The sequence below is a fragment of the Streptomyces sp. NPDC058758 genome, assembly GCF_042746075.1.
In the GTDB taxonomy this organism is placed as follows: domain Bacteria; phylum Actinomycetota; class Actinomycetes; order Streptomycetales; family Streptomycetaceae; genus Streptomyces.
Window position 1 is genome coordinate 1 of the sequence record NZ_JBHYPS010000039.1, and the last position, 51,962, is coordinate 51,962.

The following is a 51,962-nucleotide window of genomic DNA, read 5'->3' on the forward strand; positions in this document are numbered from 1 at the left end:
ACGCCCGGTTACATTCCGAACCCGGAAGCTAAGCCTTTCAGCGCCGATGGTACTGCAGGGGGGACCCTGTGGGAGAGTAGGACACCGCCGAACAACCCGCCCTTTTAGCTCAGTCGGCAGAGCGTCTCCATGGTAAGGAGAAGGTCAACGGTTCGATTCCGTTAAAGGGCTCAGATAAACAACAAGGCCCCCGCCACCAGGCGGGGGCCTTCTTGCGTTTCCGGGCAGGGCGGAAGAACGGAGACGGGCCGGCGTCTCCTCGCGGAGACGCCGGCCCGCGTCGTCGTCAGCTGGGGTCCGGCTCCCGCAGGCGCATCGTCAGGATGGCCATGTCGTCCGAGGCCGGGGCGTGGGCGAAGCGCTCGACCGCGCGGAGGATGCGGCCGCCGACCGCGCCGGCCGTCAGCCCCGTACACGTCCTCAGGGCGTCGGCCAGACCGTCGTCGCCCAGCATGCGGGTGCCCTCGCGGCGCTCCGTGACGCCGTCCGTGACACAGAGGAGGACGTCGCCCGGATCGAGCGTGAACGTCTCCTCGTACAGCTCCAGGTCGTCCATCACGCCGAGCAGCGGCTGCGGTTCGGCGGCCGGGGTGACCGTGCCGTCGGGGCGGAGGCGCAGGGGGAGGGGGTGGCCGGCGCAGACGACCTTCAGGGTCGCCGAGCCGTCGGGCTGCGGGTGGAGCTCGCCGTACAGCAGGGTCAGGAAGCGGCTGCGGGCGCCCTCGTCGAGGATGGCCGCGTTCAGGCGCTCCAGGACGGCCGGGCCGCCGAAGCCCTCGCGGGCCAGTAGGCGCAGGGCGTGCCGGGCCAGGCCCGTGACGGCCGCCGCCTCCGGGCCCGTACCGCAGACGTCGCCGATGGCGAAGCCGTACACGTCCTCCCTGATCGGGAAGACGTCGTAGAAGTCGCCGCCGACCTCGTTCCCCTCGCCGGCCGCGCGGTAGATGACGTCCACCTCGACACCGGGGATCTTGGGGAGCTCAGGAGGGAGGAGGCTGCGCTGTAGGGACTGGCTGATGGCGTTGCGCTCGGAGTACAGGCGGGCGTTGTCCAGGGCCAGGGCGGCCCGGCGCGAGAGGTCCTCGGCCAGCTCCAGGATCTCCTGGCGGAAGTGGTCCTCGGCCGGACGGCCGAGGGTCAGCATGCCGATCACGCGGTTGCGGGCCACCAGGGGCAGCACGACCGTTTCGCCGGCGACCGCGCCGGCCGTGGCCAGGGCGCCGTCGATGCCGGAGGAGAGCGGGCTGCCCAGGTGCTCCAGCTCGCGGGCCGACGCGGCCAGCGCGGCCCGGTGGGCCGCGTCGCCGGGAGCCGTCCAGAGGCGGGCGCCGGGAGACGGCACCGGATCGGGCGGGGCGATCGAGCCCAGCAGGGCCTTCAGGCCGTCGATGCGGTCCTCGTCCTCGTGGAGCACGTACGAGAGGTACGGGTCCGAGGTCGGGTCGGCGATCGTGTACACCGCGCACCAGGTGGCGAGCGTCGGGACCGTCATCTGGGCCATCAGCGCCAGCGTCTGGTCGCGGTCGAGGGTGCCGGCCAGCAGGTCGGAGGCCTCGACGAGGAAGCTGAGGGAACCGCGGCGGAGCCGCTCCAGCTCGCCCAGGCGGGCCGACTCCACGGCCAGGGCGATGCGGTCGGCGGCGAACTGGAGACGGAGCGCCTCCTCGTTCGAATAGCGGTTCGCGGCCTCGGCCGCGACGCCGAGGGAACCGGTGAGACGGCCCTCGACCTTGAGGGGGACCGTGACCACCGACCGCATGCCGGTGCCCTCCAGCAGCGGCACGGCGCCCGGGACTGCGGCCAGGTCCTCGTGGACCGCGGGCATCCGGGCGGAGCCGTAGCGGCTGGCACCGGTCTCCACCGGGACCCGGGCGAAGCGCTGGCGGGCCGCCGGGAGGCCCGTCGTCGCCCGCACCTCCAGCTCCGTCTCGTCGTCCGTGGCGAGCAGCAGGAAGGCGGCGTCCCCGTCGAGCATGTCACGGGCCCGCTCGACCGTGCGCTGGAGCAGGCCGTCCAGGTCGTCGGGGGCGGGGGAGCCGATGAAGACCTCGAAGGGGTCCGTGGCGCGGCTCTCCGCGCCCGGGTCGGCGGCCGGGCGCTGCGGGGTCTGCAGGACCGCGCGCTCCTCCTCCCGCACCAGCAGGCAGACCGTGGAGGGCTCGCCCCCGGCGTCACGTACCCGCAGGTGGGAGGCGTACACGGGGATGACGCGGCCGTCGGCGCGGCGGAGCCCGTAACTGCCCTCCCAGCGGGAGAGGCGGAGGGCCTCCGCGAGGCCGGTGCCGATGCCGGGGGTGTGCGGCCAGGCGGCGAGGTCGCCCAGGGGCTTGCCGGTGACCTGCTCGGGGGCGTACCCGAAGAGCTCCTCGGCGTCCTCGTTCCAGGAGGTGATCGCGCCGCCCCGGTCGATCTGGACGACGGCGACGCGGACGCGGCTGTCGGCGACCGGGAGGAGGGCGTCGGGCAGGACCGGGCCGGCGGAGCGGGTGCCGACGGGGCGCTGGGGGAGGTCCAGGTGGAACCAGACGTGCTTGCGGGTGGGGGAGTAGTCGACGCCCCAGCGGTCGGCGAGGGCGGCGCACAGGAGCAGGCCGCGGCCGTTCTCCCGGTCGGGGCTCGCGATCGTACGGCCGCTCTGGACCGGGATCTCGCGCTCCGGGTAGCGGTCGGCGACCTCCACGCGGACGCTGTCCTCGGAGCGCAGGCACAGGACGTCCGCGGCGGTGCCCGCGTGCACCACGGCATTGGTGACCAGCTCGCTGGTCAGGACGACGGCGTCGTCCACGAGCTCGGGGTGGCCCCAGCCCTGGAGGGTGTCCCGGACGAAGGCCCGGGCGGCGGCGACGGACCGTCCGACGGGCTCGAAACTGGCAGTCGCCCGCGCGGTGATCACAGCACTCCTCGTACGCGTCTCGACGCCCGGCTCTGCCATGCTCGGTCTGCCCCTCCCACTGCCCGGTGGTCGTACGCTCGCCACACCGCCCCCGCCGGGCGGACCGGGGCGGCTGGACAGCCGGATGCCAGATTACTTACCTTCGCCGTCCCCGCGGATGCCGGTCTCCGCTGTTTCCGCCCTCCGGGGGCGGGGACGCTGTGCGAAGCTGCCGAACTGTTATCGCCCGGTCCGGTCGCGGTGAAACACTGGGAATGCTTCGGCGGGAGCCGGAGCGGAACGGTCGAGCCCCTTTCGGGAGGGTCACGGTGGAGTCTGGCACGGCGGCGCGGCGCGGCGGCGGCAGCGGCACGCGCGCGAGGGGCGGGCGTTCCCGTGGGGGGACGGTGCAGGTGGACGTGGCCGCGCTGGAGCGGTTGCTGTCCGCTCTGGTGTCGATGCGCGACGGGAACCTGCGGAGGCGGCTGACCGTCTCCGGCGACGGGGTGATGGCCGAGATCGCGGCCGTCTTCAACGAGGTCGCCGACCGGCAGATGCACGTGACCGGCGAGCTGTCGCGGGTGCGGCGGGTGGTCGGGCGCGAGGGCAAGCTGTCCGAGCGGCTGGAGGCCGGGACGACCGAGGGCGCCTGGGCGGCGGCGATCGAGGCGGCGAACGCGCTGGTCGACGACCTCGCGCGACCGGTCTCCGAGGTCAGCCGGGTGCTGACGGCGGTCGCCGAGGGTGACCTCGAACAGCGGATGGACTTGCGTTCGGAGGGTTCCGACGGGACGGTGCGGCCGCTGCGCGGCGAGTTCCTGAAGGTCGCGCGGACCGTCAACCACCTGGTGGACCAGCTGTCGGTCTTCGCGTCCGAGGTGACCCGGGTCGCCGTCGAGGTGGGCACGGAGGGCATCCTCGGCGGGCAGGCGCACGTCCGGGGCGTGTCCGGGTCCTGGAAGGACCTCACGGACTCCGTCAACACCATGGCGAACCAGCTGACGGCCCAGGTGCGGGACATCGCGCTGGTGACGACGGCGGTGGCCAACGGCGACCTGTCGCAGAAGGTCACGGCGAACGTGGCCGGCGAGATGCTCTCGCTGAAGAACACCGTCAACACGATGGTGGACCAGCTGTCGTCGTTCTCGTCCGAGGTGACCCGGGTCGCCCGCGAGGTGGGCACCGAGGGCGAGCTCGGCGGTCAGGCCGAGGTGGCCGGGGTCGCCGGCGTGTGGAAGGACCTGACCGACTCCGTCAACACGATGGCGGGCAACCTCACCAATCAGGTGAGGGGGATCGCGGAGGTGACGACGGCGGTCGCCAACGGCGACCTGTCGCAGAAGGTCACCGTCAGCGCGCGCGGCGAGATCGCCCAACTCGCCGACACCATCAACCAGATGACCGAGACGCTGCGGACCTTCGCCGACGAGGTGACCCGGGTGTCCGGCGAGGTCGGCGCCGAGGGCCTGCTCGGCGGGCAGGCGCAGGTGCCGGGCGCGGCGGGCACCTGGAAGGACCTGACGGACTCGGTCAACACCGTCTTCCGGAACATCACCACGCAGGTGCGGGACATCGCGCAGGTGACCACGGCGGTCGCCAACGGCGACCTGTCGCAGAAGGTCACCGTCGACGTCGCCGGCGAGATGCTGGAGCTCAAGAACACCGTCAACACCATGGTGGACCAGCTGTCCGCCTTCGGTTCCGAGGTGACCCGGGTGGCCCGGGAGGTCGGCGTCGAGGGCCGGCTGGGCGGACAGGCGCAGGTGCCCGGCGCCGCCGGCACGTGGAAGGACCTCACCGACTCGGTGAACAACGCCTTCCACAACCTCACCGGCCAGGTGCGGGACATCGCGCAGGTGACCACGGCGGTCGCCAACGGCGACCTGTCGCAGAAGGTCACCGTCGACGTGGCCGGCGAGATGCTGGAGCTCAAGAACACCGTCAACACCATGGTGTCGCAGCTGTCGTCCTTCGCCGACCAGGTCACGCGGATGGCGCGGGACGTGGGCACCGAGGGCCGGCTGGGCGGTCAGGCGCGGGTGGACGGCGTCTCCGGCCGCTGGCGCGAGCTGACCGACTCGGTGAACTTCATGGCCGGGAACCTCACCTCGCAGGTGCGGCAGATCGCGCAGGTGACCACGGCCGTGGCGCGCGGCGACCTGTCGCAGAAGATCGACGTCGACGCGCGCGGCGAGATCCTGGAGCTCAAGAACACCATCAACACGATGGTCGACCAGCTCTCCGCCTTCGCCGACCAGGTGACCCGGGTCGCCCGCGAGGTGGGCACCGACGGGCGCCTCGGCGGCCAGGCGCAGGTGCCGGGCGTCGCCGGTGTGTGGCGGGACCTCACCGACTCGGTGAACGGCATGGCGGGGAACCTGACGGCCCAGGTGCGCAACATCGCGCAGGTCGCCACCGCGGTGGCGCGCGGCGACCTGTCGCAGAAGATCGACGTCGACGCGCGCGGCGAGATCCTGGAGCTCAAGAACACCCTCAACACGATGGTGGACCAGCTGTCCTCCTTCGCGGACCAGGTGACCCGGGTGGCCCGCGAGGTGGGCACCGAGGGCATCCTGGGCGGGCAGGCCGAGGTGCAGGGGGTCTCCGGCACCTGGAAGGACCTGACCCAGTCGGTGAACTTCATGGCGAACAACCTGACCTTCCAGGTCCGGAACATCGCCGAGGTCACCACCGCCGTCGCCCGCGGCGACCTGTCGAAGAAGATCACCGTCGACGCCAAGGGCGAGATCCTGGAGCTCGTCACCACCGTCAACACGATGGTGGACCAGCTGTCGAACTTCGCCGACGAGGTGACCCGGGTGGCCCGCGAGGTGGGCACCGAGGGCATCCTCGGCGGTCAGGCCCGGGTGCGCGGGGTCACCGGCATCTGGAAGGACCTGAGCGACAACGTCAACCTGATGGCCAACAACCTGACCAGCCAGGTGCGGAACATCGCCCGGGTCTCCTCGGCGGTCGCCAACGGCGACCTGACGAAGAAGGTCACGGTGGAGGCGCGCGGCGAGGTCGCCGAACTCGCCGAGACCGTCAACACGATGGTGACGACCCTGTCCGCGTTCGCCGACGAGGTGACCCGGGTGGCCCGCGAGGTGGGCACCGACGGCATCCTCGGCGGCCAGGCCCGGGTGCCCGGCGGTTCCGGCACCTGGAAGGACCTCACCGACTCGGTGAACAGCATGGCCGACAACCTGACGGGTCAGGTGCGGCAGATCGCCGCGGTCACCACGGCCATCGCCAAGGGCGACCTCACCCGGAAGATCGACATCGACGCCCGGGGCGAGATCCAGGAGCTGAAGAACACCATCAACACGATGGTCGACCAGCTGTCGAACTTCGCCGAGGAGGTCACCCGCGTCGCCCGCGAGGTGGGCACCGACGGCCAGCTCGGCGGCCAGGCGCGGGTGCGGGACGTGGAGGGCACCTGGAGCGACCTCACCCTCTCCGTGAACGAGATGGCCGGGAACCTCACCCGGCAGGTGCGCGCGATCGCGGCCGTCGCCACCGCGGTGACCCGCGGCGACCTCAACGTCAAGATCGACGGTGTGGACGCGGCCGGCGAGATCCAGGCCCTGCAGGACAACATCAACACGATGATCGCCAACCTGCGCGACACCACCCTCGCCAACGACGAGCAGGACTGGCTCAAGTCCAACCTGGCCCGCATCTCCGGCCTCATGCAGGGCCGCCGGGACCTCGACGACGTCGCCTCGCTCATCATGAGCGAGCTGACGCCGGTGGTCTCCGCCCAGCACGGCGCCTTCTTCGTGGCGACGCCGACCGGGTCCGCCAACCACGACACCGAACTCGTCGGCGAGGGCGACGGCTCGTACGAGCTGCGCATGCGCGGCAGTTACGGGTACTCCGCCGGCTCCATGCCGACCTCCTTCCGCCCCGGCGAGACCCTCATCGGGACCGCCGCCGAGGAGAAGCGGACGATCCAGGTCAACGTGCCGCCGGGCTACCTCAAGATCTCGTCCGGACTCGGCGAGGCCGCCCCCGCGCACGTGATCGTGCTGCCCGTCCTCTTCGAGGGGAAGGTCCTCGGCGTCATCGAGCTGGCCTCCTTCCAGCCCTTCGCCCAGATCCAGCGGGACTTCCTCAACCAGATCGCCGAGCTGATCGCGACCACGGTCAACACCATCAGCGTCAACACCAAGACCGAGGTGCTGCTCCAGCAGTCGCAGGAGCTGACCGAGCAGCTCAAGGAGCGCTCGGCCGAGCTGGAGCACCGGCAGAAGGAGCTGCAGAACTCCAACGCCGAACTGGAGGACAAGGCCGAACTCCTCGCCCGCCAGAACCGCGACATCGAGGTCAAGAACACCGAGATCGAGGAGGCCCGGCAGGTCCTGGAGGAGCGGGCCGAACAGCTCGCCGTCTCCATGCGCTACAAGTCCGAGTTCCTCGCCAACATGTCGCACGAGCTGCGCACCCCGCTCAACTCGCTGCTCATCCTGGCCAAGCTGCTCGCGGACAACGCGGAGACCAACCTCACCCCGAAGCAGGTCGAGTTCGCCGAGACCATCCACGGCGCCGGCTCCGACCTGCTCCAGCTCATCAACGACATCCTCGACCTGTCGAAGGTCGAGGCGGGCAAGATGGACGTCTCCCCGACCCGGATCGCCCTCGTCCAGCTCGTCGACTACGTGGAGGCGACCTTCCGGCCGCTCACCGCGGAGAAGGGCCTGGACTTCTCGGTCCGGGTCTCGCCCGAGCTGCCCGCCACCCTCCACACCGACGAGCAGCGGCTCCTCCAGGTGCTGCGCAACCTGCTGTCCAACGCGGTGAAGTTCACCGACTCCGGCGCGGTCGAGCTGGTGATCCGGCCGGCCGGCGCGGACGTGCCGCAGTCCATCAGGGAGCAGCTCCTGGAGGCCGGCTCGCTGCGCGACGCCGACGCCGAGCTGATCGCCTTCTCGGTCACCGACACCGGGATCGGCATCGCGGCCAGCAAGATGCGGGTCATCTTCGAGGCGTTCAAGCAGGCCGACGGCACCACCAGCCGCAAGTACGGCGGCACCGGCCTCGGCCTGTCGATCAGCCGGGAGATCGCCCGTCTGCTGGGCGGCGAGATCTTCGCGGCGAGCGAGCCGGGCCGCGGCTCCACCTTCACCCTCTACCTGCCGCTGAACCCGACCGAGGTGCCGCAGCACGGGTACGGGCAGGGCGAGCAGGAAGAGCCCGGGCAGGAGCCCGGGGACGGCCGGTCCGGGCCCGCCTTCCCGCACTTCCCGCCCGCGCCGGTGCGGAGCGAGGCGCGGTCGGGGGCCGGGGCGCTCTTCCGGCACCGTCGCAAGGCGGGCGCGGCGGCGGAGGCGCCGGACACGGCCGGGGCGGGCGAGGCCCGGGGCGGGGTGCCCGGGCAGCCGGGCCCGCAGGGGCTGCCGGAGGAGGCCGGCGAGAGCGCCGGCGCGGAGCCGGAGGGCGTTGCCGCGCCGCGCCGCACCTACTCCTTCGCCGGCGAGAAGGTCCTCATCGTGGACGACGACATCCGCAACGTCTTCGCCCTCACCAGCGTGCTGGAGCAGCACGGGCTCGCGGTGTTGTACGCGGAGAACGGGCGGGAGGGCATCGAGGTCCTGGAGCAGAACGACGACGTGACGGTCGTTCTGATGGACATCATGATGCCGGAGATGGACGGGTACGCGACGACGACCGCGATCCGGCGGATGCCGCAGTTCGCCGGGCTGCCGATCATCGCGCTGACCGCGAAGGCGATGAAGGGCGACCGGGAGAAGGCGATCGAGTCGGGCGCCTCCGACTACGTCACCAAGCCGGTCGACCCCGACTACCTGCTGTCCGTCATGGAGCAGTGGATGCGGGAGGAGTGAGGCGGGCGGTCCGGTGCCGGCCCGACCGGGCCGGCACCGGACCGGGCGGCGTACCGTCGCCGTCCACGTGTGAGGAGGCCGGATACGGGGAACCTTCTCGACCCACGCCCCGTTACCGCGATGTGCACAGTGACATCACGGTGACAGGGTGTGGCGACGGGTGGGGTGCGGCTACGATGACCGGCACAAGGACGGACGGCGCCAGGAAGCCGTCCTCTGGGGCGGCGCCCGGTGCTTCCCCCGGTTCCGGGAGTGGTTCCGGAAGCCGGGTCGAGCCGTTGCCGGGACGAGGAGGACGGGGCATGGTGCAGAAGGCCAAGATCCTCCTGGTCGATGACCGGCCGGAGAATCTGCTGGCGCTGGAGGCCATTCTCTCCGCGCTCGATCAGACGCTGGTGCGGGCATCGTCCGGGGAGGAAGCGCTCAAGGCGCTGCTGACGGACGACTTCGCGGTCATCCTGCTCGACGTCCAGATGCCCGGTATGGACGGATTCGAGACCGCGGCGCACATCAAGCGCCGCGAGCGGACCCGGGACATCCCGATCATCTTCCTGACCGCGATCAACCACGGCCCCCACCACACCTTCCGGGGGTACGCCGCGGGCGCGGTCGACTACATCTCGAAGCCGTTCGACCCGTGGGTGCTGCGCGCCAAGGTCTCCGTCTTCGTCGAGCTCTACATGAAGAACTGCAAGCTGCGCGAGCAGGCGGCGCTGCTGCGGCTCCAGTTGGAGGGCGGCGGCGAGGGCGGCCAGGGCAAGGAGGCCGCCGGGCTGCTCGCCGAGCTGTCCGCCCGGCTCGCCGCCGTCGAGGAGCAGGCCGAGGCGCTCTCCAAGCAGCTCGACGACGAGTCCGCCGACGCGGCGGCCGTCGCCACCGCAGCCCACCTGGAGCGCAAGCTCACCGGACTGCGGCGGGCGCTGGACGCGCTGGAGCCCGGCACCGGGGGCGCGCCCCCGCTCCCCGCGCAGAACTGAGGTCCCGTCACCCGGCCGCCGGTCCCGCTGACCGGCCGTCAGCCCCGTGCCGGGGCAAGGACGACACGTTCGGGTGAGGCGGACAGCCCGGCCGCTCACCGGTAACCTCGACCCCATGGCTTCACGTACGTCCGGCAAGGGCTCACAGGGCACCGCACCATCGCGCGCCGGACGGACCACGGGCGCCGCGAAGAAGACGGCCGCCAAGTCCGCGGCGAAGTCCCCGGCCAAACCGCCCGCGAAGAGGGCGGCGGCCAAGAAGGCCGCGCCCGCCAAGCGCGCGCCCGCGAAGAAGTCCGCGGCGAAGCGGCCCGCGCCCCGGCCGGCGCCGTCCCCCACCGGAGGCGTGTACAAGGTGGCGCGGGGTGCCGCGAGCGGCGTCGGCGCGGTGTTCCGAGGGATAGGGCGCGGCGCCAAGGGCCTCGACCCCGCCCACCGCAAGGACGGGCTCGCCCTGCTGCTGCTCGGCGCCGCGCTGATCGTCGCCGCCGGCACCTGGTCCCACCTGGACAACCCGGTCGGCGACCTCGTCGAGATGCTGGTCACCGGCGCCTTCGGCCGGCTCGACCTGCTCGTCCCGCTGCTGCTGGGCTCCATCTCCTTCCGGCTCTTCTGCTATCCGGAGCGCCCCGAGGCCAACGGCCGGATCGTCATCGGGCTCTCCGCGCTCGTCATCGGCGTCCTCGGGCAGGTCCACATCGCGTGCGGTTCGCCCGGCCGGGACGCCGGCTCCGAGGCGATGCAGGACGCGGGCGGACTGATCGGCTGGGCCTCCTCCCAGCCGCTGGTCTTCATGACGGGGGAGGCCCTGGCCGTCCCCCTGCTGGTGCTGCTCACCCTCTTCGGACTGCTGGTCGTCACGGCCACCCCGGTCAACGCGATCCCGCAGCGGCTGCGCGCCCTCGGCGTCCGGCTCGGCCTGGTCGAGCCCGCCTACGAGGAGACCGCCGAGGAGTACGCCGACCAGGAGCCGTACGAGGAGGACTGGCGGGAGGCGCCGCCGCGCGCCGCCCGGCCGGCCCGGCGCCGGAGCGGCGGCCCCGCCGATCCGTACGACGTGGACCGGGCCGAGGCCGAGGCGCTGGAGCGGCGCGGCCGCACCGCCCGGCCCCGCGCGGCCGACCGCGACCACGGCCTGGACCCGGTCGACGTCGCCGCCGCCGCGGCCGCCGCGCTCGACGGCGCGGTGCTGAACGGGATGCCGCCCTCGCCGCTGGTCGCCGACCTGACCAGGGACGTGACCGCCGAGCGGGCCGCGGCCCTGGCGGAGGGGGCCGGCGGTGCGACGGGCGAGGCCACCGGGCCCGTACCGCCCCTGCCGAAGACGCCGCCGAACGTGCCGACCGCGCGGGGCGGGGACAAGCGCCCGGCGGGGGGTCCCGTACCCGATCTGACCAAGCCGGCGCCGGAGCCGACGGACCTGCCGGCGCGGGCCGAGCAGCTCCAGCTCGCCGGGGACATCACCTACGCGCTGCCCTCGCTCGACCTGCTGGAGCGGGGCGGTCCCGGCAAGACCCGGTCGGCGGCGAACGACGCCGTCGTGGACGCGCTGTCGAACGTCTTCACCGAGTTCAAGGTGGACGCGGCCGTCACCGGCTTCACCCGGGGGCCGACGGTCACCCGCTACGAGGTCGAGCTCGGCCCCGCCGTGAAGGTCGAGAAGATCACCGCCCTGACGAAGAACATCGCCTACGCGGTGGCCTCGCCGGACGTGCGGATCATCTCGCCGATCCCCGGCAAGTCCGCCGTCGGCATCGAGATCCCGAACAGCGACCGGGAGATGGTGAACCTCGGCGACGTGCTGCGGCTCGCGGCCGCGGCCGAGGACGACCACCCGATGCTGGTGGCGCTCGGCAAGAACGTCGAGGGCGGCTACGAGATGGCCAACCTGGCGAAGATGCCGCACGTCCTCGTCGCGGGCGCCACCGGCTCCGGCAAGTCCTCGTGCATCAACTGCCTGATCACCTCGATCATGATAAGGGCGACCCCCGAGGACGTCCGGATGGTGCTCGTCGACCCCAAGCGGGTCGAGCTGACCGCGTACGAGGGCATCCCCCACCTGATCACCCCGATCATCACCAACCCCAAGCGGGCCGCCGAGGCCCTCCAGTGGGTGGTGAAGGAGATGGACCTCCGCTACGACGACCTGGCGGCCTTCGGCTTCCGGCACATCGACGACTTCAACCAGGCGATCCGCGACGGCAAGGTGCAGCTGCCGCCCGGCAGCGAGCGCGAGCTCAAGACCTACCCGTACCTCCTGGTCATCGTCGACGAGCTCGCCGACCTGATGATGGTGGCGCCCCGGGACGTCGAGGACGCCATCGTCCGCATCACCCAGCTGGCCCGCGCCGCCGGCATCCACCTGGTGCTCGCCACCCAGCGGCCCTCGGTGGACGTCGTCACCGGTCTGATCAAGGCGAACGTGCCGTCCCGCCTCGCCTTCGCCACCTCCTCGCTCGCCGACAGCCGGGTCATCCTCGACCAGCCCGGCGCGGAGAAGCTCATCGGCAAGGGCGACGGCCTCTTCCTGCCGATGGGCGCGAACAAGCCGGTCCGCATGCAGGGCGCCTTCGTCACCGAGGCCGAGGTCGCGGCCGTCGTGCAGCACTGCAAGGACCAGATGACGCCGGTCTTCCGGGACGACGTCACCGTCGGCACCAAGCAGAAGAAGGAGATCGACGAGGAGATCGGCGACGACCTGGACCTGCTGTGCCAGGCGGCCGAGCTGGTCGTCTCGACCCAGTTCGGCTCGACCTCGATGCTCCAGCGGAAGCTGCGGGTCGGCTTCGCGAAGGCCGGCCGGCTGATGGACCTGATGGAGTCGCGGAACATCGTGGGGCCCAGCGAGGGCTCCAAGGCGCGGGACGTGCTCGTCAAGCCGGACGAGCTGGACGGGGTGCTCGCGGTGATCCGCGGCGAGTCGGCGGAGTGACGGGCGGGGAGCGTGGGGCGGCGGGGGGCGGGGTACCCGTTCGAGACCGGGCCGAGACTCACTCGTAAGGGAAACGAGGGCAACCGTTTCCCCTGGCCGTACGTCAAGTTGGACGGAGGGGAAGAGGATGTCCCCTCGGAAGATGTCCTCCCGCCCTGATGTACAACCTCATGGCGTACAAACCGCACCCGCCCGGTTGCCCCACCCTTTCGTACCACCCATAGACTGAACGTCCAGCAGGTGGCTACACGCTCGAAAGGCGCTCTCGTGTCCATCGGCAACTCCCCCGAAGACGACCGGACGTTCCCGTCAGACGACCCGGAACCGATCGGTCGCACCCTCCAGCAGGCCCGCATCGCCGCCGGCCTCAGCGTCGAAGAGGTCAGCGCCTCCACCCGTGTCCGGATCCCGATCGTGCACGGCATCGAGGAGGAGGACTTCTCGCGCTGCGGCGGAGACGTCTACGCGCGCGGTCACATCCGCACGCTCGCGCGCGCCGTCGGGATCGACCCGGCGCCGCTGATCGAGCGGTACGACGCCGAGCACGGCGGCCGCCCCTCGCCCACCCCCGCCGCGCCGCTCTTCGAGGCGGAACGCATCCGCCCCGAGCCCCGGCGGCCCAACTGGACCGCGGCCATGGTCGCGGCGATCGTCGCCGTCGTCGGTTTCGTCGGCTTCACGATGTTCAACGGCGCCGAGGAGCCGAAGGGGACCACGGCCGCCGAGGGCGGACCGGCGCCCGCCCCGGAGAAGGCGACCTCCGCCGCCAAGCCGAAGCCGGTCAAGCCCGCCCCCAAGCCGACCGGCAGCGCCATCGCGGCGGTCCCGGCCGACAAGGTCACGGTCAAGCTCACCGCCGACGGCAAGAGCTGGATCTCGGCCAAGGCCTCCGACGGCAAGATGCTCTTCGACGGCTTCCTCCAGGAAGGCGACACCAAGACCTTCCAGGACGACGAGCAGGTCGACCTCGTCCTCGGCAACGCGGGCGCGATCGAGCTGTACGTCAACGGCAAGAAGGTCTCCGGCAAGTTCGAGGACGGCCAGGTGGAGCGCCTCAGCTACACCCGGGGCGACCCCGAGGCCGGCTGATCCGGCACGGGACGAGAGCGTCCGGTGTGACCTCCGTCGCGCAGGTGAACCCTGAGCGACGGGGTCGCGTCCGGGACGAAGTAGTCTTGAGTCCATGCCCGAACGCCGTACCGTCGCCCTTGTCACTCTCGGCTGCGCCCGTAACGAGGTGGACTCGGAGGAGCTCGCAGGCCGCTTGGCAGCGGACGGCTGGGAGCTCGTCGAGAACGCCGAGGACGCAGACGTCGCCGTCGTCAACACCTGCGGCTTCGTCGAAGCCGCCAAGAAGGACTCCGTCGACGCCCTCCTCGAAGCCAATGATCTGAAGGACCACGGCAAGACCCAGGCCGTCGTCGCCGTCGGCTGCATGGCCGAGCGCTACGGCAAGGAGCTGGCCGAGGCCCTCCCCGAGGCCGACGGCGTGCTCGGCTTCGACGACTACGCCGACATCTCCAACCGCCTCCAGACCATCCTCAGCGGTGGCAGCGTCGAGGCCCACACCCCGCGCGACCGGCGCAAGCTCCTCCCGCTCTCCCCGGTCGACCGCCAGCAGGCCGCCGCCGAGGTCGCCCTGCCGGGCCACGGAGCCGCCGAGGAGCCGCAGAACGTCCCGGGCGACCTGCCCGAGGGCCTCGCCCCCGCCTCCGGCCCCCGGGCCCCGCTCCGCCGCCGCCTCGACCGCAGCCCCGTCGCCTCCGTGAAGCTGGCCTCCGGCTGCGACCGCCGCTGCTCCTTCTGCGCCATCCCGTCCTTCCGCGGCAGCTTCGTCTCCCGCCGTCCCTCGGACGTGCTGAACGAGACGCGCTGGCTCGCCGAGCAGGGCGTGAAGGAGGTCATGCTGGTCTCCGAGAACAACACCTCGTACGGCAAGGACCTCGGCGACATCCGCCTCCTGGAGAGCCTGCTGCCCGAGCTCGCCGCCGTCGACGGCATCGAGCGCGTCCGGGTCAGCTACCTCCAGCCGGCCGAGATGCGGCCCGGCCTGATCGACGTGCTGACCTCCACCGACAAGGTCGTGCCCTACTTCGACCTGTCCTTCCAGCACAGCGCCCCCGACGTGCTGCGCGCCATGCGCCGCTTCGGCGACACCGACCGCTTCCTCGACTTGCTCGCCACCATCCGCGAGAAGGCCCCGACGGCCGGTGCCCGGTCCAACTTCATCGTCGGCTTCCCCGGCGAGACCGAGGCCGACTTCGCCGAGCTGGAACGCTTCATCACCCACGCCCGGCTCGACGCCATCGGCGTCTTCGGCTACTCGGACGAGGACGGCACCGAGGCCGCCACGTACGAGCACAAGCTCGACCAGGAGGTCGTGGACGCGCGCCTCGCCCACCTCTCCCGGCTCGCCGAGGAGCTCACCGCGCAGCGCGCGGAGGAGCGGATCGGGGAGATGCTGGAGGTACTGGTGGAGTCCGAGGACGAGGAGGACGGCTGGACCGGCCGCGCCGCCCACCAGGCTCCGGAGACGGACGGACAGGTCTACCTCGTCGACGGTGGTGGCGCGGGCCTCGACCTGGCCCCGGGCCGTATGGTCAGGGCGAAGGTCGTGGACACCGAGGGCGTCGACCTCGTGGCGGAGTGTGTCGAGGAGGTGGGCAGATGACCGGAGTCCCGGCATCCGCGACGGGCGGGACCGGCAGGCCTGCGCCCCGCGGCAAGCTGGGCGTGGCGGCCGTGAACCCCGTCAGCGTGTGGAACATCGCCAACATCCTCACCATGATCCGGCTCGTCCTCGTGCCGGCCTTCGTGGTGCTGCTCCTCCAGGACGGCGGGCACGACCCGGCCTGGCGGGCCTGGGCGTGGGCGGCTTTCGCCGTCGCCATGATCACGGACGTCTTCGACGGACATCTGGCCCGTACATACAACCTGGTCACCGACTTCGGGAAGATCGCCGACCCGATCGCCGACAAGGCGATCATGGCGGCCGGACTGATCTGCCTCTCGGGCCTCGGCGACCTGCCCTGGTGGGTGACCGGGGTGATCCTCGCGCGTGAGCTGGGGATCACGCTGATGCGCTTCTGGGTGATCCGGCACGGGGTGATCCCCGCCAGCCGGGGCGGCAAGATGAAGACGCTCGCCCAGGGCACGGCGGTCGGCATGTACGTGCTGATGCTCACCGGCCCGCTGGCGACGCTGCGCTTCTGGGTGATGGCGGTGGCGGTCGTGCTGACCGTCGTCACCGGTCTGGATTATGTGCGACAGGCGGTCGTGCTGAGACGCCGCGGGCTCGCTGCCGAGCGGGCCGCGCGCGCGGAGGCACCGGGGGCTTCGGCGCGATGAGCACGGCGGCCCTGGTCCTCGGTCTGCTCGCGGAGCGCGGCCAGACGCTGGCCGTCGCCGAGTCGCTCACCGGGGGGCTGGTGGCCGCGGAGCTGACCGGGGTGCCCGGGGCCTCCCGCGGTTTCCTCGGCTCCGTGACCGCCTACGCGACCCCCCTCAAGCACCGGCTGCTGGGGGTGGAGGCCGGCCTGCTGGGCGAGCGCGGGGCGGTGGATCCCGAGGTCGCGGCGCAGATGGCACGGGGTGTGCGCGACCGGCTCGGCGCCGACTGGGGGATGGCGACGACCGGGGTCGCGGGGCCCGATCCGCAGGACGGACAGCCCGTGGGGACCGTGTACGTGGCGGTGGCCGGACCCGCCACGACAGGCGCGGCGGCCGGGAAAGTGGTGTCGTTGAGGTTGAACGGCGACCGCGCGGACATTCGTAGAGAGAGCGTGCGGAGCGTGCTGGAACTGCTCCACGCGGAACTCTCGGGAAATGCGCGGGCACAGGATACGGAACAGAACGGGGGGAATTGATGTTTGCAGCCCTGAGTGAACACGACATCGCTCCCCGCACGGCCGCGGCGCGAGGCGGTACGGTGGGGCGTGAAGGATGCGGCTACGCGGTCCGAGGAGGGAGCCACCGATGATTCTGCTCCGTCGCCTGCTGGGTGACGTGCTGCGTCGGCAGCGCCAGCGCCAGGGCCGTACTCTGCGCGAAGTCTCCTCGTCCGCCCGAGTCTCGCTCGGCTATCTCTCCGAGGTGGAGCGGGGGCAGAAGGAGGCTTCCTCCGAGCTGCTCTCCGCGATCTGCGACGCGCTGGACGTACGGATGTCCGAGCTCATGCGCGAAGTGAGCGACGAGCTGTCACTGGCCGAACTGGCCGCGTCGGCAGCTTCCAGCGAACCGGTGCCGTCGCCGGTCCGTCCGATGCTCAATTCGGTGTCGGTGACGTCGGTGGCCGGTGTGCCCACCGAGCGGGTGACCATCAAGGCGCCCGCGGAGGCCGTGGACGTCGTCGCCGCCTGACCATCCGAACGGGTCGAAGCCCCGGTCGGTGCCCTGCTGAAGGGGCGCCGGCCGGGGCTTCGTCGTGACGGCCCCGGATTTCGGGGTCTTCCGTTTGAGATGTCGCATTCCGGACAGGCGTGCCATGGTGGGGGATACGTACGAAAGGTGGGAGAACCCGTATGTCTGTCGTGAAGAGCTCGCTGTCCGACGCCGACCTCAAGATGGTCGGCGAGGCGCTCCAGGGCGCCCTGGTCGATCTCGTCGACCTGGCGCTGGTCGCCAAGCAGGTGCACTGGAACGTCGTCGGACCGCGTTTCCGCTCCGTCCACCTGCAGCTCGACGAGGTGGTGGACACCGCCCGACTGCACTCCGACACCGTGGCCGAGCGGGCCTCCGCGATAGGGGTGAACCCCGACGGGCGGGCGGCGACGGTGGCCTCCACCAGCGCCATCGGCACGGTGCCGGAGGGCTGGATCAAGGACACGGAGGCCGTCGGGATCCTGGTGGCCTCGCTCGGCGCGGTCATCACCCGGATGCGGGAGCGGATCGAGGTGACGGGCGACCCCGACCCCGTCACCCAGGACATCCTCATCTCCCTCACGGCCGACCTGGAGAAGCACTCCTGGATGTTCCAGGCGGAGAGCGCCTAGGCAGGTCAGGGGCTGATAGGGGGTCTGACCTGCTACGGAACATGCTTCATGACGTTTCAACACGTCACATGAAGCTTCATGAAACTGCGGAAGGAACCCGGAATCCGGGCCCCGACCGGAACGCTTCCGGAACGTCCCGGCAGGGATGACCTGCTGGAACATCCCCCCACGACGTCACAGATACGCAGCAGCGGCCCGACCTCATCACCGAGGGCGGGCCGCTGCGTAACGCTGCCACGAGAAGCGACCGTTTGGGTACTGACGTTGAAGATCATGACCTCAACGGTTAGGTCGTGCCGACACGAAGAACCCCCCACCCCGACTGGGTCATCACCCGAAGACGGGACCTAGGCCAGCGCATCGCAGACCTACGTCGGACCGCTGGCTTATCGCAGGACGACCTCGCAGACCGCATCGGCATGGAACGCCGCAGCATCCAGCGCTACGAACGCGGCGAACGCGACCCCCGATACTCCGAGCTGCTGCTCGTAGCGGAAGCCCTCGGCGTCGACATGACAGATCTGGTGCGATGAAGCCTGCCCGCCGGCATCGGCGTGTGAGAACCGGCGGGCAGGAGCCTCAGACGCCGAGGTGACGCTGGAGCGGCGACGTGTACGTGGCGCCGGGCCCGGCCTCGCGCGTGGCCTTGTTGCAGCCGGCGTCGGTCGGGTGCCGCCACATCTGCGGCTTCGCACCAGACGACGAGAACGCCTCGATCTCTACGGCCGGGCCCTCGATCCGGTAGCCGCACCGCTGGCACTGCCTCATCGGCGGACCCCCCTCTTCGGCTTGGCGTGGCACGGGCAGTAGCAGGACTGCGGCAGCACCTCGATGCCGTCCACGTAGACCGGGCCGGGTGAGCAGTGCGGGTGCCCCCATTCCAGGGTGCAGACCCCGGACACTCGGCCGCCTGTACGGGCAGGTACAGGCGGGGTAGCGTGGGCCATGACGATCCTCCCGAGGGTTCGTCCGTACCCCCGGGCCATTCGCGTGGTCGCGGGGGTCTGTCGTGTAGCTCACAGTACATCGGCTGTCATAGGTGTCATAGGGGGGATGGGTGGACTAGGTGGTCTGATGTCGCCTAGACGACGTAGCGGTCCTAGCGTCCGGAGCATGGACTGGACTCCGGATATCCCCAGGTGGCGGCAGGTGTACGCGCTGCTGGAGGAGCGGATCGACGATGGCACGTACCCGCCGGGGACGCGCCTGCCGTCGGTGCACGAGATCATCCAGGAGACGGGTATCAGCCGGGTGACCGCGACGCGCGTCCTGCGCGAGCTGCGGGGTGCCGGCCTCGCGTACATGGAGCCGGGCATCGGCACCTTCGTGGCTCGACTCCCGGAGCCGGATGTGTAGCAGGCTTGACACTCCCCCTCGCCTTGGACATTCTATGTCTAGCGCGCTACACAGGGTGGCGCCGGAGGGGAGCGCCATGAACATCACCGCCGAGCAGATCGAAGACCTCTTCCACAACCGAGGCAGCAGCCTCGAACTCGCCGACGGCGACACCTTCACCCGCGACGACCTCGTCACCTACATCGACGCCTGCGACATCGACACCGACGACGACGGCACCCCCCTCGACGACCAGTGGCAGCTCCTCGCCGACGTCCTCGGCGCTCCCGACCCGAGCAACACCAACGAACTCGCCAACGTGACCGCGACCGCCCACCAGCTCAAGCTCGCCGAGCAGAAGCGTGACGACGCCATCCGCGCCGCCATTAACGCGGGCCACTCGGTCATCGGCATCGCCAACGCGGCTGGCCTCAGCCGGGCACGGATCTACCAGATCCGAGACGGACGCCGCTGAACACGACGAAGCCGCCCCCTCCCGAAGGAGGGGGCGTGCTCACTTCACCAGGACACTCAGCAGCCAGCCGCCTGCCGTTCCACCCAGCACCGCCATCCCGGTGCCCAGCCACACCTGCCGTTCCACCGCAGCCAGCCGAGGCCCGTGCGTGGCTGCCGCCTCGGCCTTCGCCTCCAGCAGGTCGACCCGCTCCTCGACCCGCTTCACGATGTCGCGCTGTTCGGCTTGCGCCCGCTCGTTCTGGTCCGTCCGCTGCAGCGTGAGATCGAGTCGGCCAGCGACCTCGGCGAACCCGGTTCTGATCTCGCCGCGCATCTCCGCCAGCTCGACCGCCACCTGCGTGGACTCGGAGGGTGTCACGAGCGGGCCCGGGGCACCCAGCCGACGGTGGCCTTGTCACCGATCAGGCTGCCGACCGCAGCCTTCACCACGGACAGGGCCGCCGGCACGGAGGCTATGGCCGCCGCCTTCAGCGCGGACACGTCCGCGAGGTTGAAGCCGTCGGCGAGGAGGAGGCCGAGGAACGTGGTCACGTAGGCGGCGAGGGTTCGCTCGACGGTGTCGAGGATCAGACGGTTCACGGTGTTGCTCCGTTCAGTTGGCGAGTCGGGCGGCGAGCTTGTCGGCCACCTTGTCGGCGAGCTTGTCGAGCTGGGCGTCGGTGAGCCCGGTCGCGGCCAGGGTCTTGGTCTGGGCGGCGGCCTGCTTGGCGTAGGCCGAGGCGTCCCGCTGGATCTGGAACACGTCGCGCGGGTCGAGGTTCGGGTTCTTGAAGGCGGCCACGGCCAGAGCGATGCGCTCCACGTCGGCGTCGGAGATGGGCACGTCGTCCTCCTCGGGGGTGGGGGTCTTGCCGGTCGCGCGGGCGACGATGCCCGGGAACACGACCTCCTTGAACTGGCGGACTCGGGCGTCCCCGGGACAGCTGGTGCCATCCTTCGCCCACTCCGAGTGCAGCCGGTGGTAGCCGTAGCCGGGGGCGTCCCACTCCGGGCAGATCCGCAGCGGGATCCCGTGCTTCTCGTGCAGCCACACGCCGAGCTTGATCAGCTCCTCGATCTGCGCCGGCGTCCACGGGTCCGTGCCGCTGGTGTTGCTGGCCGTCTCGATGCTGACGGCGCCATGCCCGTCCGGCCTACGGTTCGCCAGGTAGTTGGCGTCCGCGCGGGTCTCGGTGCCGATGAACTGGCCGAGGTCGCCCTCGTACCCGAGCCCAAAGTGGGACTCCAGGTTCGTGCTGTCGCGCCAGTACTCGTAGGTTCGCTTCGCCGTCCAGGGCGCGATGATGCTGTGGACGATGAACTGGTCGGGCTTGATCGCGTGCTGCTGATCGGACTCCGGCTGCAGCTCCATCTTCACGGCGCCGGGGTACCAGGCCATGGGGCCTCCAGGTATGACGAAGCCCCGGCCGGTCGGCACGGGGCGGCAGGGGCGGGCAGGGGTCAGGCGGTCTCGTAGCGGACGGTGATCCACAGCCGGTCGCTGTTCGCCCACGTCTGCGGGACCGTGGCCGTAGCGGACGCGGCACCGCCCGTGTTGCCGAAGTACGGCGCCACCGTCGTCCCGGACGTGGCCACGTAGGCCGTGCCCTGCGAGTAGCCAGCAGCACCGACCGAGGCATCGCCAGCGAACGCCCGGCCGATCCACTCGCCGTTGCCGGATGCGGTGTACGGCAGGGAGAACATCCAGTTCCCGGTGCCGAAGGTGGTGGTGGATCCGACGGTCAGCTTGATCGTCGCGTCGCATAGCTTTCCGACCAGCTTGCTCCGGCCGGTCAGCGTGCCGTTGCCGAGCGCCGGGGCCGTACCGGTGGATGTCCATGACGGGGTGTACGCGGTACCGCCCGCGATCATGTCGTTCCACTGGTCACGCACCTCGGCGTTCATCATCGCCGCGGTGACGACCTCGCCGACTACCCACGTGCGGGGGACTGCCAGAGCCATCAGACCTCCAGGGTGGGTCGGGTCGGGTCGGTTTCGTCCTCGGCCGCCCACCAGTTCTGTTCGGCGCGCGGCAGGCCGTCGAGGGCCTCCTCGATCGCGGCGTAGTCGGGCGGGAAGGTGATCTGCCACCAGCCGGTGCCACACTCCACACACCACATGCGCGGGTCAGCCGGGCTGACGATCTGCGCCGAGTGGCAGGCACAGTTGGCGATCCACCGGCCGTGGTTGATCTGGGCGTACACCGTCTCCAGCAGCAGGCCCTCGCCGACGACGATGCGGCGCTTCATCATCTCCTCGTACCAGCGGACCACGAGCATCGCCGGAGGCTCGCCCGCCCACGCATCGGGCGGAAGATGAGGCGGCGGCAGGTAGAACGTCTCGGCGCGCAGGATCGACACCAAGGTCTCCTCTCAGTGTGTGCACGGGAGAATGACTAGTCTTGGTACACTGATTGAATGAGTCCCAACACGCGCGAGTCCGTGATGGTCCGAGTCGACATGTCGGAAGACTGCTGGCGCTGGACGGGAAGCCATACCAAGGAGGGGCGTCCGCAGGTCAACTTTGAGCAGAAGCCGTGGTACGTCTACCGCCTGCTCTACACCTGGTTGGTCGGCCCGATTCCGGACGGGTTGACCCTCGATCACATAGCCTGCGACAACGGATGGTGCTGCAACCCGCATCACTGCATACCAGCCACGAACTCTGCCAACGTCGAACGCGGGCTGGCTGTTCGATACTCAGGGAGGGAGGCATGCCCTCAAGGGCATCCCCGCGAACAGCATGGACGTATCGACTCCCGAGGCAAGCGTTGGTGCGCCGAGTGCAACAGGATCAAGCTGAAGGCTCGATACGTATCGCACCCAAAGCCGGAGCGCACAACCTGTCCTGCAGGGCATTCGAGGGCGGAGTTCGGGCGGAAGTACGCCAAGGGGTGGAACTGCCGTGAGTGCAATCGGCTTCGCATGCAAGCCCGGCGCCAGCGCCCGCAGGCTGGTGATCAATAAGCCAACCGCGTAGTGCTGCCCAAGACGCTGTAGACGGGATCGTTCAGGACCCACACCGCCCCGAGATCCGCACGGCTGGTGTGGAAGTCCAGGAAGTGCTGGGACTCGGTAATTCGTTCCGTGTAGCCCTCGACCATCGCGGTCACCGTCGGAGACGGCGCCTCCGCCGGCATGCCCGTCACCGTGATCACGGTCGAGATGTCCGCGCCGAGGAGGGCCCGGCGGGTCGTCGTCGACAGCGTCGACGCCTCCACCGGAAGCTGCCGCAGCTCGGGCTGCGGGTCGGCGTACCGGATGACCAGCCACGTGCCGGCATCCACGACTTCGCTGTCGGTGGTCTTCAGCACGGTGAGCTGCTGCTGGTAGATCCCGTCCCGGGCGATCGACTCATCGGACTGGATCCGCTGCGTTGCCCCACCCGGCCGCGACGCCTCGACGAGGTTGACCTGCTTCTGGTCGTCGTCCGAGACCTGCACGCCCGGCGTCTCCAGGTCGGAGTACGCCAGCGTCACTGCGCTGCTGGGGTTGTAGCGCACGGTCCGCGACTGGAATAGCAGCCCCGCGCTGTCCCGGGCCGCGACGAGCCGCCCGTTCTCCGTCCTTTCCACGTCCCTCATGTGGCTGAGCGGCGACGAGCCGAGCACACCCTGAGAAGCGACCGCCGAGAAACTCCCCGACGAGGTGACCGTTGGGATCCGGGCGTACCCCGCCAGGCGGGCCATCCGCTCCGACGACAGCTCGCCCGCATGCCCGGTCATCCCCGCGTCGTAGTGGTCCACGATCTCCGCGACCGTGGGGCCCGGGCCAGCAGTCCCGTTACGGACGTAGGCCGCAACATGGCTGATCGTGCCCGACCAGTGCAGGGTTCCGTCCGTCCCCGGGTACCCCGAGTAGCCAGCCGTCGAGCCGACCGTCAGCAGGAACATGTCCGTGTGGGCACCGATCCCGATGGCGTACTGCACGCCGTCGACCCACACATCACCCGACACCTCGTCCCACACCAGGTGATGCGGGGCGCCGTCCGCGAGGTTCGGGGTAGCTGCGGTCAGCGTGGTTGTCGAGCCGCCACCGAAGAGGAACTCGACCACCTGCAGCTTGCCGGTCCCGGACTCCAGCAGGAAGTACAGCCCCGCCTCGAACGCGGGCGCCGTCCCTGTCGACAGCTTGAGGACGCAGCGGCCGGACGTCGAGGTGGAGAACCAGCACTCCCACACCTGGGTGCCGGGGATCGGGGTGCCGGTGTCACCACCCGATGTCAGCAGCGGCGAGATCAGGCACTGCAGGCTCTTGCCCGCCGACGCCGATGCCGGGGTGAACGTGGGCGTGGTCAGCTCGTCCGACGGCGGGCCCGTCCCCGTCCCGAACTCCAACGTTCCGCCAGCGCCGGACTGCCTGATCGTCAGCGACGGGCGAGACGACCCCGACTGATCCCCGCCCGACACCGACGACGACGGCTCGGACAACGGGTAGTACAGCTGGGCCCCGTCACCCTGCACCTCCTCCACCAGCATCGGCCCCAGCGCCGGACGACGCGACGGCCACTTCAACATGTCCGACGCCGTCAGCGTCACCGTCGACTGCAGCCCCGACCACGACATCGGCCAGCTGGTGACCATGCCGTAGAACCGCGGGTGATGCGAGGACAGAGTCCCGTCCCAGGTAGTTGCCGTCGGGCTCTGCTCCACCTGGCACTGGTCCATCCACACCATCGTCCCGGCGGCCGGCGGCGACGACGTGGTCGTGATCCGCATCAGCGCCGACGCCGATGTCGTCGTCCACGTCACCGTCAGCCGCTGGAACGTGTCCGTCAGCGTGGACGGCGCCGACACGGACGTGCCGTTGATGTCGATGACCACGGCCGGGGACCCGGCCGGGACGTACACGTAGGCGGACGCCGTGTACTGGACGCCGATGTTCAGCCCGTACAGCGGGCACTGCAGCACACCGCCCGTACCCGAGTTGGTCCACGTGACCTTCATGGCCCAGGAGCCGGCCAGGTGATGGGCGGTGTCCCGCGCGTAGGCCTGCGGTGCGGCGCCCGGGGCCGGAACCCAGCCGTGCGCGTCGTTCTCGAAGGAGGTGCCCGTGAGCCAGTTCTTCTCCGGGACCACCGTCTTGATCACCCGGATCGGGGTGTTTCGACGGACGTTCGGGTAGTACGGCGAGCCCGCGTTGCCCGGCGTGAACCGCCCGTCCCGGTTGTCGAGCGACAGGGACAGCGTGCCGGTCTGCGTCTCCGCCCGCTCGTCCGACGCACCACGGGTGATGGACACCTCCCCACCACCCGCGGTCTGCACCCACTGCGTGATGTCCGTCCACACAATGTCCGAGTCGACAGCCGAGTACCCGAAGCCGGCCTGAACCGTGAGTCCTGCCACTACCCCACCCCCAAGCTGACGTTGATGCCCTGCGTTCGCTTCAGATGCAGCAGCACTCGTTGCACCTCATGGCCGACCCGTACCGGATCCATGGCGTCGGTGATCGTGATGTTCGCGATGATCGACGGCCCGGCCGCCACACCGGCGCCGATGCCGGCGACCGGCTGCCCGGGCATCGGACGGATCCCGGCCATCCGCTCGGCAACCGCATCGACCGCACGGCCGACAGCAGGCAGGGCCGACAGCACGCCGCTGCCGGTGGACTGGCCGAAGTTCGCGCCGATCGCCCACGCCACACGAGACGGCGACCGGATTCCCAGCGCCTTCTTGATCGCCCGCTCCATGCCCTTAGCGATCTCGATCATTTGGGCCTCGATCGCCGACTGCTGCGACTTCAACCCGTTGACCAGACCCTGCGCCGACGCGATTCCCGCGCCGTACAGCGCGTTCGATCCGGCCTTGCCGACCTTGTCGGCCTCCGTGTCGATCTGCGTCTGGAGCTGGTTGACCTCCTTGAAGTCGGCGGTCGACATGCCGGCCAGCGCCGAGGCGTAGGCGTAGCCCTCGTCCGGGCCCATCAGCAGGATCTGCCTCATCAAGTTCCGGTTGAGCCCCCGCTTGGCCAGGGCCTCGACATACCGCCGGAACTGGCGGAGCTTCGCGAGCTTCTGCTGGAGCCCGACCTTGATGGAGCTGGTCGTCACCTCCTTCGGCTCCAGCCCGAGCGACGACAACGACGACGCACCCTGAGCCGCCGACCGGGCACTCGCACGCAGCTGATCCCGCGCCGCGACCCGCGTCTCCAGCAACTCCTGCGCGCTGGCCAGCTGCCGCTTCACCGAGTCCCGCTTCGTGGCCAGCCGCTGCAGCGTGTCGTTCGTCTCGCTGACCAGCCGGACCAGCGCCTTGTCCTGGTCGGTCTTCTTCCCGTCGAATGCCGCCCAGATGGAATCCGCCAGCTCCCGGGCCGCGGCCTTGATCTCCGACTTCGACCCCGTCAGCCCACGGACGAGACCGGCCTTGACGTCCTTCATCAAGTCCTGCATCTTCCGCGACGGCGACGCGATCTGCAGCTCCGCCCGGACACCGGCCTCCACGCCCGCAGCCATCCGCCGGGCCGCAGCCTCCACCCCGATCGTCGACTGCAGCATGCCGGTCGACAGACCCGCCCCGACCTGCCGCCCGAGCGACAAGCCCGGGTAGTCGGCCATCGACGCAGCCATCTTCCGCGACGTCAGGTGGTCGAAGACCTGCTCACCGCCACGCATGCGGACGAGCTCGGGGCCTTCCTCACCGACCAGCGCCCACCCGGATTCGGCAGAGCTGGTACCGCGGGCGTACTTCGGGAAGCCGCCCGGGCCCGAGCCGGTCGGGGAGACGACACGGTCCGACGAGTAGACCGTCGTGACGTAGGTCGTAGCGACCTTCCCGTCCAGGGCATCCAGCTTCGTGCGAGCCGCGTTGAGCTGTCGCTCCAGCTGAGAGATCTCGGCCCGGACCTGCGCCTTGCGGGAATCGGGGACCTTGCCGAGCTTCTCCTTGGCCGCCGCCAGCTTCGCCTCAAGGTCCTCCAGGTTGCCCTTGATCCTCGCCGTCTTGTCCGGCGTCTTCAGGATCTGGTCAGCCAGTTGCCGGGCAGCCGTCTCGGTCATGCCCATCTGCTGGGCCGACGCGATCAGCTGTTCGCGGCCCTGCTTGTAGATCCCGTTGACCGTGTCCCAGGACGCCCCGGACTCCCGGGCCGCCGACGTCGCGGCATCCGTCTTCGCCGCGAGGTCCGTCAGCGCGGACGCTGCCGTCCGGCCCTTCTCCGTGGTCAGGTCCATCGACGTGGCGCCCCGACCCCAGGCGCCGGCGTTCTTCTCCGCCGCCTCCTTCGTGCTGTCGAGGGCCGCCTCGAACGCGATCTGCGCGTTCACGCCCGCGCGGTTCACGTCGTTCAGGGCCTGGAGCGACTGCCGCAGCCCGTCCGCCGACGCCTTCTGCGCGTCCAGCTTCGCCTGCGTCTCCTGCGCCTGGGCACCGAACAGACCCTGCGCCTGAGCCGCGAGCTCGGCCTCGAACGCCGAGTCGGCGAGCGCGCCGTCGTAGTCGTCGAGGGCAGAGCGGAGCTTCTCGGCCTTCTCCGCGTCCATGCTGCCGAGCATGCGCTCCAGCGCGGCTGCCGCCAGGTCAGCCTTCCCGCCAGCCACCAGGGACGCAAGCGCCTTGTCAGCGGCGTCCGCCTGCTCGGTGAACTTCTCCGTGGCGGTCCCCGCGTTGAACCAGCCGCCCGGAAGGTCGTGCAGCCAGTTGTCGATGTTCTCCATGACGCTCGGGTCGAGGACCTCGCCGATCGTCTTACCCAGTCCGCTGAAGTCCTGCCCGAACTCGGCCAGCGCGGTACCGGTCAACTCGCCAGTCTGCCCGAGCTCGGCCAGAGAGCGGGTCATCTTGTCGACGTCGATCGGTGCTTCCTCGCCGGCCGCCGCGATCTCGCCGATGACCAGGGCCAGGATGCCAATGCCCGTGCCGACCAGGGCCAGCTTCGCCGTCCGCGACAGCGTCGCGATCGCCGCACCCGCAGCCGCCAGCGGACCCGGCGCCGCAGCCGCCGCCACCCGCATCGCCACCAGCGACGTACCCAGCGCCGCGATCGCCGTCCGTGCCGCGGCTGCGCCGGCGGCGGCGAGCGTGACCGCGCGAATCGCGATGGCCAGCTGCAGCAGTGTGGTGATCAACTCCGGTGGAACGGCGGCGACGAGCTGCGCGAGCGCCTGCACCACCGACAGCATCCCGACACCGACCTCGGCGCCCGCGTCCAGAACGTGGAGCAGCGCGCGGCCGACATCCTGCAGCGTCGCGGAGACGGCCGGGCCCTGCTCGCGAGCCCACGCCATGAACTCCGTGAGCCCGCCGGACATCTCGCCGGTCTCAGCCGTGCGCAGCAGACGGACTAGGCCGTCGGTGGCGCGGGTGAGCGCGCCGGTGGACCACTTGTCGACCTTGGCCATGAACCCATCGAAGCCCGGGCTGGCGACCCCGCCGGCCGCCAGGGTCATCAGCCGGTCCAGCTGCTCGGCCGCACCCTTCACCGTGGGCGTGAGCTTCGGGAAGATCCCCTGCAGGGTGGACATGCCCTTGATCAGCGGGCCGGTCGTGTCCTGTGCGAGGGAGTCCGACCAGTCGGAGTAGGAGTCCTTCATCACGGACAGAGCAGCCGCGGCCTCGCGCGTGGCAGGCGGCAGGGCGGCCATCTGCTTCGCGTAGGCCAGCTGTGCCTTGACTGCCTCGGCGGAGTTCTTGCCCGAGGTCTCGACGGCGTCGTTGTACTTCTTCTCCGCCTCCGCAGCTTCCGACATCGCCGCGACCTGCCGGCCCGCAGCCACACCCAGCGCGGCCATGCCCACGCCAGCAGCAACGGTGGACGCGGCAAGGGGGGCCAGCGCAGCCGCCATGGGGATGGCGGCCGGAGCAAGCGTCAGCAGCGACTTCTTCAGCTGGTCGCCCGCCCGGCCTGCCGCCTCGGCGGCCTCGCCCCACGTCGTGACCCGGCGAGAGGACTCCTCGGCCCGGTGGGCCATGAGCGCTGCCGCGTCCCCCGCGGTCAGGAAGTTGCCCTCCAGGTCGCGCAGGATCCCGTTGCTGTCCCGCTCCAACTGGAGGATGGCGCGCCCAGAACCGTCGGCTGCGTCCACCATCTGCGCACGCAGCCGGTCGGCGGAATCCCCAGCGTGACCGAGGACGCGGCTCAGATCGTCGCGGCCTTCGAGGGTGAAGGTCAGCCGTTCAGCCATCGGTGCCTCCGCTCTGCTGGGCTAGGTGCTGCTCGATCCACGCCACGTAGGCGAGGAAGTCGTCGACCATCAGGTCGTCGAGGGCTCGTCCGTCGATGTGGAGGAGGTGAGCGAAGAGCCCGAGGAACTGACCTCGGAGTTCGTCGATTCCTCGGCTGTCGGGCTGGACGGGTCGGGCGTCGCCCCGCTGAGGTCGGGCGGGAATTTTCCCGCCAGCAGCCTCTCGACGACGAGGCGGGCGTGGTCCTTGTCGTCGGCCTCGTCGATGATCATCGAGGTCTGCATCTGCACCAGCTCGGGCTTGTCGATGAGCGGGATCGTCCCGGCAGCCACCTCCGCCCAGTCCTCGATCTCCTTGCGGTCGAGACGGACCGCGAGGTCGGCGACCATGGGATCGAAGTCGCCGAGTCGAAGGCCGGGGCTCGTCCGGCACTTGAGGACGAACGCGACGCAGCGCATGGCGTCCGGGTCCTCGTCAGCCAGCGCCTTCTTGGTCTCCGGCCACGACATCTTCTCCGTGAGGTGGGTCGCGATCCGGGAGGCTTCGCTGGAGCGGACCGTCTTGACGTCGAACCGCTCGACCTCGCCGCCGTCGCTCGGGGTGTGCACGATGATCACAGGTACTCCTAGGTGATGGTGCGGCGTACATCGCCGAGGACCCTCTCGACCTCAGCGCGCATCCGGGGGGTGTGACGGGCGACGACCTTGTCCCACCACATGGGGGTGGTCCACTGGTTCACCCAGCGCTTCTTGTTGCCGAACACGGGATGCCGGATCCGGCCGTTCGGCTTGTTCATCGCCTCCGGCATGAACTTCAGATCCGACGGCAGCTGCGACCTATCGATCCACACGCGAGCACCCGGACTCCGCCCAGTCCGAACGCTCAGCCGCACCGCCCCCGCGATCGTCGCCCGAAGCGGGCGCGTCGTCGGAGACGAGCCACCACGGCTCCCCGCCTTCCGATCCTCAGCAGCGATCGGCAGGGAAAGGATCGTCTCCGTCATGTCGCGGTAGAGCGGCTCAGCCGCCCGACGCACGCGACGGTTCAGGTTCTGCTGCAGGCGCGGGCCGCCGGCCGCACGCAGACGGCGGGACAGGTCGAGCAGCTGGCCCGTCCCCGTGATCTGCACCGACCGGACGGCCATGGCGACCTCCTACAGGGTGCTGTCCTTGGACATGTACTCGATGGCCACCGGGTTCGTGCCGTCGTACAGGGCCGTCAGGTTGTAGCTGGTGCGGACCACGTTGTAGCCGTCGACCGTCGGCGGGGCGTCATCCACCTTGACCGCCGGCAGCTTGACCCGGAAGGTCTCGTTGTAGGTGGACTCGATCGTCGGGCCGATGAACTCCCACACCAGCGAGGTCGAGGCGTCCGAGGTGTGCAGGTCGTCGATGGTCGTGGCCACGTAGTCCTGCTCGATCGACGCCGTGACCTTGGTCAGGTCGTTCAGGATCGGCTGTGCCTTCAGCGCGGACTGGTTCGCGTAGAACCTGTCCGTGGCCTGCGGGCGCTCGAACTTGACGCTGACCTTGCGGACGCCGTCGAGGGCCGTCTCGGCGCCGACGGTGCCGTACTTGAGGCCCATCTGACCGAAGTGGTAGGGGCTCGCGGCCACGTAGGAGGCGACGGCCAGGGTCTGCGTCTCCGAGCAGTCCTTGCCGTCGATCTCGAACGTGACGGTCAGCATGCCGCCGACCTCGCACGAGAACTCCGCGCTGACGATCTTGCAGCCGATGAACGACTTGTCCGTCACCGTGCCGGTCGTCATCGGCACGCCCTTCTGGATCGTCAGGGACTTGCCCCAGGTGTCCGCCAGGGTGTGCGTCTGCAGGTACGCCGTCGTCACGCCCTGCTGGACCGGCGTCACCGTCGTCCCCATCAGCGCCTGCAGCAGGATCCCCATGCCGCGGCTGGCGACCTCCATGTCGAGCGAGCCGGACACCTCCTTCTGCGTGACCACGCGCCGCGACGCCAGCGCCATCAGCCGCCCCGCCGCGATGCCCTGGGACGTCGCAACCGTCTTCTTGAGAACCAGGCTTTCCTTGGTGAACTCGGGGAAGACGGTCGGCGCCACGTAGGTGCCGTAGGTCGACTCGGCCGCGATGCCGATCTGCGCGCCGAGACCAGAACCGATTGCCATGTCACGCCTCCTTCACTGCGGACTTGGCCGCGGTCTTCTTCGAGCCGGGCTCCTCGACCGGCTGCCACTTCGTGGTCTGGCAGACGTAGCCCTCGAACCGCTCGTCGGGGACCTCCACCACCTGATCCGGCTGGACCTCACGGCCACCAAGCTCCGGCACGGTGACCGGCTCGCTGCCGATGAAGCGCACACGCGCCATCGCTACTCCTTGGGTTAGTTGAGACGGGCGAAGCAGGACACCTGGAAGTCCAGACCCGCCACAGCCCCGTTCGCGCTCTGCTGCTGGTACAGGTCGCCCGAGGTGACGTGAGCCCACATCACCGTGTCGTTCAGGGTCGGTGCCGTCGGGGCGGCGTTGGTCGCCCGCAGGGCCTGCTCGACCACGGCGACGATCTCGTAGACCCGCTCGCGCCGGGACGCCATGTCGGTGTCGCCCGACCTGGACTCGGCGTAGCAGGCGATGGTGAAGGACTCGTCCCTTGTCCTGGCGCCCGCAGCGTTGAAGTCCTGCTGTGCGGCCACAGCCGAATCCGCGTTTGGCTGCCAGCCCACGTAGATCCGGTCGAGGTCGGTGTAGTTGACCGCGGTCGGGCCGTCCTCGATGTGCACCTGGCCGGCGAGGGACGGCGCCGCGCGCAGGATGTCGAGGAGGGCCGCGACCGCGGCCGGGACCCGGGAGGTCACCATCACGCCACCCCCGGGCCCGTCTTGAAGGGCTCCAGAAGCTGGAGCACCCGGTTCGGGATCGCGTAGCCGTAGCCCACGATCGGCTCGTTCACATCGAAGTCGTCCGTGCTGGGGGCCACCCCTCGGGCCTGTCCGTACTGCGTGCGCCACAGGTGCTGCAGCAGGATCCGCGCCGCGAGGTTGATGGTCGGAGGCACCGTGCCCCGGCCCGCCGTGTACGTCGCCGTCCACGGCCCGCCAGCAAACGAGCTGCCGTTCTTCCGACGCACCTCGCCGATCGCCCCGTACAGGTACAGGCCGGCCACATCGAGCGCCGTCCCGCCGTCCATGACCGGCACGAAGGAGGTCAGGGACACGACGGGCGCCTGCAGCAGCGTCATCGTCGGGCCCCGGGCCTCAACCAGCTCGACAACCTCGCGGTTCTCGACCGGGCCGACGATGCCCTCGATCGCCGAGGTGATCGCCTCGACATACGCCTCCAGCTCCACGTCGCTGGTCGTCGTGGTGATGTTGAGCTGGGCCTTGGCCTCAGCCAGCGTCAGCAGGGCCACAGCCCACCTCCTAGCGGGTCTCGGCCTTCGGAGCCCGTCCACCCCGGCGGGACCGGGCCGCGGTGGTCTCCGACTCCTCCACGGCCTCGGCGCGGACACCGTCCGCCCACGCGGCTGCCGCCTCGTCGTCGAGCTCCACCACATCGCCCGGCGCCCACGAGAAGTCAACGCCGCCGACGGGCTGCAGTACTCGGATGCGCGCCACCGGCGCCTCCTCTCAACGGGCCGCAGCCCCAGTGCGGGGCTGCGGCAGAACGAGCAGGGATCAGGTCGCCGAGTGCGCGTACACGCGGAACGCGCTGGTGTCGTCCGGCTTCGCGTCGAGACGCATGAAGCCGAAGAAGCCGACCTGGAGGTAGTCGGCGTACCGCTCCTCCAGGCGCATCAGCTGGCCGCCGGCGACCTGCCGGACGACGTACGCGGCGCTGACGTCGCCGAAGCCGATGGACTTGGCGTTGGCCGCCGGAACGGGCACACCGTTGTCCACGGTGACGCCGTAGCCGAGCAGGGTGTCCGGGACGCCCATCTGCGTGGACGGCTGCCACAGCGGCAGCTGGTTGCCGTCCTTCAGCTTGCGGACCATCTTGAGCGCCGAGTCCGACATGACGAACCGGGTGTTGGGGGACTGGCGGTAGGCCGGGTCGACGGAGTGGATCAGGTCGATCAGGTCGTCGTAGATGATCGACGTGGTCTGCCCGGTCGTGCCGGTCTTCCCGGCGGTGGCGTTGGTGAACAGGCCCTCGGGCTGCCCGGTACCCGTTCCGGTGGCGAGGTGCGCGGCGACCGCGCGGCCGATGCGCTCGCCGAGCTTGCGGGGCAGCCACGTGTCGATGCTGAACGCGGAGTCCTGCAGGAGCTGCAGGGAGACGCGGACGAGCTTCGACGTGTAGGTGTACGCGCCGAGGGTCTTCTGACCGAGGGTGACGTCCTGCTCGGTGATCTGCGAGTTCTCCGCGAGGATCGCGCCCACGTTGGCGGTGTCGTCGTTCGACGGCCAGTTCAGCGGGTTGCCGGACGTGGTGTTGAGGACGTTGGCCAGGCTGAGGATGCCGCCGTACGCCTTCATCGTCTCGGTGATCTGGTTCAGGGTCTCGGTCGGGATGAAGTACCCGCCGGCGCTACCAGGGCTGGTGGCCTGGGCGCGGACCTCGGACATGTTGGACATGAGCAGCTGCCGCTGCTCGTTGTCGAGGCCGCTCATGCCGCCGCGCACGTACTGTCCGAACGCGCCGCGGTAGGCCGCCTCCGGGTCCGTGTTGCCGCGGTCCTCGCCGGTCGGGCCGTCGGCGATGACGAGCTGGTCGCGCTGGACGGTGTCGAGGCGGGCCATGCGCTCCAGCCGCTCGACATCCTGGGACGCCTCGGTGACGTCCTTCTCGGCGCGGTCCCACTTCTCCCGCTCCTCGGCGGTCAGGTCGCGACCCTCGCGCTCGGCAACGGCCAGGATCTCCTGCATCTGGGACCAGGTGTTGGCGCGCTTCTCCAGCGCGCGGGTGAGCAGTGCGCTCATGGCGGTGTGTCCTTTCACGGCACGCCAGACAGCCCCACCAGGGGGCTGACAGGGATTGGAAGGTGGTGCTAGCGCGGGAGCCCGTAGCGGGCGGCCAGCGCGTTCATGCGCATCGAGATCGGCAGACCAGGGAGCTGAGTGGACACGGCCGGCTCAGCAGGATCCGCCAGGGCGCGAGTGGGCGTACCCGGCTCGCGGTCGATGTGCACCAGGTCGAGCAGCTCAGGCCGGAAGCGGGCCCGGGCCTCGACGGCGGCAAGGTCGCCGCGGTGGTCGAGGGCGCGGGCTACGGCCTTCAGCTCGGCCTCGGTCTCGGGGTAGGCAGGGAAGGTGACGGCGGACACCTCGACGAGGCGGACCTCGCGGATCACCCGAACGTCCACGTCGACGGGGTCGGCGCCTTCGACCTCGATGGTCTCGGAGTCCCACTCGTCCTTGATGACGTAGAACCCGAACGACATCCCGGTGACGTTGCCGTTCCTGAGGTTTGCCTTCAGGTCCCGCACGTACGACAGCTCCGTGTCGAGGGCCGAGTCGACCGCGAGGCCCCGCTCGTCCTCCGACAGGGACAGCGTCCCGGCCGACGACCGGGACACCACGTAGTACGAGTCGTGGTCGATCAGCATCCGGGCGTCACCCTCGGACAAGGTCTTCGAGAAGGCGCCCGGGGCGATCTCCTCGTAGAAGCCCCACCGCAGCGGGTTCCCGATCGCCGTCCGCGAGTTGAAGACGGAGGCGTACCCGGCGAACCGCTCGGAGCCCCCCTCGTCGCCCGCGGCCCGGATCTGCACGCCGGCGTCGGTCAGGGACAGGCGTCGCCGCTCAGCCCCGGCCATGGTCTTCGTGGGCATCGTCGCCCCTCCCTTCCTCGTCGGCAGCCTCAGCCAGCAGCCGCTGCGCCTCAGCCATGAGAGCCGCGGCCCGCGCCGAGGCGTGAACCTGCCCGCCGTCGTTGGCCAGCGGGTTGACCCCGAGCGGGGCCATGTACGTGGGCTGCAGGTAGATGTCGCCCTCGGGCCCGATCGGCGGCAGGTCTTCGAGCGCCCTGATGTCGTTGGAGGAGAACGCGCCGATGTCCCGCATCGCCCGGTAGAAGCTCGCCCGGGCCGCGGTGTCGCCGCGCATCAGGCCCTGCAGGGCGTAGTGCGCGTACTCCCCGGCGGGCAGCAGCTCCTTCGTGATCCGCTGTTCCGTCGGCGAAATCCACGTAGGCCCGAGGTCGAAGGTGACCCAGCCCTGCGCCTGCTGCTCCAGGCCGGTGCCCCACGAGGTGGACTTGCTGGACTCCATCAGCAGGAACAGCGGGACACCAAACATGCGGGCGATCTCGGCGACCTGGAACTCTCGGGATTCCAGGAACTGGGAGTCCTTCAGCGGCATCGTCACTGGCTGGAACGAAGCGCCAGCGTCTAGGACCGCGACCTCGTGACTGTTCTGGATGCCGGACATCTTCGACTGCCAACGGGCCTTCAGCGCCTGCGCCTGCTCCTGCGTCAGCCGCTGCTCGGTCTGCAGCACACCGGACACGAGGTTCCCGGCGCCAAACAGGCGGGCCGCCCCCGTCTCCGCCGCCTGCGCCAGACCGATACCCTGCGCCGCCGCCCGGACCGGCGAGCAGCCAGTGAGACCGTCGTAGCCCAGGCCGGGAATATGCATGATGTCCCGGGGCGTCAGCCGCCAGACCTTGCCCCAGTCGTCCGTCACCCAGAACCACTTGCCCGACGGATTCCCCTCGGACGGCTTCTCACGGTCCACCTGTACCCGGTCCGGGGAGACCGCCCACAGCTCCTTCACCTGCCCAGACGGCGCTCGCAGCTTCTGCACGTACCCGTTGCCCCACAGCACGCGGTGCACGTACGTCAGCCGCCACAGCTCCAGCGCCGTCATCTCCGGATGCGGATCCGCCAGCAGCGCCGATTCGACCTTGTCTTTCGTGCCCGTCCGGTACGTGTGCAGCGGCAGCGCCGCCGACACTCCAGCAATCACCGCAACCGACCGCCACACCGCCGGCATGTGCAGCGACGACGTCTCCGACACCGACACCCCAGCCTGCGTCGGCTGACCGCCCATCCACTCCAGCAGCGACGAATCCGTCAGCGGCACAGCAGGATTCTCCAGCGACCGCTTCTCAAAGAGACCGAAGAGACTCACGTCTTGCCCCTCCGCTCACTCAGGGCCCGCTCCACAGCGAGCACGCCCAGCACGCCACCCAGGACGAACGAGGCCGGCAGATAGACGAGCGCGACCCCTACGAGGCCGAGCAGTACGAACAGGACCTCGACGGCCCACAGCAGCTTCACCACAGGATCGGCGCCCTCTCGTCCTCGACCTCGGCCCCGAGCCCCCAGCGGGCCAGCGTCACCGCCACCAGGGGACTGATATCCACGCCGACACCACGGCGGGCCCACGCCCACGAGTCGCCCAGGGGGCGCTTCTGTGCGCCCGCCAGGGCCACCGCGAGGGGCGGCTGGTCCAGGTGACTGATGCCCTGCTCCACGACCGCGTCGTAGAACTGGCCGGTGGCATCGGCGATCTGCCGCGGCTTCGGCTGCACGATCTCCACGCCCAGCTCGCCGGCCAGATCGTGGATCAGCGACCCCGCAGGGCCGCCTGCGTCCACGACCCAGCACCGCGGCTTGTGCCGCTCGTGCAGGGCTCTGGCCTTCTCCACGACCCATCCCATGCCGGGCTGGTGAGCGATGACCTCGACGTGCGTACCGCCCCGCCACGAGCCCGCCACGGCGATGGCCGCGTAGTCCCGCTCAGGGGTCGCGTCGATCGCCATGGACAGCTCGCCCTCAGGCTGGGACTTCGGGTCCGCCAGGGCCCGCCAGGCGTCCTCTCCGATGACCTGCCACGTGTCCGCCTCGTCGCTCGGGTAGTCACCCACACCGAGACGCTCCCGCTCGAAGATGCCGCTGGTGCCCAGGGAGGCCCGCTCGTTGCGGACGAACTCGCTACTGATCAGGTAGCCCAGCGATGGGTTCGCCTTCGCCCACGCCGCAGGATCGTCGGCGCTGTCGTGGTCCGTGCAGCTGGGCGGGCACTCGTCCGCGTGAGGGTCTACCGACCACTCCATGTAGGCCAGCGAGGGATCCGGTACACCAGCCTCTCTCGCGGCCAGTGCGCGGCGCCTGAGGCGGGCGAGCTGTACGGATGGGGCGCCGATGCCGGCGGATCCGAGGTACCAGAGCTGGGGGTTCGGCACCGCCGACATGGTCGGCATGAGCGCGCCCATGGCGTCGTCGCCGAGGATCATGTCCTCGTCGAGGATGTTGCAGTCCCCGGTGAAGCCTCGGCCACTGCCGCCGGAGCGGGCCAGGAACGCCAGCTTCTGCCCGGTAACCAGTTCGATGGACGTCTCTGTCGTGTTGTTCAGCACCCGCTTGACGCGTTTCCGCAGGTCAGGGTGTCCAAGGATGAGCGAGCGTACCCGCTCGAAAGCCACGCGGGACGTCTTGAACTCGTGCGCCGAGTGGATGATCAGCCGCTCGCCCAACAGAAACAGCCCGGCCAGCTCGCGGGCCTCGATGATCCCGCCCTTGCCGTTCTGTCGCGGAACGTTCACCGCGACCTCAAACGCCGCCCACTGACCGTCAGCACGCTCCCGCATGCCGACGTCCAGGACGTGCTGCTGCCACGGGAACAGCTCCAACCCCGCCGCCGCGGCCAGCTCCACAGCCTCCTGGGCCGCCGACGAAGCGAAGATGGGCGGTGCGGTGTACAGGCGAGGCGTCTGGACGCCCCGCACCTCAACCTCGGCGAGCACGGACAAGGCCGCCCTCCCGCTTCTGCTCACGCTTCGAAGTCAGCTCGTCCACCCAGTCCTTCGACTCCGAGACCGGCGCCAGCTTCCGCAGCCCCTCCAGCACGGTGCGTAGCTCCCGCGCAGCATTCGACTGCGCGGTCACGTTGCCCGGGTTGTCAACAGCAGCGGCAAGCGAGAGCGCGAGTTGCGCCAGGCCGGGAGCCAAGTCGCGGACACGAAGGTGATCGATCTCCGCTGCGGTCGCCTCGACGTTGGTCGTCATGATCACCCCCGAGTGTGACTCAACGTGACGGTTACAGAGAGTCGCTATTTACCCGGAAGGTAGGACCAGGGTGATTAGCGATAGGCCCCGTGTAAAAAACCGGGCGACGAGAGCTTTTGGGTCGCCCGCCTCCGAGCTGGAGTTTTGACCCACCTCCCCCCGTCGGGAGCTGCCGGCCGAGCCTGATCGGGGTCCGATCGCCCTGGTCATGGCGCTGCGTGACGGCGGGTGAGGGGGCTGGGGTTGCGGTGGGTTACCAGTCCCGTGACGCCTGGGGCATGGCCGGTCGGGGGAGCCGGCTGCGCTGTCGGTACCACTTGGTGGCGACGGCTCGCATGGCTGGGCTGCGCATGGCGTCGATGCGTGCCATGACGATGGCTTCGCCTGGGTCGACTGCTACCACCTGTGCGTCCAGGCGTCGGTAGCGTGCGAGCCACTTGGCGCTGGGCATGGTGTGGATGAGGTAGACGTCCAGCTGGTCGAGGAGCTGGCAGGCTGCGTCGATGGCTGCGTACCGGGCGCGCTGGGCGACGCGCTGGTGTAGCGGGTTGTGGTTCCACTGTGGTGCGCCGGGGCCGGTGAGGGCGACGGTGATCCGGTCGAGGTCGATGACGATGTCGCGTGCGGTGGCGTGGGCCTGGATCCAGGACGACTTGCCTGCGGCTGGTGGGCCGGTGACGACGTAGAGCACGGCGTCACCCGCTGAGGCGGGCTAGGGCTTCCTCGGCGGCCTTGCGGCGGTGTGCTGGCACCCCGGTGTCGCAACACGCCTCACGTCGGATCAGGCCGTCGTGAGGCTCGGTGTTGGCTCCGTGGTAGCGGCACTCACGCGGGAGGGCTTCGAGGGCGGCTCGCAGCGTTCGCATGTCCTGCTGGTCCATGCTCACCACCTCCGTGAGGCTCTCAGTGGTCCGGTGGCGGCCATGCGGTTGCCCCGAGCGCTGTTGCACCGGCGGTGCATCGAGCGGGCGTTGGCGGGGTCGAGGAGGCTGCCGCCGCGGCTGAGGGGGACGATGTGGTCGAGCGTGAAGCTCCACGGTGACCGTGGGTCGAGGCGGGGGTTGATGTAGCCGCCGCAGCGCGCGCAGGGCAGGCCGAGGGCCTTCTGTGCGGCGACGAGGCGGCGGTAGGGGCGCCCGTTTCGGGGATTGCCGGCCACGGGCGCCTCCTCGGGGTTAGGGGGTTGCGTCGGCGGATGCGGCGTCTTCGATGGCCTTCTGGAGGGCGTCTTGGCCGTCCTTGTTCTGCTGCTGGATGACGGCGAGGACGGTCTCCAGGTAGTCGGCGTCGCTGATGGTGGCGCACTCGGCCGGCTTGGGGAGGTCGGTGGCGTCGGTGGGGGTGTCCTTGATGGCGGCGTAGACGGCGTTGCTGCAGGCCTGTGCGGCTGCTTCGGCGTCGGCGGTGGCCGTGGGGGAGGCGGTGGTGGTTGTGGGTGCTGGCTTGGTGGCGGGGTCTTCGCTGCTGCTGCACGCGGTGAGCGTGAGGAGGAGTGCGGCGGCTGTGATGGCGGGTGTGATGCGCATCGGGCCAGCGTGCCGGGCTTGGGGGCTGTGTGGGGTGGCTGTGTCCGTGTCGTGATGTGGCTGTGGCCCCGGTCGCGGGGGAGTCGACCGGGGCCACGTGCGCCCTCGCCCATCCGTCTCCGGGCACGCCGGAAACGCCTCTGACTGTAGACGAGACGTCTCGTCTCCGCAACGGACACGAGGAAGCCCCGCCCTCGGGGCATCAGGCCGGGGGCGGGGCTGGGGTCCTCCGCCGGGTGCAGGCAGCATCTGCAATCGACGGGTGTGATGGTCCTACGGTACGACCGGGGACTGACAACGACGGGTCACGGCCGCCACGTGTCGCGGTAGTCCGGGTGGTCGGCGTAGATCGCAGCCCAGGAGCGGATCATGGAGAGACGGACGGACTGGCCGCCTTCGGTCCACCCGGTGTGGTGGCCCTGCTCCATGACCCACTGCTCCTTCTCGAACTCCGTCACCATCCGCCGCTTGGCTTCGACCTCGGCCAGCACCCGCGCGGGATCGTGACGGGCTGCGTGCGCCTCCACGGCGCCCTGCAAGGCATCGGGCACGCCCTGATCGGCTAGGCGGCGGCGGGTGCGCAGGCCGGGCAGCAGCAGCACATCAGCCGCCGAGTCCCAGGACGGCGCACCCCCAACCTGCTCAGCCTGGCGGGCCAGTTCAGCGTCTTCGTCGAGGCGGGCGAGGAGGAACTGTACGAGGTCGTCCATGCGGTCCATCATCCCTTCTTCGGCGTGCCGGGGGTGGGCTTGTCGGTGGGCTTGACCCAGCCGCCTCGGCTGCTGCTGTAGGTCGTCTCGTGGCCCTTCAGGCGCGGATCGCTGGGCTCGGGCTTGGGCTGTCGCAGGGCCATCAGACGCGCTCCTTCACGAGCCAGTGGTGGGGGTTGTCGGGGTCCTGGACGATGTCCGGCCGGTCGTTGTTGGTGTTGGCGTTGGCGGCCCCTGAGCTGCACAAACAACGCTCGGGAGAGGGGTCGGAAGCGGTGGGGGAGGGGGCAGGGATGTCGTCCGCGTGTACGCCGGGCCCGTTCCCGGCCGGGGTGCGGACTCCCGCGCGGACCCGGATACCGGCCTCGGCGAGGAGGCTGCGGACAGCCTTCGTGTCGGGGAGGTCGGCGGCCTCGCGGAGGGCGGTCAGGAGGACCCCGTTCCCGCCCTCGCCGAGGGCCTGGAGGACGGCCACGATGTCCACGGGCTCGGCCTCAGGCTCGACGTCCTCGGGGGCGTCCTGGCCCCGCCTGGCGACCCACTGACGGCCCTTGCCGACCGCGACGGTGGCCACGCTGCCCGCGACGAACATCCCGAGGTCCGGGTAGGCGTAGCACGCTCCGAGGAGGCCGCTGATGCCGATGGCGACGACGCAGCGACCGGCCGCCCGGGAGGAGCCGTCCGACTCCCCCACGGGCTGCTCGACGGGCTCGGCGGCCGCAGTCATGCGATGACCCCGTACAGGGCTCCACCGGCCCAGTTCGCGGCCTGTGCGAGCGGGACGGCAGCGAACCCGGCGATGCCGGCGCTGGTGCCGAGACAGATGCCGCACCAGGCTCCGGCCTTGAGGTCGGCGCCGCGGGCGGACTTCTTGATGGCGGCGACGAGGGCGACGGTGAGGAGGAGGACGATCGCTCCTCCGGTGGCGGTGAGCGGGAGGTAGGAGGGCCCGCGGGTGACCTGTCCGGCCTGTCCGCCGACGCCCCAGACGAGGGCGGCGTCGCCGAGCCAGTTGGTGATCCACAGGGTGGTGTCGGCTACCCAGCCGATGAGGCCGCCGACGGTGAGGATGGCGAGGACGCCGTAGCACCAGGCGGCGAGGAAGGGGAGGAGTCGGCCGGCGTGGTCGAGGGGGGCGGCTTGGAGGGGCTTGAGGCCGGGCCACCAGTGGATGAGGTGGCGGATGAGGAGGGCGAGGCCGATGGTGACGCCGCCAAGGGTTGCCCAGATCATCGGTAGCCTCCGCGGGTGTCGAGCTGCTGGCGAGCGCGGCGAACAGCCGCGGCGACGGACGGGCGATCGGCGTTCGGTCGGAGCGAGCAGATCGCGTCTGTGGCGGCCGGGTTGGTCGCGTGGGTCGCGACGTGCTGGCGGGCGAGATCGGCGATGCTCTTCTGCTCGTGATCGGTGATCGTGCTGGTCACGGCGTGTTCGGGGCGTCCCGAAGCGTGGGGCTGCTCGGGGGTGCTCGCGGGCGTGATCGGGGGCTGCTCGGGCGTGATCGGGGTGATCGCGATCGGTGCTCGCCGGGCGAGCTCGCGGCCCTTCTCCTGCCGCGTCAGCTCGATCTCGAAGTCGACGGACACGTCGGCGAGGAGGCGTTCGGCGGCCATCTCGCGGCGCCGGAGCTCGATGCGGTGCTCGGCTTCCTCGAACCGCATGCCGCGCTCCAGGGCGGCGAGACGGGCCTGCTCGTCGTCGGTGAGCGCCGAGGGGTCGCGCATGTCGGCGAGGGCAAGCAGCCACACGAGCTTGGCGCCGATGGGGAGGAGGGGTCCGGCGACGGCCATGGCGGTGTGGTCGCGGGCGATGCCGTGCCAGACGAGGAACGTGCCGACGGCGAGGAGGGCGGCCCAGCCGATGGCGGCGACGGGCCAGCGGTGTCCGGCGATGCGGAGGCCGCGGGCTTCGGCGACGATGACGGACGCCCAGATGATGTCGGCGCCGGCGGCGACGGTGAGTCCGATGGGGCCGGCGCCGAGGAGGTCGACGAGGGACCAGGTGGTCCAGGCGAGGGAGCCGGCGGAGAGCAGGATGGCGGGGGCGATGAGGGGTGTGCGGGCCATCAGGCGCTCCAGGAGGTCTTGTGCAGCCAGAGGGCGTACTCGCCGCGGGTAACGGTGCGGCCGTCGGTGTAGGGCATGCGGCGGAGGAGCTGGATCTCCAGCTGGTCGGCGGCGGGGCCGCCCTCGGGGTGGGCGGTGTGGGCGGCGGTGAGCGCGATGGCGAGCCGCTGGTCTTCGGTCATGAGGTGGCCGGGCTTGATGTTGGTGAGCTTGTCGGCGATGAGGCGGAGGCCGTCGCGGACGGTGGCGTCGAGCCGGACCTGGCGGAGGGCTTCGTCCTGCTGGGTGGGGTGGGTACGGTGTGCCATGGCTGTTCCTCCTGGTAGGCAGGCGGGATGGCTGGCCCCGGCCGGGCTCTCACACACCGACCGGGGCCGTTCTGTTGTTGCCGGATCCAACGTAGCGACCCCATTGCCGTATGGCAACAGGGTCGGGGAAGATGGTGCCCATGACCGAGCCCGCAGAAGGGGGGCCTGACATGGTGAGTTTCCGAGAGCTAGCGCGCCGCCTCGTCGCGGACGGGGTGGTGGAGACGATGAGCCATCAGCGGCTGTCGAAGATCGCGCAGGAGGATCCGGCGTTCCCGCCGACGGTGATGATCGGCCGGTCCAAGGCGGTCGATTACCGGCTGGCTCGTCCGTACTTCGCGGGCCGGGTTACGCGGCCGGGCTGGCGGACGGATCTGAAGGGGGCTCCACCGGCCTCCGAGTAGCACGTGGCCCCCGTCCGGATGTCCGGCGGGGGCTTCGTTGTGTCTGGGGTCAGGCGGCGATGATGCCCTGCTCTGACCAGATGGCGCCGCAGCCCTTGCAGCGGGCGACGGGGGTGGCGCCGGCGCCGCCGTGGATACGGATGGTGCCGCCGCAGGGGCAGGGGTGGTTGGCGGTGAGGTCGCGGGTGGTGTCGACGAGGTCGAGTGCGGTCTCGACGCGGCGGAGGGCGCCGGCGGCGACGGCCTTGATGTGGGCATGCTGTGCGGGCGTGAGGGGCCGGAAGGGTCCGGGCCTGCCTTCGACGCGGGCGAGGAGCCAGAGGGCGGTGTAGCGGGCGCCGGGGGTGCGTCCGCGGTAGTGCCAGCGGCGCCGGTCGGCAAGGTCGGCGCGCGCGGCAGCGGTACGGCGTTCACGGTCGGCGGTCGGCCAGTCGCAGCCCGGGAGGGAAATGGGTTCCATCTGGCAGCCGGACGCGATGACGGTGGCGCACTCGGCGAGGGCGGCTTCGACGATGCGCATGGTGTCGTGGATGCGGAGGCTGACGGGGACGGGGCGGGCGCCGAGCTGTGCGGGGTCGCGTTCGAGGGCACGCAGGGCGGCGGCTTCGACGCTGTCCATGCGCTCCATGGCGTTGAGGTAGCCCTTCAACTCGACGGGGGGCCAGGAGTGGGTGGTGGGGGCGCCGAGGGCGTCGGTGAGGTCGGGCCAGAGGTGGATGAGCTGGCGGAGTGCGTGGCTGGCGGTGGTGGTCACGGTGCTCCTTGGTGCGGGCCGCCCCTGGTGGGTGGGGCGGCCGGGGGTTGTGTCGGGTCAGGCGGGCAGGTCGAGGACGATGCGGACACCGCCGGCGATGGGGCTGGTGGCGGTCGGGTCACCGGTGAGCTCGCGGGTTCTGGTGTCGAGCTGGTCGCACCAGTTACGGACGCGTGCGATGGCGACCTCGGCCTTCTCGGCGCGGTGGCGCCAGCGGTCGAGGTCCTTCTCGTGGCCCGCCTCGAAGCAGCGTCCAGCGGCCTGTTCGACGTGCTCCAGGCGGGCGTACAGCTGGTCGAGCATGTCGTCGGTGAGCTGGTCGAGGCGGGGCCGGTCGGTCATCGGGTCTCCGGGGTGGGGTGGTTGGTGAGGCCGAGGACGATGGCGGAGGTACAGGGCCAGGGGATGTGACAGCGGTAGCACTCGACGGCCCGGAGCTTGCCGTTGGTGAAGACGTCCATCGGCTCGTGGTCGAAGGTCTCCATGCGTCGGGCGTGGGCTCGTCGGGTGGCGCGGTTGGGTCGGGGTTCCGGCTCGTCGTCGGCGAGGAGGCGCTCGCCGGTGGTGCCGAGGGTGGTCTGCCAGGTGACGCCGGGGCGGGGCGTCCGTTCGCCGTGGGGGTTGCTGCTGGGGCCGGTCACGGCTGGCTCCTGAGGGCGGAGGGGCAGTCGGCGGGGCTGTGGTGCTGCTCCGTCTCGGGTTTGGCGAGTTCGTGGCAGAGGTCGGCGCAGGCGCCTCCCGGGGGGCAGGTGTCGTCGCAGTCGGTGAAGCAGATCTGGGCGCCGATGCAGAACGCTTCGTAGGGGGCGGGCTGGGTCACGGCTGGCTCCCGTCGGCCATGCGGCGAAGGTCGGCGGCCGCGCGGTTGGTGGCGCCGTACTTCGCGGTGGCCCTGTCGGCAGCTTCGCGGAGGACGTCGGCGCGCAGCTCGGCGAGGAGTCGTTCGGCCATCTCCTCGGAGGCCATGCTCTGGGTGGTGCTGAAGTGGAAGAGCTGGGTGCGGGCGCTGGGCATCTTCACGGCGTCTCCTGGGTGTAGGCGTTCTGCAGCTGGCGGGCGGTGGCCCAGCGGCCTTGGGGGCGGGGCTGGCCGGTGTCGGGGTTGATGTCGGCGATGCGGACGCGGGTGCCGTCGGTTTCGGTGACGGTGACGCGGAGGTTGCGGGTGTACCGGGACCGCCAGACGCTGCCGACGGTCGGGCTGGGTTGGGTCATCGCTTGTCCCCCATCAGGGTGCGGGCCATGTCGCGGGCGGCGTCGAGCTTGGCGGCGGCCTGGGCGTGCTGGATGAGGTAGGTGCCGATGAGGACGGCGTCGCCGGCGAAGGTCGCGCCATCCGGGTTCCGCTTCAGGGCGCTGATGTGGCTGTCCAGGGCGCGGGCGATCCGCTCGGCCTCGTGGAGGAGGAGCTGGTGGTCGTCGGCGAGGCGGCGGGTGATGAGGTCGCGGGTGGTGTCGTCGGTCATCGGGGCTCGTCCTCCACGGTCGAGGTGGTCGTCTCCCGCACGATGCGGGTGGGCATGTCGGGGTAGCGGCGCTGGAGGCTCTCCTGGCCCCTGAGGGCCGCCTCCTGGGTCTGGAGGAGCCCGGTGCGGGGGTTCCACTGGTCGGCGTCGTAGCCCTCGACGAGCCACTGCACGCGCGGCGGCCGGGCGTCGGTGTCGTGTGCTTCGGCCGGCTGCCCGACAGCGGGGGCGGCGCGGGTGCTGTGGGCGGCCTGCTGCGGGTTGCAGAGGGTGTAGCCGCCGGGGACGTGGACCCAGAGAACGCGGTGGTTGCCGTCCATGCTCGGGTCGCCGCGGTCCTCGACCTCCCGGCCGCAGTGCTGGCACCGCGCGGGCTTGGTGTCGTCCTGTCCGGTGGTCTGGCGGGCGGCGGTACGGGCGGCGTCCCGAACCGTGGCGGCGAGCTGCGCGTAGACGTCGCCGCTGCCGGTGGTGATCCCGGCGGCGCTGATGGCCTTGACGAGGTGCCGGACGGCGCCGTCGAGGGACGGCGTACAGCGGTGGCAGAAGTCATGGACGGCGCAGTGCTGGGTACTGCGGCAGGGCTTGGGCTGGTCGGTCATGGTGGCTCCTGGTGGTGGGGGCCGTCCCGGAGGACGGCCCCAAGGCGGATGGTCAGGCGGACGGGTGCGGTCATGTGCTGCGGGCGGCGTCCCGGTTCTGGTCGGCAAGTTCCTGCGCGGCCTCCTGATCCCCGCCAGCGGCACGGACGGCGAGGGGCAGCTCGTTCCACACCTGGGCCATCCACTCCATGGCCCACTCGTCGCCGCCCTTGTGGGCGCGGTCCATGTCGCTGTGGATGCTGCGGAGGGCGTCGATGAGGGGCTGCTGGAGGGCCTGGAGTTCCTGGATGGTGGCGAGCAGGGCGGGAATGGTCTCGGCGGTGGTGGCGTGGGAGACGGTCATGGTGGGCTCCTGGTGGTGGGGGCCGTCCCGGAGGACGGCCCGACGACAGAGGGTCAGGCGGGGTGCGGGCAGGGCCACGGAACGGCCGGGTCGAACGTCTCGTCCGGGAGCTCGGTGGAGCACTCACGGCAGGCTTGCTCGGTGGTGACGTGGGAGCAGCAGTCGACGTTGGCGTCTTCGCCGTTGTCGGTGAAGTACTCGTCGCAGTCGCGTTCGAGACAGGTGATCGGCCCCGAGTAGAGGGTCACGGGCTGGTGTTCGGTCATGGCTGCTGCTCCTGGTGGTGGGTACGGTGGTGGTGGGGCCGCCCGCACTTCGATTGCGGGCGGCCCTGCTGTGTGTTCAGGTGCCGACGGACCACTGGCCCCACTTGCAGCCGGTGCACATCCAGGCGGGCCCGGTGCGGTAGCCGTCGTAGTGATCGGGGACGTACTCCGTGTCCCTGCCGCATTCGGCGCACTCGTCGGGACGGTCGTCGGGCAGCTCGTGCTCGTGCGGGTCGTTGACGGCGTAGTCGCTGGTGACCCGGTAGCCGCGGAGGCAGTACTTCTCGATGAGCCGGTCGACGTCCTTACGGCCGCCGTCGGTGGACTCTCCCTGGCCGCCTTCGACGCGGACGGACTCGCCGTCGGTCCACAGGTCGATGGTGACCTCGTCGCCGGTGGGGTGGGTGAGGATCCACGTGTGCTGGATGTGGTCGTCGTGGTCGGTCATGGGGTGTGTCTCCTTTGGGGTGGGTCAGGCGGGGCGCTGGCAGGTGTCGTGGCGGTGGCAGCGGCACTGCTCGCAGGCGGCGCACATCTCGTCGTGCTCGGTGTCGCAGATGCCGCAGCCGCCGAGGAGTTCGGTCTCCAGGTCGTGGGCGGCGAGCATGCGGTCGATGGGGTCGGTCATGGCTGCTCCTGGTGGTTGTTGGGATGCTGGGGGTGGTCCCGCTCGCGTGGCCTGCGAGCGGGACCGGGGGCGGGTCAGGTCATGCACCAGCCGTTGGAGCAGGCTTCGGCGTCGCTGTCGATCAGCGGGAGCTGGGTGCCGTGCTCGAACAGGCGGCGGAGCGGCCGGCCGTAGGAAGTGAGGTAGACCGGGGGCTTGCCCTTGCGGCCAAGGTGGCCGTTGATGGTGTCCTCGACTTCGCAGGCCCGCTCGAAGCGCTCGGGCTCGGTCTCGTGCATGGCCTGCCACTCGTGGACCTTGCGGATGGGACAGAAGTCGCAGGACGACTTCGGCGGCATGGGGAGGCCGGCGTCCCGGATGATGCGGGGGCAGTCCGCGCGTCGCAGGCCGAGCCAGAGAAGCGGGTACTCCAGGCGCTCGTAGGGCATGGCTTTGGCGGGGTTCGCTCGGCCGATTTCGTCGAGGGTGATGCCCATGCCCACGGTGGCGGGGTTGTCGGGGGTGGCTCCGTGGGCCTGGAGCCATGCTCCGGTGACCTGGATCTTGAACTCGACGGTGCAGACGCGGGATCCGGGCTTGCCGTTGGACAGGTAGACGGGGATGGTCTGCCGGCTGCCGTTGCTTCCGATGATCCGCTGGCGGATCGTTTCGACCTCGCCGTTCTTGGTGTGCCGGTCGAGGAGGATCAGGTCCAGGCCGTGACGGGCGGCGAACGGTGCGGCGTGCTCTTCGAGGTAGCGGAGGGTGCCGGGGTTCTCGCTGTCGGCGCCGACGTTGGCCATGAGGAAGGTGCGGTAGTCGAGGTCGCCGCGGGCAGCGAGGGCGAGGGCTGCGACGGACTGCCACCCTCCGCCAAAGCTGAAGGTCTTCAGGCGGGTCACGGATTCTCCTGGGCGGGTGTGATGGTCCAGCCGGCGGTGGCGAGGTAGAGGGCGACGCGGGTGGCGCGGGCGTGGTCGTCGTCGTGGTGGAGGGTGGCGTCGGTCTCGGCGGCTTCGATGTCGGCGAGGGCGGCGAGGGGGATGGCGGTCTGTCCGGGGACCACGGGGGTGGGGGGCTGGTCGAGGTGGGCGCGGGCGCCGGCAAGGCGCTGGTCCGGGGTCATGCGGCGGCCTGCTGCTGGCCGGTGCGCTGTTCGGCCTCAGCCACGATGGCGAGGAGCGCGGCCCGGACGGGCGACGTGTTGATGGCGCCGCCCCACTCCGGCGGGGGGATGCGGCCGTTCCACGGGTCCTGGCCGATCAGGCGGAGCTGGTCGACGAGGTCGGTGTGGCGGTAAACGAGGCGCTTGCGGGCGGCGTTGGTGGCGGCTTCCTGCTCGCGGGCCTGGCGGAGGTACTCGCCGAGGTCGCCCTGGGCGCGGAGGGCGGCGATGTCGCGGACGTCGATGTCGGTCACGGCGTCACCGCCCGGTGTCCGTTGTGGTTGCAGGGGTGGCAGATCAGGTACAGGTTCGCGAGGGTGCTGTCGCCGCCCTGCGTGCGGTGGAGCTTGTGCTTGAGGATCAGGTCCGTGAAGGCGTGGCGCTCGTTGCAGGTGGCGCAGCGGGACTTCTGGCGGCTGTACAGGGCGGACTTCTTGGCGCGGCGCTGACGGCTGCTGAGGACGCGGGTGGTGCGGATGGGCCGGGTCACGGCTTCTCCTTGGGGATGACGACGGGGTTGGCTTCAAGGAAGGCCCGGTTGAGTTCGGTCACCTCGTCGGCCTGGGCGTGATGGGTGGCGGCGAGGGCGCGTCGGGCGTCGACTTCGGCCTGCGGGGTGAGGCGGATCTCCTCGCCGGCGGCGGCCCGGCGGCGGGCGGGGTGCGGTGCGCGGGGCTTGCGGCGCCAGGCGGACTTGCAGGGGCGGCCGATGGCGGCGTTGCAGTCGGGGCAGATGACGCCCAGGGGGCCCGTGGCGCGGCGTTCGACGGTCGGCCGGGGCTCGGGGCCGTCGGGCTCGTCCGGGTGGCGCACGCTGCCGCTGAGGAGTTCGGCCATGCTGCGGTGCGGACCGCCCTCGAGCATCGGCGCGGTCGACGGGGCGGGCACGGCACCGGAGGCGACGGCCTCGAGCTGACCGCGGTAGCGGGCGATGAACTCCTTGGGCGTCTCGTCGGGGTCGCCCTCGTAGGCGAAGTTCTCCAGCCGCTCCGAGCGGATCTTCGAGCGGAGGTCCCGCACGTGGTGCGGCATGATCCACAGCCGGGTGGTCGGGTCCTTCGGGGTGGTCGAGTAGTAGCGGACGACGGCGTCCTTCGCGTCCTGGTCGAACGGCACGTTCTTCAGGGCGGCGGCCCATGCCTGGGCGGCGAGTTCGGAGGGCTGCCGGTTGTCGAACCCGCAGCAGATGGCCAGGAGCCTGGCCGCTTCGGAGACGTTCATGCGTGGTCCTAGTCGTCGGTGGCGTACTTGGCGCCGAGGGCGAGCCAGCCGGCCGCCTTGGCGTCAGTGCCGGTGAGGTTCTGGCCGGTGGGGAGCTGGTAGACGTTCCGCGGTCGGCGTTGGGCGTCGTCGCGGATCCACTTCTGCCAGGCGTCGGGCCAGGACTTGCGGCGGGCGCCGGTGGATCGGTAGTGGCTGATGAACTGTTCGGTGGAGTGGTCGATGTCGAGGCCGGGGTAGGTGGCGTTGGCCCAGCGGCGCATGGCATCGGTGAGGGTGAAGCCGTCGACTTCCACCGGCGTGAAGCCGGGTGACGTGGGCGTCACCCCGTACCCCCCCTGGTTCATCGGGGGGTTAGTGGGTGGTTCAAAGGACGGTTTGGGTGACGTGGGCGTCACCCCGGTCGCGACGCCCACGTCACCCCGCTCGGACGTGGGCGTCACCCCGGTGGTGACGTGGGCGTCACCCCGTCGCGGTGACGTGGGCGTCACCCCGGTCTTCCTTCCGCCCCTCGCCCGGGACGACGCGAGCTTCGCCACTACCGCCCGAGCCTCCTCATCACCAGCCCGACCACCCGGCACCACCCGCTCGATCGCCAGGTCGTACACCTCGGGCCGACGGTCCACCGGAATGTGGGACACGAGGGCGTCGTCGCCCGCCCGGATCAGGCCGGCCTCCCGCAGACCCTTGAGGTCGCGCTGCACGGACCTCTCCGACTTGCAGGTGTAGGCGGCGAGCGTGGGAATCGAGGGGTAGGCGCCGCGGCCCTTGGAGTCGGCGTGGTCAGCCAGGCCGAGGAGCGTGCCGAGGTACTGCGGCGGCATCGGCGGGGCGAACTTCAGCGCCCACACTGTGGCTTCGACGCTCAACGCTGGCCTTCTCTCAGGTAGTGCGGGGAGGGGTGGATCGGGGCCCGGGGCGCGACGGCCCCGGGCGGGGGTCAGGCGGCGTCGGTGGCCGGCTTGCGGAGGCGACGGCGTTCACGCTCAGACAGGCCGCCCCAGACGCCGTGCCGCTCGTCGTGCTCCAGCGCCCAGGCCAGGCACTCGACCCGCACCGGGCAGACGGAGCACACGCTCTTCGGGGCCTTCGTCGAGCCACCCTTCTCCGGGAAGAAGGTCTCGGGGTCGGTCTGCGCGCACACGGCGCCGGTGACGATCTCCACCGGCAGGAGGGGAATCATGCGGCACCGCCCCTGGATCGTGCGTACGACATGGCACGCGCCAGGTGGGCACGGGTGACACCAAGCCGGTACGCGGCCAGCTCCTGCGTGTACCCCTGGGTCGTAATAAGCCACTCAGCGTTCTCGGTCAGCGACACGTACTGAGCGACGTGCTCGCCGACGTCCGGTACAGCGGCCGGGCTGTCGATGTAGTCGTCGTCCCAGGCACCCGGCGGAACCCAGCCGCGGGCCTTCGCCAACGCCTTGGCCTCGACCACCCAGCGCTGACCAACTCCGGCCCGCAGGGGATCCACGTTCCACAGCTCGTCGTACAGGTCGCGTACCGCCCGAGCAGTCGATCCGTACGCCGGCGGGCACAGGTTGACCTGGTCGTTGACGGTGTTCCGGTCCAGCCCCAGACGGCGTGCCAGTTCCTTCTGCGGCCAGCCCATGGCGACAAGGGCCTGGAGGCGGCGCTGGGTCCCGGTACCATCGACGAGAGCACTGGGGGCGGCAGCATCGAGCGACGGCTTGATGGCCAGGATCCGGTCTGCGGTCTGAGTGCGAACTCGCCGCGACGGGCCCTGTTCACCCCGCCCGTACAGCAGGCGGCTGATGGATCCGTTCGACACGCCAGAGAGCTGACGCGTCTGGGGAATACCAATGCCGTAGCTGCACAGCATGCGGACGTGAGCGCGGACTGGGGCGGCGTCCACGTACGGCTGCCACCGTCCGTAGGCGATGAGCCGGTAGCGCTGGCTCATGTACTCGCGTCCGGCCTTGCGGCACGGCTCGCACTTGCATCCGTGGAACTTGTGCCGCGTCAGGGTGCCGTGCGGGGGGAGGGGCTTGGTGCCCGTGGCGGGGCGGGTGGTCAGCCCCGCCACGGGGATCTCGGTGGAGGTCACGACTCCTCCTTCGCGTCCTCGATGCCGAGCGTGGCGCGGGCGGCGGGGAGGAGGGGTTCGCCCTGGTAGCCGCAGGCGTCGAAGAGGCGGTCGGTCAGCTGCCGGATCTCCCGCCGGTACGCGGCGGCCTGCGCCCGCTCGGCGGCCACGGCGCGGCGGAGGCGCCGAATGCGACGCTCGTAGCGGAGGGCACCGATGACGTTGGTGATCGCCTGCTGGTCCAGCAGCGTGACCCGGGTGGACAGGCGCCGGTTCTGGGCGACGGCCTCGTCGAAGCGGCGGCGGGAGATGAAGGGGAGACGCATCACGCCACTTCCTTGCCGGCCGTCAGCTCGGGCAGCACCACGGTGGTGAGCTGGCCGGTACGCCACGCGGTGGCGATCGCCTCCTTGCCCTCCGCCGGGATCGTCAGCCGGGTGTGCGCCGCACGCCCCACCATCTCCACCCCCGGCACCTCGTGGATGACACCGGTCTCGGGGTCGGCCCACTCGATGACCCCGGCCGCGGTCAGGGTGTCGAGGAGGTTCTTGCGCCACGCGGGTCGGACCTCGGTGACGAGGCGGGTGACGATCTCCGACGGGGCGACCTTGTGGACCCAGGCGATGAGCGCGGCCTCGTCGATGACGGACGCGGCGGCCTTGGGCTGGACGAGGGTGGCCTTGCCGATGTCGGTGCCGGCGAGGTCGACGGCGATCTGCTGGGTGCCGGTCTCCGCCTTCGCGGCGCGGAGGCCGGTCTCCAGCTCGGCCTTGGCGGCCTTGAGCTGGTCGGTGATGTGCTTGGCGAGGGTGTCGAGGATGGCCACTCGGGTGGCCGTGTCCTTGAGGGACATGTGGTCTCCTTGGGTGGGGCGTCCCGGCCTGAATCCGGGACGCCCCTGTGGTGCGGTGGGTTAGGCGGCCTGGAGCTGGGAGAGCAGGTCCCAGATGGCCTTGGGGGCGACGGCGTCGAGGGGGGCGCCGAGGGCGGCGTGTGCCTGCTCGTCGGCGTCGGCGTGCTTGATGCC

Annotated in this window: 67 protein-coding genes, 1 tRNA gene, 1 rRNA gene and 1 pseudogene (1 of these 70 running past the window's edge); 15 read left to right on the forward strand and 55 right to left on the reverse strand. The window is 70.5% G+C overall.

The annotated features are described in order from the left end of the window. Positions 1 to 93, forward strand: a 5S ribosomal RNA gene (gene rrf / locus ACFW6A_RS31980); the annotation flags it as partial. 5 nt (positions 94 to 98) lie between these two features. After that, positions 99 to 171 (forward strand) — tRNA-Thr (locus ACFW6A_RS31985). Positions 172 to 286: 115 nt separating this feature from the next. On the opposite strand, the gene ACFW6A_RS31990 is transcribed toward ACFW6A_RS31985, so the two are convergent. After that, positions 287 to 2,932, reverse strand: a complete 2,646-nt coding sequence (locus ACFW6A_RS31990; RefSeq protein WP_351857074.1) for a SpoIIE family protein phosphatase — start codon at positions 2,930 to 2,932, stop codon at positions 287 to 289. Positions 2,933 to 3,201: 269 nt separating this feature from the next. On the opposite strand from ACFW6A_RS31990, the gene ACFW6A_RS31995 reads away from it, so the two are divergent. The 10 genes from ACFW6A_RS31995 to ACFW6A_RS32040 all read left to right on the forward strand — a co-directional run bounded on the left by ACFW6A_RS31995 (position 3,202) and on the right by ACFW6A_RS32040 (position 18,151). Continuing rightward, positions 3,202 to 8,718, forward strand: coding sequence for a HAMP domain-containing protein (locus ACFW6A_RS31995; RefSeq protein WP_386644795.1), 5,517 nt, complete (start codon positions 3,202 to 3,204; stop codon positions 8,716 to 8,718). A 302-nt stretch (positions 8,719 to 9,020) separates the two neighbouring features. Further along, on the forward strand, positions 9,021 to 9,695 hold the full coding sequence (locus tag ACFW6A_RS32000) for a two-component system response regulator (RefSeq protein ID WP_386644798.1): 675 nt from the start codon (positions 9,021 to 9,023) through the stop codon (positions 9,693 to 9,695). A 115-nt stretch (positions 9,696 to 9,810) separates the two neighbouring features. Then, positions 9,811 to 12,627: a DNA translocase FtsK gene (locus ACFW6A_RS32005; protein WP_386644801.1), complete on the forward strand. Its 2,817-nt coding sequence runs from the start codon at positions 9,811 to 9,813 to the stop codon at positions 12,625 to 12,627. A 267-nt stretch (positions 12,628 to 12,894) separates the two neighbouring features. Next, positions 12,895 to 13,716, forward strand: coding sequence for a helix-turn-helix domain-containing protein (locus ACFW6A_RS32010; protein ID WP_386477553.1), 822 nt, complete (start codon positions 12,895 to 12,897; stop codon positions 13,714 to 13,716). A gap of 94 nt (positions 13,717 to 13,810) precedes the next feature. Beyond that, positions 13,811 to 15,298 carry a 30S ribosomal protein S12 methylthiotransferase RimO gene (rimO, locus tag ACFW6A_RS32015; protein WP_386477550.1) on the forward strand — a complete coding sequence of 496 codons (1,488 nt, stop codon included), beginning with the start codon at positions 13,811 to 13,813 and terminating at the stop codon, positions 15,296 to 15,298. Next, complete coding sequence (gene pgsA, locus ACFW6A_RS32020; protein WP_351848613.1) at positions 15,295 to 15,975, forward strand: CDP-diacylglycerol--glycerol-3-phosphate 3-phosphatidyltransferase; 681 nt, start codon at positions 15,295 to 15,297, stop codon at positions 15,973 to 15,975. Before rimO ends, pgsA begins: the two co-directional genes overlap by 4 nt. After that, positions 15,972 to 16,493 (forward strand): CinA family protein, encoded by a 522-nt coding sequence (locus tag ACFW6A_RS32025; RefSeq protein WP_351848616.1) that lies wholly within the window; start codon positions 15,972 to 15,974, stop codon positions 16,491 to 16,493. Before pgsA ends, ACFW6A_RS32025 begins: the two co-directional genes overlap by 4 nt. Positions 16,494 to 16,602: 109 nt before the next feature. Next, positions 16,603 to 16,986 carry a helix-turn-helix transcriptional regulator gene (locus ACFW6A_RS32030; RefSeq protein ID WP_351848618.1) on the forward strand — a complete coding sequence of 128 codons (384 nt, stop codon included), beginning with the start codon at positions 16,603 to 16,605 and terminating at the stop codon, positions 16,984 to 16,986. A 161-nt stretch (positions 16,987 to 17,147) separates the two neighbouring features. Continuing rightward, a complete protein-coding gene (locus ACFW6A_RS32035) occupies positions 17,148 to 17,618 on the forward strand; it encodes a Dps family protein (protein WP_386644804.1) in 471 nt (156 codons plus the stop codon). 293 nt (positions 17,619 to 17,911) lie between these two features. Continuing rightward, the gene (locus ACFW6A_RS32040; RefSeq protein ID WP_386644807.1) at positions 17,912 to 18,151 is read left to right on the forward strand and encodes a helix-turn-helix domain-containing protein; all 240 of its coding nucleotides are present in this window, start codon (positions 17,912 to 17,914) and stop codon (positions 18,149 to 18,151) included. Between the two features lie 46 nt (positions 18,152 to 18,197). Here ACFW6A_RS32040 and ACFW6A_RS32045 read toward each other — a convergent pair whose 3' ends face one another. After that, on the reverse strand, positions 18,198 to 18,386 hold the full coding sequence (locus ACFW6A_RS32045) for a hypothetical protein (RefSeq protein ID WP_386644810.1): 189 nt from the start codon (positions 18,384 to 18,386) through the stop codon (positions 18,198 to 18,200). 345 nt (positions 18,387 to 18,731) lie between these two features. Between ACFW6A_RS32045 and ACFW6A_RS32050 the strand changes: the two genes are divergently transcribed. Beyond that, positions 18,732 to 18,974 carry a winged helix-turn-helix domain-containing protein gene (locus ACFW6A_RS32050; protein ID WP_386644813.1) on the forward strand — a complete coding sequence of 81 codons (243 nt, stop codon included), beginning with the start codon at positions 18,732 to 18,734 and terminating at the stop codon, positions 18,972 to 18,974. Positions 18,975 to 19,050: 76 nt separating this feature from the next. Further along, complete coding sequence (locus ACFW6A_RS32055) at positions 19,051 to 19,428, forward strand: hypothetical protein (protein WP_386644816.1); 378 nt, start codon at positions 19,051 to 19,053, stop codon at positions 19,426 to 19,428. A 39-nt stretch (positions 19,429 to 19,467) separates the two neighbouring features. Here the strand turns inward: ACFW6A_RS32055 and ACFW6A_RS32060 are convergent, their stop codons facing one another. From ACFW6A_RS32060 to ACFW6A_RS32205, 30 genes are all read right to left on the reverse strand, one after another. Then, a complete protein-coding gene (locus ACFW6A_RS32060) occupies positions 19,468 to 19,764 on the reverse strand; it encodes a hypothetical protein (protein WP_386644819.1) in 297 nt (98 codons plus the stop codon). 20 nt (positions 19,765 to 19,784) lie between these two features. Then, a complete protein-coding gene (locus ACFW6A_RS32065; RefSeq protein WP_386644821.1) occupies positions 19,785 to 20,009 on the reverse strand; it encodes a hypothetical protein in 225 nt (74 codons plus the stop codon). A gap of 13 nt (positions 20,010 to 20,022) precedes the next feature. Further along, entirely contained in the window at positions 20,023 to 20,808 is a 786-nt protein-coding gene (locus tag ACFW6A_RS32070) for an N-acetylmuramoyl-L-alanine amidase (RefSeq protein ID WP_386644824.1), read from the reverse strand. 62 nt (positions 20,809 to 20,870) lie between these two features. Beyond that, entirely contained in the window at positions 20,871 to 21,371 is a 501-nt protein-coding gene (locus ACFW6A_RS32075; RefSeq protein ID WP_386644827.1) for a hypothetical protein, read from the reverse strand. Further along, positions 21,371 to 21,769 carry a hypothetical protein gene (locus ACFW6A_RS32080; RefSeq protein WP_386644830.1) on the reverse strand — a complete coding sequence of 133 codons (399 nt, stop codon included), beginning with the start codon at positions 21,767 to 21,769 and terminating at the stop codon, positions 21,371 to 21,373. Before ACFW6A_RS32080 ends, ACFW6A_RS32075 begins: the two co-directional genes overlap by 1 nt. Before the next feature lie 599 nt (positions 21,770 to 22,368). Further along, the gene (locus tag ACFW6A_RS32085) at positions 22,369 to 24,753 is read right to left on the reverse strand and encodes a hypothetical protein (protein ID WP_386644833.1); all 2,385 of its coding nucleotides are present in this window, start codon (positions 24,751 to 24,753) and stop codon (positions 22,369 to 22,371) included. Continuing rightward, positions 24,753 to 28,529 carry a hypothetical protein gene (locus tag ACFW6A_RS32090; protein ID WP_386644836.1) on the reverse strand — a complete coding sequence of 1,259 codons (3,777 nt, stop codon included), beginning with the start codon at positions 28,527 to 28,529 and terminating at the stop codon, positions 24,753 to 24,755. The genes ACFW6A_RS32085 and ACFW6A_RS32090 overlap by 1 nt, the downstream gene beginning before the upstream one ends. Positions 28,530 to 28,598: 69 nt before the next feature. Further along, positions 28,599 to 29,147: a hypothetical protein gene (locus ACFW6A_RS32095; RefSeq protein WP_386644839.1), complete on the reverse strand. Its 549-nt coding sequence runs from the start codon at positions 29,145 to 29,147 to the stop codon at positions 28,599 to 28,601. Between the two features lie 8 nt (positions 29,148 to 29,155). After that, positions 29,156 to 29,674, reverse strand: coding sequence for a hypothetical protein (locus ACFW6A_RS32100; protein ID WP_386644842.1), 519 nt, complete (start codon positions 29,672 to 29,674; stop codon positions 29,156 to 29,158). A 9-nt stretch (positions 29,675 to 29,683) separates the two neighbouring features. Continuing rightward, on the reverse strand, positions 29,684 to 30,670 hold the full coding sequence (locus ACFW6A_RS32105; protein ID WP_386644845.1) for a phage tail tube protein: 987 nt from the start codon (positions 30,668 to 30,670) through the stop codon (positions 29,684 to 29,686). Position 30,671: 1 nt separating this feature from the next. Then, the gene (locus tag ACFW6A_RS32110; RefSeq protein WP_386644848.1) at positions 30,672 to 30,869 is read right to left on the reverse strand and encodes a hypothetical protein; all 198 of its coding nucleotides are present in this window, start codon (positions 30,867 to 30,869) and stop codon (positions 30,672 to 30,674) included. 14 nt (positions 30,870 to 30,883) lie between these two features. Then, positions 30,884 to 31,357, reverse strand: a complete 474-nt coding sequence (locus tag ACFW6A_RS32115) for a hypothetical protein (RefSeq protein WP_386644851.1) — start codon at positions 31,355 to 31,357, stop codon at positions 30,884 to 30,886. Further along, a complete protein-coding gene (locus ACFW6A_RS32120) occupies positions 31,357 to 31,908 on the reverse strand; it encodes a head-tail connector protein (RefSeq protein ID WP_386644853.1) in 552 nt (183 codons plus the stop codon). Before ACFW6A_RS32120 ends, ACFW6A_RS32115 begins: the two co-directional genes overlap by 1 nt. A gap of 10 nt (positions 31,909 to 31,918) precedes the next feature. Continuing rightward, complete coding sequence (locus ACFW6A_RS32125) at positions 31,919 to 32,113, reverse strand: hypothetical protein (RefSeq protein ID WP_386644856.1); 195 nt, start codon at positions 32,111 to 32,113, stop codon at positions 31,919 to 31,921. A gap of 60 nt (positions 32,114 to 32,173) precedes the next feature. Continuing rightward, entirely contained in the window at positions 32,174 to 33,418 is a 1,245-nt protein-coding gene (locus tag ACFW6A_RS32130) for a phage major capsid protein (protein WP_386644859.1), read from the reverse strand. A 68-nt stretch (positions 33,419 to 33,486) separates the two neighbouring features. Next, positions 33,487 to 34,269 carry an HK97 family phage prohead protease gene (locus ACFW6A_RS32135; RefSeq protein ID WP_386644862.1) on the reverse strand — a complete coding sequence of 261 codons (783 nt, stop codon included), beginning with the start codon at positions 34,267 to 34,269 and terminating at the stop codon, positions 33,487 to 33,489. Further along, positions 34,241 to 35,569, reverse strand: coding sequence for a phage portal protein (locus tag ACFW6A_RS32140; RefSeq protein WP_386644865.1), 1,329 nt, complete (start codon positions 35,567 to 35,569; stop codon positions 34,241 to 34,243). The genes ACFW6A_RS32135 and ACFW6A_RS32140 overlap by 29 nt, the downstream gene beginning before the upstream one ends. Then, positions 35,566 to 35,721 (reverse strand): hypothetical protein, encoded by a 156-nt coding sequence (locus ACFW6A_RS32145; protein ID WP_386644868.1) that lies wholly within the window; start codon positions 35,719 to 35,721, stop codon positions 35,566 to 35,568. The genes ACFW6A_RS32140 and ACFW6A_RS32145 overlap by 4 nt, the downstream gene beginning before the upstream one ends. After that, on the reverse strand, positions 35,715 to 37,187 hold the full coding sequence (locus ACFW6A_RS32150) for a terminase (protein WP_386645013.1): 1,473 nt from the start codon (positions 37,185 to 37,187) through the stop codon (positions 35,715 to 35,717). The genes ACFW6A_RS32145 and ACFW6A_RS32150 overlap by 7 nt, the downstream gene beginning before the upstream one ends. After that, the gene (locus ACFW6A_RS32155) at positions 37,171 to 37,449 is read right to left on the reverse strand and encodes a hypothetical protein (RefSeq protein WP_386644871.1); all 279 of its coding nucleotides are present in this window, start codon (positions 37,447 to 37,449) and stop codon (positions 37,171 to 37,173) included. The genes ACFW6A_RS32150 and ACFW6A_RS32155 overlap by 17 nt, the downstream gene beginning before the upstream one ends. A 253-nt stretch (positions 37,450 to 37,702) precedes the next feature. Further along, positions 37,703 to 38,140 (reverse strand): AAA family ATPase, encoded by a 438-nt coding sequence (locus tag ACFW6A_RS32160; protein ID WP_386644874.1) that lies wholly within the window; start codon positions 38,138 to 38,140, stop codon positions 37,703 to 37,705. A gap of 4 nt (positions 38,141 to 38,144) precedes the next feature. Next, positions 38,145 to 38,330: a hypothetical protein gene (locus ACFW6A_RS32165; RefSeq protein WP_386644878.1), complete on the reverse strand. Its 186-nt coding sequence runs from the start codon at positions 38,328 to 38,330 to the stop codon at positions 38,145 to 38,147. Positions 38,331 to 38,332: 2 nt separating this feature from the next. After that, positions 38,333 to 38,608 (reverse strand): HNH endonuclease signature motif containing protein, encoded by a 276-nt coding sequence (locus tag ACFW6A_RS32170; RefSeq protein ID WP_386644881.1) that lies wholly within the window; start codon positions 38,606 to 38,608, stop codon positions 38,333 to 38,335. A gap of 16 nt (positions 38,609 to 38,624) precedes the next feature. Beyond that, positions 38,625 to 38,975, reverse strand: coding sequence for a hypothetical protein (locus ACFW6A_RS32175; RefSeq protein WP_386644884.1), 351 nt, complete (start codon positions 38,973 to 38,975; stop codon positions 38,625 to 38,627). 305 nt (positions 38,976 to 39,280) lie between these two features. Continuing rightward, positions 39,281 to 39,685, reverse strand: coding sequence for a DUF6221 family protein (locus tag ACFW6A_RS32180; RefSeq protein ID WP_386644887.1), 405 nt, complete (start codon positions 39,683 to 39,685; stop codon positions 39,281 to 39,283). Between the two features lie 8 nt (positions 39,686 to 39,693). Then, a complete protein-coding gene (locus ACFW6A_RS32185; protein ID WP_386644890.1) occupies positions 39,694 to 39,828 on the reverse strand; it encodes a hypothetical protein in 135 nt (44 codons plus the stop codon). Beyond that, positions 39,828 to 40,412: a hypothetical protein gene (locus tag ACFW6A_RS32190; protein ID WP_386644893.1), complete on the reverse strand. Its 585-nt coding sequence runs from the start codon at positions 40,410 to 40,412 to the stop codon at positions 39,828 to 39,830. Before ACFW6A_RS32190 ends, ACFW6A_RS32185 begins: the two co-directional genes overlap by 1 nt. Further along, positions 40,409 to 40,918 carry a hypothetical protein gene (locus tag ACFW6A_RS32195; protein WP_386644896.1) on the reverse strand — a complete coding sequence of 170 codons (510 nt, stop codon included), beginning with the start codon at positions 40,916 to 40,918 and terminating at the stop codon, positions 40,409 to 40,411. The genes ACFW6A_RS32190 and ACFW6A_RS32195 overlap by 4 nt, the downstream gene beginning before the upstream one ends. Beyond that, complete coding sequence (locus tag ACFW6A_RS32200) at positions 40,915 to 41,751, reverse strand: hypothetical protein (RefSeq protein ID WP_386644899.1); 837 nt, start codon at positions 41,749 to 41,751, stop codon at positions 40,915 to 40,917. The genes ACFW6A_RS32195 and ACFW6A_RS32200 overlap by 4 nt, the downstream gene beginning before the upstream one ends. Continuing rightward, on the reverse strand, positions 41,751 to 42,059 hold the full coding sequence (locus ACFW6A_RS32205) for a hypothetical protein (protein ID WP_386644902.1): 309 nt from the start codon (positions 42,057 to 42,059) through the stop codon (positions 41,751 to 41,753). The genes ACFW6A_RS32200 and ACFW6A_RS32205 overlap by 1 nt, the downstream gene beginning before the upstream one ends. Before the next feature lie 140 nt (positions 42,060 to 42,199). Between ACFW6A_RS32205 and ACFW6A_RS32210 the strand changes: the two genes are divergently transcribed. Then, positions 42,200 to 42,463, forward strand: a complete 264-nt coding sequence (locus tag ACFW6A_RS32210; protein WP_386644905.1) for a hypothetical protein — start codon at positions 42,200 to 42,202, stop codon at positions 42,461 to 42,463. A 49-nt stretch (positions 42,464 to 42,512) separates the two neighbouring features. Here the strand turns inward: ACFW6A_RS32210 and ACFW6A_RS32215 are convergent, their stop codons facing one another. The 23 genes and pseudogenes from ACFW6A_RS32215 to ACFW6A_RS32325 form a co-directional block, all read right to left on the reverse strand. After that, complete coding sequence (locus ACFW6A_RS32215) at positions 42,513 to 43,217, reverse strand: hypothetical protein (RefSeq protein ID WP_386644908.1); 705 nt, start codon at positions 43,215 to 43,217, stop codon at positions 42,513 to 42,515. A gap of 57 nt (positions 43,218 to 43,274) precedes the next feature. After that, positions 43,275 to 43,559 (reverse strand): hypothetical protein, encoded by a 285-nt coding sequence (locus ACFW6A_RS32220; RefSeq protein WP_386644911.1) that lies wholly within the window; start codon positions 43,557 to 43,559, stop codon positions 43,275 to 43,277. Continuing rightward, positions 43,556 to 43,858 carry a hypothetical protein gene (locus tag ACFW6A_RS32225; RefSeq protein WP_386644914.1) on the reverse strand — a complete coding sequence of 101 codons (303 nt, stop codon included), beginning with the start codon at positions 43,856 to 43,858 and terminating at the stop codon, positions 43,556 to 43,558. The genes ACFW6A_RS32220 and ACFW6A_RS32225 overlap by 4 nt, the downstream gene beginning before the upstream one ends. After that, positions 43,855 to 44,037, reverse strand: coding sequence for a hypothetical protein (locus tag ACFW6A_RS32230; protein WP_386644917.1), 183 nt, complete (start codon positions 44,035 to 44,037; stop codon positions 43,855 to 43,857). Before ACFW6A_RS32230 ends, ACFW6A_RS32225 begins: the two co-directional genes overlap by 4 nt. Continuing rightward, positions 44,034 to 44,237, reverse strand: a complete 204-nt coding sequence (locus ACFW6A_RS32235; RefSeq protein ID WP_386644920.1) for a hypothetical protein — start codon at positions 44,235 to 44,237, stop codon at positions 44,034 to 44,036. Before ACFW6A_RS32235 ends, ACFW6A_RS32230 begins: the two co-directional genes overlap by 4 nt. Beyond that, entirely contained in the window at positions 44,234 to 44,431 is a 198-nt protein-coding gene (locus tag ACFW6A_RS32240; protein WP_386644923.1) for a hypothetical protein, read from the reverse strand. Before ACFW6A_RS32240 ends, ACFW6A_RS32235 begins: the two co-directional genes overlap by 4 nt. After that, a complete protein-coding gene (locus tag ACFW6A_RS32245) occupies positions 44,428 to 44,682 on the reverse strand; it encodes a hypothetical protein (RefSeq protein WP_386644926.1) in 255 nt (84 codons plus the stop codon). Before ACFW6A_RS32245 ends, ACFW6A_RS32240 begins: the two co-directional genes overlap by 4 nt. Beyond that, on the reverse strand, positions 44,679 to 45,284 hold the full coding sequence (locus tag ACFW6A_RS32250) for a hypothetical protein (RefSeq protein ID WP_386644929.1): 606 nt from the start codon (positions 45,282 to 45,284) through the stop codon (positions 44,679 to 44,681). The genes ACFW6A_RS32245 and ACFW6A_RS32250 overlap by 4 nt, the downstream gene beginning before the upstream one ends. Positions 45,285 to 45,354: 70 nt before the next feature. Next, positions 45,355 to 45,627 (reverse strand): hypothetical protein, encoded by a 273-nt coding sequence (locus tag ACFW6A_RS32255; RefSeq protein WP_386644932.1) that lies wholly within the window; start codon positions 45,625 to 45,627, stop codon positions 45,355 to 45,357. A gap of 53 nt (positions 45,628 to 45,680) precedes the next feature. Then, complete coding sequence (locus ACFW6A_RS32260; protein WP_386644935.1) at positions 45,681 to 45,893, reverse strand: hypothetical protein; 213 nt, start codon at positions 45,891 to 45,893, stop codon at positions 45,681 to 45,683. Positions 45,894 to 45,969: 76 nt separating this feature from the next. Continuing rightward, the gene (locus tag ACFW6A_RS32265; RefSeq protein WP_386644938.1) at positions 45,970 to 46,341 is read right to left on the reverse strand and encodes a hypothetical protein; all 372 of its coding nucleotides are present in this window, start codon (positions 46,339 to 46,341) and stop codon (positions 45,970 to 45,972) included. Between the two features lie 24 nt (positions 46,342 to 46,365). After that, positions 46,366 to 46,521: a hypothetical protein gene (locus tag ACFW6A_RS32270; protein WP_386644941.1), complete on the reverse strand. Its 156-nt coding sequence runs from the start codon at positions 46,519 to 46,521 to the stop codon at positions 46,366 to 46,368. A 74-nt stretch (positions 46,522 to 46,595) separates the two neighbouring features. Next, positions 46,596 to 47,402, reverse strand: a complete 807-nt coding sequence (locus ACFW6A_RS32275; RefSeq protein ID WP_386644944.1) for a phosphoadenosine phosphosulfate reductase — start codon at positions 47,400 to 47,402, stop codon at positions 46,596 to 46,598. Then, entirely contained in the window at positions 47,399 to 47,626 is a 228-nt protein-coding gene (locus ACFW6A_RS32280; RefSeq protein WP_386644947.1) for a hypothetical protein, read from the reverse strand. Before ACFW6A_RS32280 ends, ACFW6A_RS32275 begins: the two co-directional genes overlap by 4 nt. Beyond that, entirely contained in the window at positions 47,623 to 47,919 is a 297-nt protein-coding gene (locus ACFW6A_RS32285; RefSeq protein WP_386644950.1) for a hypothetical protein, read from the reverse strand. Before ACFW6A_RS32285 ends, ACFW6A_RS32280 begins: the two co-directional genes overlap by 4 nt. Continuing rightward, on the reverse strand, positions 47,916 to 48,155 hold the full coding sequence (locus tag ACFW6A_RS32290; protein ID WP_386644953.1) for an HNH endonuclease: 240 nt from the start codon (positions 48,153 to 48,155) through the stop codon (positions 47,916 to 47,918). The genes ACFW6A_RS32285 and ACFW6A_RS32290 overlap by 4 nt, the downstream gene beginning before the upstream one ends. Then, positions 48,152 to 48,886, reverse strand: a complete 735-nt coding sequence (locus ACFW6A_RS32295) for a hypothetical protein (RefSeq protein WP_386644956.1) — start codon at positions 48,884 to 48,886, stop codon at positions 48,152 to 48,154. Before ACFW6A_RS32295 ends, ACFW6A_RS32290 begins: the two co-directional genes overlap by 4 nt. 8 nt (positions 48,887 to 48,894) lie before the next feature. Further along, positions 48,895 to 49,755 (reverse strand): helix-turn-helix domain-containing protein, encoded by an 861-nt coding sequence (locus ACFW6A_RS32300; RefSeq protein WP_386644959.1) that lies wholly within the window; start codon positions 49,753 to 49,755, stop codon positions 48,895 to 48,897. Between the two features lie 71 nt (positions 49,756 to 49,826). After that, positions 49,827 to 50,033: pseudogene (locus ACFW6A_RS32305) on the reverse strand (WhiB family transcriptional regulator); the annotation flags it as partial. A 32-nt stretch (positions 50,034 to 50,065) separates the two neighbouring features. Next, entirely contained in the window at positions 50,066 to 50,956 is an 891-nt protein-coding gene (locus ACFW6A_RS32310; RefSeq protein WP_386644962.1) for a hypothetical protein, read from the reverse strand. Continuing rightward, positions 50,953 to 51,261 carry a hypothetical protein gene (locus ACFW6A_RS32315; protein ID WP_386644965.1) on the reverse strand — a complete coding sequence of 103 codons (309 nt, stop codon included), beginning with the start codon at positions 51,259 to 51,261 and terminating at the stop codon, positions 50,953 to 50,955. Before ACFW6A_RS32315 ends, ACFW6A_RS32310 begins: the two co-directional genes overlap by 4 nt. After that, a complete protein-coding gene (locus tag ACFW6A_RS32320; protein ID WP_386644968.1) occupies positions 51,261 to 51,788 on the reverse strand; it encodes a hypothetical protein in 528 nt (175 codons plus the stop codon). Before ACFW6A_RS32320 ends, ACFW6A_RS32315 begins: the two co-directional genes overlap by 1 nt. A 60-nt stretch (positions 51,789 to 51,848) precedes the next feature. Then, on the reverse strand, positions 51,849 to 51,962 hold the 3' end of the coding sequence (locus tag ACFW6A_RS32325) for a hypothetical protein (protein WP_386644971.1). The gene runs 915 nt beyond the window's last position; only the last 114 of its 1,029 coding nucleotides appear in the window; the start codon falls outside the window, past its right edge; the stop codon is at positions 51,849 to 51,851.

Bases quoted from the DNA above. Each gene is read 5' to 3' on its own strand.
- ACFW6A_RS32070 (WP_386644824.1), bottom strand. From the start codon at position 20,808: ATGGCCTGGTACCCCGGCGCCGTGAAGATGGAGCTGCAGCCGGAGTCC.
- ACFW6A_RS32210 (WP_386644905.1), top strand. From the start codon at position 42,200: ATGACCGAGCCCGCAGAAGGGGGGCCTGACATGGTGAGTTTCCGAGAG.
- ACFW6A_RS32025 (WP_351848616.1), top strand. From the start codon at position 15,972: ATGAGCACGGCGGCCCTGGTCCTCGGTCTGCTCGCGGAGCGCGGCCAG.
- ACFW6A_RS32185 (WP_386644890.1), bottom strand. From the start codon at position 39,828: ATGGCCCTGCGACAGCCCAAGCCCGAGCCCAGCGATCCGCGCCTGAAG.
- ACFW6A_RS32250 (WP_386644929.1), bottom strand. From the start codon at position 45,284: ATGACCGACCAGCCCAAGCCCTGCCGCAGTACCCAGCACTGCGCCGTC.
- ACFW6A_RS32055 (WP_386644816.1), top strand. From the start codon at position 19,051: ATGAACATCACCGCCGAGCAGATCGAAGACCTCTTCCACAACCGAGGC.
- ACFW6A_RS32190 (WP_386644893.1), bottom strand. From the start codon at position 40,412: ATGACTGCGGCCGCCGAGCCCGTCGAGCAGCCCGTGGGGGAGTCGGAC.
- ACFW6A_RS32135 (WP_386644862.1), bottom strand. From the start codon at position 34,269: ATGCCCACGAAGACCATGGCCGGGGCTGAGCGGCGACGCCTGTCCCTG.
- ACFW6A_RS32130 (WP_386644859.1), bottom strand. From the start codon at position 33,418: ATGAGCGCACTGCTCACCCGCGCGCTGGAGAAGCGCGCCAACACCTGG.
- ACFW6A_RS32105 (WP_386644845.1), bottom strand. From the start codon at position 30,670: ATGGCAATCGGTTCTGGTCTCGGCGCGCAGATCGGCATCGCGGCCGAG.
- ACFW6A_RS32090 (WP_386644836.1), bottom strand. From the start codon at position 28,529: ATGGCTGAACGGCTGACCTTCACCCTCGAAGGCCGCGACGATCTGAGC.
- ACFW6A_RS32205 (WP_386644902.1), bottom strand. From the start codon at position 42,059: ATGGCACACCGTACCCACCCCACCCAGCAGGACGAAGCCCTCCGCCAG.
- ACFW6A_RS32155 (WP_386644871.1), bottom strand. From the start codon at position 37,449: ATGACGACCAACGTCGAGGCGACCGCAGCGGAGATCGATCACCTTCGT.
- ACFW6A_RS32115 (WP_386644851.1), bottom strand. From the start codon at position 31,357: ATGGTGACCTCCCGGGTCCCGGCCGCGGTCGCGGCCCTCCTCGACATC.
- ACFW6A_RS32315 (WP_386644965.1), bottom strand. From the start codon at position 51,261: ATGCGTCTCCCCTTCATCTCCCGCCGCCGCTTCGACGAGGCCGTCGCC.
- ACFW6A_RS32075 (WP_386644827.1), bottom strand. From the start codon at position 21,371: ATGGCTCTGGCAGTCCCCCGCACGTGGGTAGTCGGCGAGGTCGTCACC.
- ACFW6A_RS32280 (WP_386644947.1), bottom strand. From the start codon at position 47,626: ATGACCCCGGACCAGCGCCTTGCCGGCGCCCGCGCCCACCTCGACCAG.
- ACFW6A_RS32165 (WP_386644878.1), bottom strand. From the start codon at position 38,330: ATGGACCAGCAGGACATGCGAACGCTGCGAGCCGCCCTCGAAGCCCTC.
- ACFW6A_RS32180 (WP_386644887.1), bottom strand. From the start codon at position 39,685: ATGGACGACCTCGTACAGTTCCTCCTCGCCCGCCTCGACGAAGACGCT.
- ACFW6A_RS32005 (WP_386644801.1), top strand. From the start codon at position 9,811: ATGGCTTCACGTACGTCCGGCAAGGGCTCACAGGGCACCGCACCATCG.
- ACFW6A_RS32050 (WP_386644813.1), top strand. From the start codon at position 18,732: ATGGACTGGACTCCGGATATCCCCAGGTGGCGGCAGGTGTACGCGCTG.
- ACFW6A_RS32245 (WP_386644926.1), bottom strand. From the start codon at position 44,682: ATGACCGACGACACCACCCGCGACCTCATCACCCGCCGCCTCGCCGAC.
- ACFW6A_RS32270 (WP_386644941.1), bottom strand. From the start codon at position 46,521: ATGACCGACCCCATCGACCGCATGCTCGCCGCCCACGACCTGGAGACC.
- ACFW6A_RS32220 (WP_386644911.1), bottom strand. From the start codon at position 43,559: ATGACCGACCGGCCCCGCCTCGACCAGCTCACCGACGACATGCTCGAC.
- ACFW6A_RS32035 (WP_386644804.1), top strand. From the start codon at position 17,148: ATGTCTGTCGTGAAGAGCTCGCTGTCCGACGCCGACCTCAAGATGGTC.
- ACFW6A_RS32295 (WP_386644956.1), bottom strand. From the start codon at position 48,886: ATGAACGTCTCCGAAGCGGCCAGGCTCCTGGCCATCTGCTGCGGGTTC.
- ACFW6A_RS32320 (WP_386644968.1), bottom strand. From the start codon at position 51,788: ATGTCCCTCAAGGACACGGCCACCCGAGTGGCCATCCTCGACACCCTC.
- rimO (WP_386477550.1), top strand. From the start codon at position 13,811: ATGCCCGAACGCCGTACCGTCGCCCTTGTCACTCTCGGCTGCGCCCGT.
- ACFW6A_RS32200 (WP_386644899.1), bottom strand. From the start codon at position 41,751: ATGGCCCGCACACCCCTCATCGCCCCCGCCATCCTGCTCTCCGCCGGC.
- ACFW6A_RS32000 (WP_386644798.1), top strand. From the start codon at position 9,021: ATGGTGCAGAAGGCCAAGATCCTCCTGGTCGATGACCGGCCGGAGAAT.
- ACFW6A_RS32265 (WP_386644938.1), bottom strand. From the start codon at position 46,341: ATGACCGACCACGACGACCACATCCAGCACACGTGGATCCTCACCCAC.
- ACFW6A_RS32110 (WP_386644848.1), bottom strand. From the start codon at position 30,869: ATGGCGCGTGTGCGCTTCATCGGCAGCGAGCCGGTCACCGTGCCGGAG.
- ACFW6A_RS32100 (WP_386644842.1), bottom strand. From the start codon at position 29,674: ATGGCCGTCCGGTCGGTGCAGATCACGGGGACGGGCCAGCTGCTCGAC.
- ACFW6A_RS31990 (WP_351857074.1), bottom strand. From the start codon at position 2,932: ATGGCAGAGCCGGGCGTCGAGACGCGTACGAGGAGTGCTGTGATCACC.
- ACFW6A_RS32175 (WP_386644884.1), bottom strand. From the start codon at position 38,975: ATGCGCATCACACCCGCCATCACAGCCGCCGCACTCCTCCTCACGCTC.
- ACFW6A_RS32045 (WP_386644810.1), bottom strand. From the start codon at position 18,386: ATGAGGCAGTGCCAGCGGTGCGGCTACCGGATCGAGGGCCCGGCCGTA.
- ACFW6A_RS32240 (WP_386644923.1), bottom strand. From the start codon at position 44,431: ATGACCCAACCCAGCCCGACCGTCGGCAGCGTCTGGCGGTCCCGGTAC.
- ACFW6A_RS32030 (WP_351848618.1), top strand. From the start codon at position 16,603: ATGATTCTGCTCCGTCGCCTGCTGGGTGACGTGCTGCGTCGGCAGCGC.
- ACFW6A_RS32255 (WP_386644932.1), bottom strand. From the start codon at position 45,627: ATGACCGTCTCCCACGCCACCACCGCCGAGACCATTCCCGCCCTGCTC.
- ACFW6A_RS32195 (WP_386644896.1), bottom strand. From the start codon at position 40,918: ATGATCTGGGCAACCCTTGGCGGCGTCACCATCGGCCTCGCCCTCCTC.
- pgsA (WP_351848613.1), top strand. From the start codon at position 15,295: ATGACCGGAGTCCCGGCATCCGCGACGGGCGGGACCGGCAGGCCTGCG.
- ACFW6A_RS32260 (WP_386644935.1), bottom strand. From the start codon at position 45,893: ATGACCGAACACCAGCCCGTGACCCTCTACTCGGGGCCGATCACCTGT.